Genomic DNA, 57,443 nt, shown 5'->3' with positions numbered 1-57,443 from the left:
GCTGGTGATGAATCCTTTGATCGTGTTCTGGCAGATTCGCCGCAATCCCTATCCGCTGGTGTTCACCTGCCTGCGCGAGAGCGGTATCACCGCGTTCTTCACCCGCAGTTCGGCCGCCAACATCCCGGTGAACATGCAGCTGTGCCAGCGACTTGGGCTGCACAAGGACACCTATTCGGTATCCATCCCGCTCGGCGCAACCATCAACATGGGCGGTGCGGCGATCACCATCACCGTGTTGACCCTGGCTGCGGTCAACACCCTCGGTATTCAGGTCGATATCGCCACCGCGGTGTTGCTGAGTCTGTTGGCCGCCGTGTGTGCCTGTGGCGCATCGGGCGTGGCCGGCGGGTCGTTGTTGCTTATTCCGCTGGCCAGCAGCCTGTTCGGCATCTCCAACGACCTGGCGATGCAGGTGGTGGCGGTGGGCTTCATCATCGGCGTGGTGCAGGATTCGGCCGAAACAGCGCTCAACTCTTCGACCGATGTGCTCTTCACCGCTGCTTCCTGCATCGCTCACGGCGATATTGCCGAAGCTGCGTAGATCCTCCCCTGCGGGCGGGTTCTGACCGCGTGACTCGAGGCCAGCGTCATCCTTATCTGGCGCTGGCCTCGCTCTGCTGAAGGTTGTCGCTGGCTTCGCCCAGGCTGCTGCGCGCTGGCGCACCGAACTGCATGCGCAGTACCCGCTTCAACAGCTTGCCTGATGAATTCTTCGGCAGTTGCTCCACGAAATGCACATGCTTCGGGACCTTGAAGGGCGCAAGGTGGGCGCGGGCATGGTGCAGCAGTGCCTGCGCATCCAGCGTGGCGTTCTGCTTCAGGACCACCACGGCGGCGATCGCTTCGATCCATTTCTGGTCGGGTACGCCAATGACCGCTACTTCAGCGACATGTGGGTGGCGATAGAGTGCCTCTTCCACATCGCGACTGGCCACCAGCACGCCGCCGGTATTCACGATGTCCTTGATGCGATCGACGATCCAGATGTAGCCCTGCTCATCGCGGTAGCCCAGGTCCCCGGAGTGGAACCAGCCGCCGGCGAACGCCTCGGCGGTTTCGGCCGGCTTCTGCCAGTAACCGACCATCAGCTGCGGCGAGCGGTGGACCAGCTCGCCTGCAACGCCGGGGGCACATTCTTCGCCGGTGGAGGGGTCGATTATCCGCGTCAGCACGTTGCTTACCGGCCGGCCACAGGATGTCGGCCGCTCGCTGTGCTCTTCGGGCGTCAGGACCGTCGCCAGCGGGGCGATCTCGCTCTGACCGTAGCAGTTGTAGAGGCCCGATTGCGGCAATCGCGCGCCCAGCTCCTGGGCGATTGGCTCCGGCATGATCGAGGCGCCGTAGTAGAGCTTCTGTACGTGCCGTAGTTGCGCCTCAACGAATTGCTCATGGCGTAGCAGGGCTATCCAGACGGTTGGTGGCGCGAAGAAGCTGTTCAGCTGTTCGGTCTTGAGCAGTCGCAGAATTTCTTCAGGCGTCGGCGTATCCGTCAGGCAGCTGAAGGCGCCGGCCAGCAGCGCCGGCATGGTGAACACATGCATCTGTGCCGAGTGGTAGAGCGGCAGGGCTGCCAGGCAGCGGTCGCTGGCTTTTATATCGAGGTGCAGCAGGCAGCTGGAATACTCGGTCATCAGCGAGCGGTGCGTGTGCATCGCGCCCTTGGGATCGGAGGTGGTGCCTGAGGTGTAGAGAATCTGCACGACATCGGTTTCGGCTATGTCGACCTCAGGTGGCTGATCGCAGGCGGAACCGGTGGCGATTCTGAGGATATCGCTGCGATCCGATGTCGTTTCATTGCTGTGCAGACTGCCGCGGATCGCCAGTTGGCGCTGGCCCGGAATGCAGTCGACCAGGCCTTTCAGGCTGTCGTCGACGAAAAGGGCGCGGGCGCCCGACTGGTCGAGTACGTAGGCCAGTTCGTGTTCGGTCAGCGAGTAGTTGACCGGAACGTGAATCAGACCGGCACGGGTACAGGCAAGCCAGAGAATCAGGTAGGCATCGGAGTTCTTGCCGTATGCCGCGACCCGGTCCGCTTTGCTCAGGCCAAGGGCCAGCAGATGATTGGCTACACGGTTCGCCGCACGATCCAGCGCCTGGAAGCTCCAGCGGCGCTCCCTGTACTGCAAGGCGATCTGTTCGGGGCTCCGCATGGCTATGCGTTGCAGGGCGTCACCAATGGTGTTGCGGTGGATAGAAGGGTGGACTTCAACCGTCGGACGCATGGGCATACCTCGAATAATTATTTTTGTTGCGGCATGAGGGTCATGGGCGACCAACGACTCGCCGCTGGTCGCCGCCTTATTCGGTGCAACTTATTCCTGCATTCAGAGGCGCTCGAGAATCAGCGCAATGCCCTGTCCGCCGCCGATGCACATGGTGATAAGCGCGTGACGCTTGCCGAGGCGTTCAAGCTCATACAACGCTTTCAGGGTGAGAATCGACCCGGTGGAACCGACCGGGTGACCATGGGCAATCGCTCCGCCGTTGACGTTCACCTTGTCTGGATCGAACTCCAGGCTCTGCGCCACTGCTAGCGCCTGGGCGGCGAAGGCTTCGTTGGACTCGATGATGTCGATGTCGGCCAGACGTAGGTTTGCTGCCGTCAGCGCCCGCTGCACCGCAGGAATCGGCCCCAAGCCCATCAGTTGCGGCTCGACACCGGCGAACGCGTAGCTGAGGAAGCGGGCGCGGGGGCGCAACCCGAGCCTGGCGGCTTCCTGCGCTGAGCCAAGCACGAGTGCCGCAGCGCCGTCGTTGAGCGGCGAGGCGTTGCCGGCTGTCACCATTCCGTCCTTCTTGAATGCTGCGCGCAGCTTCTGCAGGCCCTCCAGCGTGGTGTCAGGCCGCACGTGCTCGTCCTGAGAGAACTCCCCGGCAGCACGGCCCTTGTTGATCGGGACGCTGACGATCTGCGTCGTCAGGTGCCCCGCAGCCATTGCATTGGCAGCCTTGCGGTGGCTGTCGCAGGCATACTGGTCGAGTTGCTCGCGGGTGAAACCATAGCGGGCGGCGACATTCTCGGCGGTGATGCCCATGTGCCCGCTGCCGAACGGGTCGCTGAGTATGCCGATGGTCAGATCCACGGCGGCTGCATCGCCCATGCGCTGACCGAAACGCAGCTTGGGCAGCAGATACGCGCCCTGGCTCATGCTTTCGGCGCCACCGGCAAGGGCGAGACGGCTGGCACCCGCCTGGATCATCTGCGCGGCGGATATCAGCGACTGCACCGATGATCCGCACAGGCGGTTCACGTTCATTGCCGCCGAGTGCTCGGCGAGGCCGCAGTTCAGGGCAATATGTCGCGCTAGGTAGGCATCCTGCGGGCTGGTCGTGATGATGTGGCCGAAGATGCAGTGGTCGATTTCCTCCGCCGCCACGCCGGCGCGTTCGATGGCGGCGCGGCCGGCAAAAGTCCCCAGCTCGGCAGGGCTATAGCCCGACAGGCTGGCGCCGAAGTCGCCGATGGCGGTTCGGGCGCCGGATAGGATCACCACGTCCTGCAGCGCAACTGTGTCGTTCATCTGGAATTCCTTCTTGTCGGTCGGTCAGGCCACAGGCCCAAGCATGTCGCGGGCGATCACTTCTTTCATGATTTCGGAAGTGCCCGCATAGATGGTCTGGATGCGCGCATCCACATAAAAGCGCGAGATTGGATATTCGAGGGTGTAGCCGTAGCCTCCGAACAGCTGCAGGCATTGGTCGACGCAGCGGCACTGCGTCTCGCTGAGCATCAACTTGAGGGCTGCTGCGTCGGTGCTGCTCATTTCTCCACGGGCGTAGCGCTGCAGGCACTTCTCGAAATAGGCGCGTCCCATCTCCAGGTGTGCACGCACTTCGGCCAGCGTGAAGCGGGTGTTCTGGAAGTCGGCTATGCGCTGACCGAATGCACGCCGTTGCTGGACGTAGTCCAGGGTCAGCTGCAGGGCGCCGTCGATGGCTCCGATGGCTTGCGCTGCCACACCCAGACGCTCCCGAGGCAGTTCTTGCATCAGATAGGCGAAGCCCTTGCCCGCGTCGCCAAGCAGCGCATCCTCCGGCACGATCAGATCGTCGAAGAACAGCTCGGCGGTGTCGCTGGCGTGCTGGCCGATCTTGCGGATCGCTTTGCCGCGAGAAAAGCCTGGCAAAGTGGTATCCACCAGAAACAGCGAGACGCCGCGGGCCCGGGCGTTCGGGTCTGTCTTGGCGCAGACGATCACCATGTCCGCCAGCAGGCCGTTGGTGATGAATACCTTGCTGCCGTTGAGCTTCCAGCCGCCAGGAACCTTCTGCGCACTGGCGCGCATGGCGGCCAGATCGCTTCCGGCGCCAGGCTCGGTCATGGCAATGGCGCCCAGCACTTCGCCAGCGGCCATGCGCGGTAGCCAGCAAGCCTGCTGCGCAGGGTTGCCCAGGTGGTGGATATAGGGCATCACGATGTTGGCGTGGATGTTGTAGCCGCTGGCTAGCCCGCCGAAGCCCTGGCGGGATATTTCCTCGCAGATCATCAGGCAGGTCTCGACTCCTGCTGCGCAGCCACCCAGCTGCTCCGGCAGGTCTACGCCGAGCAGGCCCGCTTCGCCGAGGCGATGCCAGAGCGCGCGTGGCAGCTGGTGGTCGGCTTCCCATTGCTCGTAGTGGGGCGCCACTTCCTGTTGAAGAAAGCGTCGCACCGAATCCTGAAACAGTGTCTGGTCATCTTCGCTGGTTGCGCAATCCGCGCCCCGCAGGGTCTGTTCGTTCATGCTGAGCCCTTTGATTGTTCTTGTTCTGGTCGGTCACCGAGCAGGTGCATGGCTATTAATAAGAGCTTGCTCGCGTGCTTTGAATGACCGTTGCGGTCGTTTTGATTGATCGGATAGGCCATCACGGATTGGAAACGCGCCATACTGCCGAGCGGAAAGCCAAGGAGCAGCCGAATGACTGCGACGGAGTTGCCCAGGTCGTTGGCCAGGGCGCATATCGCCAATCACTACCTGCGAGCCGGCATCGGCGGCGCCGTGCGACAGGGGGCGGATCCGCTGCAGTTGCTGGCCGCTGCCGGCATCCCAGCGCACTGGCTCGATCAGCCCGAAAGGTTGATCACCGAACATCAGCTCAGCGAATTGATCAAGGCGGTCTGGCGCGCTACCGCGGACGAATTCATGGGGATGGCGCCAAGAGCCTGCAAGCGGGGCGTGTTCTCGCTCATGGCGGAGTTCGCCTTGGGCGCAAAGACCCTTGGCGGCATGTTGGAGCGCAGCGCGCGTTTCTATACCGCTGTCAGGGACGACCTGGATATCGGCCTGGATCTTGCGCCCGCGCAGTCACCACTGGTGTTCTACCGCTTGCATCTGCATCAGCAATTCGATCCTGATCATTTCCTGCAGGAGTTCATTCTGTTGATGTGGCAGCGCTTCGCCGGCTGGCTGATCGGGCAGCAGATTCCTGTCGTCGCCACCTGTTTCGGCTACCCGGCCCCCAGTCACGCGGCTGAGTATCGGGTGATGTTCATTGGCGAGCTGCACCACGACCAGCCCCGTTGTGGCTTCTATCTGCATCCACGCGTCCTGCAGCTGCCAATCCTGCGCAGCGACACCGAGCTACAGGCGTTTCTGCGCGACTGTCCGGGGGTGATCCTGCACCGGCCCGTGCAGGACAACAGCTTGCAGACTCGCGTCAGGCTGTTGCTGCAGCATTACGATCTCCGGCACATGCCAGAGCTAGGGGAGATCAGCCAGCAACTGCTGATGACGCCACGCACCTTGCGGCGTCGGCTGCAGGATGAAGGCACCTCGGTGCGGCAGATCAAGGAGTCGTTACGTCGGGAATTCGCTCTGCGGCTGCTCAGCAACGAGCACCTCAGCGTGCAGGAGGTGGCCGAGCAGAGCGGCTTCGCCGAGGTTGCGGCGTTCTGTCGGGCCTTCAAGCGCTGGACAGGGCGACCACCAGCGCAATGGCGAAACGGTCGTCGATTGGTCTGATGCCAGACGCTGTGGCGACAGCCACCGCATCGTTCGGCTTCTGGGCGCACAAACGAAAACGCCCCGACTAGTCGGGGCGTTCTGCCGGCGCTAGGGCTCAGCCCTTGAAGCGGCGCAGCACCAGAGTCGCGTTGGTGCCACCGAAGCCGAAGCTGTTGCTCATCACGGTGTCGAGCTGAGCGTTCTCGCGGGTTTCGCGCAGGATCGGCATGTCGGCAACTTCCGGGTCCAGCTCGTCGATGTTGGCCGAGCCGGCGATGAAGTTACCTTCCATCATCAGCATCGAGTAGATCGCTTCGTGGACGCCTGCGGCACCCAGCGAGTGACCGGACAAGCTCTTGGTCGAGCTGATGGTCGGGATCTTGTCGCCAAACATGTTGCGCACGGCCTTGATCTCGGCCACATCGCCCACTGGCGTCGAGGTGCCGTGAGTGTTGAGGTAGTCGATGGTGGTGTCCACGGTAGACATCGCCTGCTGCATACAGCGCAGCGCGCCTTCACCGCTCGGCGCGACCATGTCGTAGCCGTCGGAAGTAGCCCCGTAGCCGACGATTTCCGCGTAGATCTTGGCGCCGCGCTTGAGCGCATGCTCCAGTTCTTCGACCACGACCATGCCGCCACCGCCGGCAATGACGAAACCATCACGCTTGGCGTCATAGGCGCGGGAGGCCTTTTCCGGGGTCTCGTTGTACTGGCTGGACAACGCGCCCATGGCGTCGAACAGGCAGCTCTGGCTCCAGTGCTCTTCTTCACCGCCACCAGCGAACACCACGTCCTGCTTGCCCATCTGGATCTGCTCCATGGCATGGCCGATGCAATGCGCGCTGGTGGCGCAGGCCGAAGCGATGGAGTAGTTGATGCCCTTGATGCGGAACGGCGTCGCCAGGCAGGCAGAAACGGTGCTGCTCATGGTGCGCGGTACGCGATATGGGCCGATGCGCTTGACGCCCTTGTCGCGCAGGATGTCGATGGCTTCCATCTGGTTGATGGTGGAAGCACCACCGGAACCGGCCACCAGGCCGATGCGCGGGTTGGAGATGTCATCGAGGCTGAAACCGGCGTCCTTGACCGCCTGCTCCATTGCCAGATAGGCATAGGCGGCAGCGTCGCCCATGAAGCGCAGAACCTTGCGGTCGATCAGCTCTTCGAGGTTCAGGTTGACGGAACCGGAAACCTGGCTGCGCAGCCCCATGTCCGCGTAGGACTGGTTGAAGCGAATGCCGGGGCGGCCGGCGCGCAGGTTGCCGGAGACGGTCTCTTTGTCATTGCCCAGGCAGGAAACGATACCCAGGCCAGTGATCACGACGCGACGCATGCGGATGTCCTTCAAAAGCTGTCGGTAGAGGTGAACAGGCCGACGCGCAAACCTTCGGCACTGTAGATCTCGCGGCCATCAACGCTGACGGTGCCATCGGCGATGCCGAGGATCAGCGAGCGATTGATGGTGCGCTTGATGTGGATGTTGTAGGTGACTTTCTTGGCGGTCGGCAGTACCTGACCGAAGAACTTCACTTCGCCGGAACCCAGCGCGCGGCCGCGCCCAGGGTTGCCCTGCCAGCCGAGGTAGAAGCCGACCAGCTGCCACATGGCATCCAGGCCCAGGCAGCCGGGCATGACCGGATCGCCTTCGAAATGGCAAGCGAAGAACCAGAGATCAGGGTTGATATCCAGTTCGGCAACCAGTTCGCCCTTGCCATACTTGCCGCCCACTTCGCTGATGTGAACGATACGATCGACCATCAGCATGTTCGGCGCGGGCAGTTGCGCATTACCGGGACCGAAGAGTTCGCCGCGGCTGCAACGAAGCAGGTCTTCCCGAGTAAAGGCGTGTTGTTTGGTCATGCGTATTCCTCAATGGGCCCCTTGCGAAGGGCTTTGCTGCTTACATACCGGGCCAGAATTCGAGGCCTGATCATCAAGACTAGTCATAGACTGCCGCGTTGTGGCTAAAGTCACAGCCTGCCAACAGCGACGCCATTCAACCCGTACCTGCGGCTGAAGGACGCAAAGACAGAATCGGGCGGCTACTTTAACACTCCTGAAAGGCTAACGAGGACCTTGCGACAGCTTGTCCTCTATAGACAATCGTTGCAGTGACGGTTGCATGGATCGATTGAAGCCTTGTTCCAACGGGTCGGGCGGGCTTCGACTGCCTTTCGATCCAACTGTAACCGAATGATTTCACGGGCTGTGGTGGTTGCGCTGGCCGCTGTGAACGCGAAACGTATAATGCCCGGCACTGCCATTTCGAATGGCTCATAACGGAACCCACATGACACGACAGCAACCCATCGCCGTACTCGGCGGCGGCAGTTTCGGTACCGCAATCGCCAATCTGCTGGCCGAGAACGGTCACCACGTTCTGCTCTGGATGCGTGATCCCGAGCAGGCTGAGAGCATCCGGACGCTGCGGCAGAACCCTCGCTATCTAAAAGGTGTGGAGATTCTCAAGCAGGTGGAGCCGACCACCGACCTGCCGTCGACCCTGGATGCCTGCGAGCTGATCTTTGTCGCGCTGCCATCCAGCGCATTGCGCCAGGCGCTGCAGCCGTTCGCGAAGCAGCTTGGCGGCAAGATGCTGGTCAGCACCACCAAGGGTATCGAGGCCGATGGTTTCATGCTGATGAGCCAGATTCTCGAACAGATTGCGCCAGATGCCCGCATCGGCGTGTTGTCTGGCCCGAACCTGGCACGTGAGGTGGCCGAGCACGCGCTGACCGCAACGGTCGTGGCAAGTCAGGACGAAGCGCTCTGCCGCAGCGTCCAGCAGGTGCTGCACGGCCGCACCTTCCGCGTCTACGCAAGCTCGGATCGCTTCGGCGTCGAGTTGGGTGGGGCGCTGAAGAATGTTTACGCGATCATGGCGGGTATGGCTGCCGCACTGGGCATGGGCGAGAACACGCGCAGCATGCTGATTACCCGGGCGCTGGCGGAGATGACGCGATTCGCCGTGAAGCTCGGGGCCAATCCCATGACTTTTCTCGGCCTGGCCGGCGTCGGCGACCTGATCGTCACCTGCACATCGCAGAAAAGCCGCAATTTCCAGGTGGGCTATGCGCTCGGTGAAGGCCTCAGCCTCGATGAGGCGGTTTCCCGGCTGGGAGAGGTCGCCGAGGGCGTGAATACCATCAAGGTGCTCAAGTGCAAGGCCGAGGAGCTGCAGGTCTATATGCCGCTGGTCGCGGGCCTCCATGCCATCCTGTTCGAGGGGCGTACGCTGGATCAGATCATCGGTGTACTGATGCGCGGCGAGCCAAAGACCGATGTGGATTTTATTTCAACCGACGGATTCTGAGCCGAGCGTAGGGGAAACCTCCATGAACCAATCTAACCAGGCCACGGACCGGGAATCACTGATCCTGCGAGCCGTCTGGATGCTAATTTTCTTTTTCGTCTGGCAACTGGCCGAGCTGGCGCTGCTGGTAGTCGTGGTGCTGCAGCTGGTGATGCGCCTGGTCAAGGGGCTCCCGGATTCCGGTCTGCAGGCGTTTGGCGACAGCCTCAGCCAGTACATCGCGCAAATCGGCCGCTTCGCCACTTTCAATACCGAGCGCAAGCCCTGGCCACTGTCCGACTGGCCGACGCCTAGACCGGCCGATGTGGAACTGAGCAATCCCGTTCCGCCTGTGCCACCAGTCGAGCCGAAGGACACACAGCAGGGGCCGACTCCATGAGGCTATGGTTGCTGCGACATGGTGAAGCCGAGCCGCAGGCCCGTACCGATGCCGAGCGCAATCTGACCGAGGGGGGGCGACGTGACGTGCGCCGCAGCGCCACGTTTCTGCGGGGCAGGCCGCTACAAACGATGCTGGTGAGCCCGTTCCAGCGTGCTCAACAGACCGCGGATGAGGTACGCAAGGCGCTCGGCTTTGCCGGGCAGTGCGAGACAGTTGACTGGGCGACACCGGAGTCCGATCTTGCCGAGGCATTGCGCGAGCTGGACCTGCGTGGCGAAAGCGACCTGCTGCTGGTCACGCATCAGCCGTTTGTTGGCAACCTGGCGGGCTGGTTGATCAACGGTCATTACGCCAATCCGCTGCCCATGGCGACGGCTTCACTGGTTGAGCTGGAAGGCGAAGCGATTGCCGGAGGGCTGATGCGACTGGTTTCTGTGCATCACGTTGGTTAGGGTTGGGCGGTTCGCCTCGCGCTTCGGGGCGAACCTAACCGCAGAACAATAACCATCAGGAGTACCTGCCTTGAGCATCTGGCACCGTCAGCCCGACCTGGAAGAACTTCACAGCACCCGCAAGAACACCATCAGTGATCTGCTGGATATACGCTTCGAATCCTTCGATGACGTTTCGATCACCGCGAGCATGCCGGTCGATGCCCGTACCCATCAGCCCTATGGTCTGCTGCATGGCGGCGCTTCCGTGGTGCTGGCCGAGACCCTCGGCTCGATGGCCAGCTATCACTGCATCGACACCAGCAAGTTCTACTGCGTCGGGCTGGAGGTGAACGCCAACCATCTGCGTGGCTTGCGCAGTGGCCGCGTGACCGGTGTTTGCCGAGCGGTGCATCTGGGGCGCTCGACGCATGTCTGGGATATTCGCCTGAGCGGGGAGGACGGCAAGCCCAGCTGCATCTCCCGGCTGACCGTGGCTATCGTGCCACTGGACAAGGGCAACGGCGCTGGCTGATTCGGGGCAGGCCGCCATAGTGGCCTGCTGATTGGCCTGAATGCCCTTCATTCGGCAGGCCTATGGCGATTGCCGCATGCCAGGGCCTGCCAGACAATGAGCGTTCAGTCTGTCCGGCAATGCCTTCATGTCCCAGCGCATCTTCTTCGCCCACGCCAATGGCTTCCCTTCGGCGACCTATCGCAAGCTGTTCGATGCCCTCGCACCCGAGTACGAGGTCACGCACATGGATCGTCATGGCCACGACCCACGCTTTCCCGTTGACGATAACTGGAACAACCTGCTCGATGAGCTGTTCGAGCAGCTCGAACGCTTGCACGAACCCGCCTGGGGGATAGGGCATTCGTTCGGCGGCATGCTGCATTATCGCGCCGCGCTGCTGCGACCCGAGTTGTATCACGGTGTCGTCATGCTGGATTCGCCGCTTCCGACCTGGTTCGATCAGACCGTCATATGGGCCGCCAAACGCCTGGGCTTCATCGATCGGCTGACCCCGGCGGGGCGGACGCTCGGGCGCCGCGAGCAGTTCTCCAGCGTCGAGGAAGCGCGTGCCTACTTCGCCGGCAAAGCGCTGTTCAGCAACTTCGACCCGGAGTGCCTGGAAGCCTATATCGAACATGGCCTGGAACCCGCAGGGCAGGGGATGCGCCTGCGTTTCGATCCGCAGACCGAAATCAGCATCTACCGCAGCGTGCCGCATCTGACACCGGGTTGGCCGCCGGCATTGAAGATTCCTCTGGCCATGGTGCGTGGGCGCGACAGCCGTGTCGTGCTGCCGCATCACGCCTATCTGCTGCGGCTTATGGCGCACGGCGAGGCGCATACGCTGCCGGGTGGTCACATGTTTCCTTTCGAGCGGCCGCAGCAGACAGCGGACAAGCTTCGAGAACTGCTGGCCCGCTGGGGCACGCACGGCGAACTTACCGAGGGGGTGGCATGAGCCTGGTATTCGAAGAGGTCCGGCTGAGCCTGCCCCATCTGGAAGTCGCAGCGCACCTGTACGGTCCGGAAGATGGCAAGCCGGTTATCGCCCTGCACGGCTGGCTCGACAATGCCGCGACGTTCAGCCGTCTCGCGCCGCGCCTCGAGGGTTTGCGGATTGTCGCTCTGGACCTGCCCGGGCATGGTCATTCCGAACATCGTCCCGCGGGTGCTGCCTACAACATCTGGGATTATGCCCATGACGTGCTACAGGTTGCCGAACAGTTCGGCTGGCAACGCTTTTCCTTGCTGGGGCATTCCATGGGCGCCATCGTTTCTGTGCTGCTGGCCGGCGCTCTGCCCCAGCGCATTGAACGGCTGGCACTGATCGACGGCGTCATCCCTTATACCGGTGAGGCGGACAGCGCACCGAAGAAGCTTGGCGCGGCGCTCGAGGCGCTGCTTGCGGTCGACGACAAACGCAAGCCGGTTTACGCGAACTTCGTTCAGGCGGTGGAAGCGCGCATGAAGGGCGTCGGCGCGGTCAGCCGTGAGGCAGCCGAACTACTGGCCCAACGCGGGTTGATGCCGGTGCCCGGCGGCTATACCTGGCGCACCGATGCCCGGCTGATGCTGCCTTCGGCGATGCGGCTGACCCGTGCCCATGCGCTGGCGTTTGTCGCGCAGGTTGCCTGCCCGACTACTCTGGTGCTGGCGGAGCAGGGCCTGATGAACGAGCCGGAGCTGGTGAAGTTGATCGATGGCTTCCCCTTCGATGTGCAGCGGCTGCCCGGTGGACATCATCTGCATCTGGACGATGAGGCGGGCGCGGAAGCGGTGGCTGCGGTGTTCAATGCCTTCTTCCACAGCTGAGTGATGCCGGGCGTTTGCAATACTCTCTCGCAAAGCCTCGCTTGACTTGCTTTTGCCAACTGGCGAGGCTGGGAGGCAACGTTTCCAGCAGAGCCAGCGCAATGATCGATTGCTTCAGAGTCGCGACGGCCCCCGGCTGCGCCCTTGCGTTTGTCCCGACGGACCTCGGCTTGCCGCATTCGCTGAGTTTCGGCAAACAGCCACGGGTGACCCGTTGAGGAGTGTTATGCGAAGTGCATGGATCGCGGCATCGGTCTTGATATCCACTGTTGCCGTGGCGGCGGACGTTACCGGCAGTGCCGATCTCGAGCGGCTGCCACGTTTTGCCCAGGCGCAGATCGTCGATTATCGGCAGTCGCAGGTGCAGGAGCGCATCTATCCCCAGGACTCCATCCGTCGCATCAGTGGCAACTTGCGCATGGCAGCGCAGGTGGTCGTTTCGGGTGAGCTGACGGCGGTGACCTACCAGTTGCCAAGTACGCATACCGGTATCGAAGCCTTCACCCAGGCCCGCAGCGAGCTGCTGCGCCAGGGCGCCGAACTGCTGTTCTGGTGCGAGGGCCGCGAGTGTGGTTCGAGCAGCCTCTGGGCCAACGCGATATTTGGTAAATCCATGCTTTACGGTCCGGAGGCGCAGCAGGCGTATCTGCTGGCCCGTCTACCCGATGCCGAAAACGATCTGGTTGCCTTGTACGGGATAACCCGCGGCAATGGCAGACCTTATCTGCACGTCGAACAACTGCAAAGCAATGAACCCCTGGCTGCGGTACTGCCCACGGCAGCGACGCTGTTGCGGCAGTTGCGCAGCACTGGCGAGCTGCGTTTGCCACGCCTGGCAGACGAACCGACCGCCGAGTGGGGAGCTCTGCTCGCCAATGTGCTGAGCCTGGACAGCACCACGCGTGTCAGTCTGGCCGGACAAGGTGCGGCAGCCTGGCGCGAAGCGCTGATCGTCGAGCGCATCCGTGGCGGGCGGCTGGAAGTCGACGAGTCCCAGGAACCGGGCCTGGTCATTCGGCTATTGCGCTGATCCTGCGTAACAGCTGCAATAGCGGTTCTTGTTTCGCGCCCTGATCGTGGGCGCGGCTCTAATTCCCAGGGTACGTTCACATGCTCAACAATGACCGCCTGTTGGCGCAGATTCTGCTGCTCGGGCTGCTGGCTGCGTGCCTTTGGGTGCTGGCACCGTTCGCCTCCGCATTGTTCTGGGCCGCCGTCCTGGCATTCGCCAGCTGGCCGGTCATGCGTCTGCTGACCCGCTGGCTGCACGGCAATGCCACATTGGCTGCCGGGCTACTTACCTTCAGCTGGATGGTACTGGTGGCGGTACCGCTGGTTTGGCTCGGCTTCAACATCGCCGACCAGATTCGTGAGGCCAATGCCTTGCTGCACGACCTTCAGGTCGAAGGATTGCCGCCTGCCCCGACCTGGCTGGGCGAGCTGCCGCTGATTGGCGATACCCTGGTGGGCTTCTGGGATACCGTCGACGAGCAGGGTACGGCGCTGATCGCCAGCATCCGTCCGTACATCGGCCAGGTCGCGAACTGGCTGCTGGTGCGCAGCGCACGGATCGGTGGCGGCATGCTCGAGCTGGCCTTGAGCCTGGTGCTGGTGTTTTTCTTCTACCGTGACGGGCCCCGTTTGTCCGCATTCGTCCATAGCCTGCTGCACCGGCTGATTGGTGAACGCGCCGATCATTACCTGGAGCTCGTGGCCGGTACGGTGCAGCGCGTGGTCAACGGCGTGATCGGTACGGCTGCGGCCCAGGCGATCCTGGCCTACATCGGGTTTCTCATTGCCGGGATCCCGGGTGCGCTGGTGCTCGGCCTGCTGACGTTCGCCTGCAGCTTCATCATGGTGCCGCCACTGATCTGGGGCCCTGCCGTCGCCTGGCTGGCCTGGCAGGGCGACTACGGCATGGCGGTCTTCCTTGGAATCTGGGGCATGTTCGTCATCAGTGGCGTGGACAACGTGCTCAAGCCCTACCTGATCAGCCGCGGCGGCAACCTGCCGCTGGTTGTGGTGCTGCTTGGCGTGTTCGGCGGCATCCTTGCTTTCGGTTTCATGGGGCTATTCCTCGGCCCGACCCTGCTTGCGGTTGCCTACAGCCTGCTGGGCGACTGGTTGATCAAGGAGGTGCCGACGATGCCCTCGCACGAGTCGCCGCTACTCCCGGGCGAACCGCGCGACCCACTTGGACAGTAAGCGAAGGCTCGCTCACTGTTCCTCTTCGTAGCGGATCAACGCGTCGTGGGCGACGATGCGGCCCAGTTCGATCAGCTCGGGGGCCTTGTAGAACTCGTAGAAGCGGCAGGCCCGCTTGGGAATGTTGACCAGCACGTTTGGCGGGTAGCCGGCGATCTTGTATTGCGCCAGTGACGACTGCATGACGTCGAAGCTCTGGTTGATCAGCTCCAGCAGTGATGCCGGACCGGTGACGTCGATCACCGTCGCGCCTTCGGCAGACTTCGGTGCGCTGTGACTGGTCGGCGCTGCAGGCGGTTGATCGCCGCGCAGCAGTTCGCCAGCACGAAGGTCGTCGAGCTCACCGGCCAGTTCAGCTTCGTCCTTGCGCCAGAACGGGATGTGCGAACTGATCGAGTTGACCAGTGAATCGAAGCGCCCTGGGCGCACCACCTCAGGCAGTGGGTACTGCTTATGGTTGTTGGCGTTGAGGTTGACCGCGATGATCATGTCGCAGTGTGCCGACACCACCGGAACGATTGGCAGGGGGTTGAGCAGACCGCCGTCGACCAGCATGCGATTGCCTTGCATCACGGGCGTGAACAGGCTGGGAATGGCCGCGGAAGCGCGCATGGCCAGTTCCAGGCTGCCTTCCTGAAACCAGATTTCCTGCTGGTTGGTCAGGTCCGTGGCAACTGCAGTGAACGGAATCGGCAGATCCTCGATACGGATCTTGCCGACCATGTCGCGGATACGACCGAAAACCTTTTCCCCGCGTATCGCACCGAGGCTGAAGCTCGGGTCAACCAGCCGCAGCAGGTCCAGGTAATCCAGGCTCTCGATCCAGTTGCGATACTCGTCGAGTTTGCCCGCCGCGTAGATGCCGCCGACCACGGCGCCCATGGAGCAGCCGGCGATGCAGGCAATTTCATAGCCGCGCGCCTCCAGCTCTTCGATCACGCCGATGTGCGCATAGCCCCGCGCGCCGCCCGATCCCAGTACCAGTGCAACTTTCTTACTCATGCGGTTCTCCCTGTGGCACTTGCGATAGCTTCATGCCTGGCCGGCGAGCCTGCAAGGGCTGATCCGTCCCGGTACCGTTAAGACTGGTGGGAGTCTGCGTCAATCGGCGAATGACGGGCGGCCTTTGCTACAATCGCCGCCCGTTTGTGCTTGTGCCACGAGAGAGCCCGATGAGCGAACCGATCCGCCTCACCCAGTACAGTCACGGCGCCGGCTGCGGCTGCAAGATATCGCCCAAGGTGCTGGACGTGATTCTTGCCGGCAGCGGAGCGCAGAATCTCGACCCGCGCCTGTGGGTCGGCAATGCCTCGCGCGATGACGCAGCGGTATATGGCATCGACGAGGAGCGCGGTGTGGTCTCGACCACCGACTTCTTCATGCCCATCGTCGACGACCCCTTCGATTTCGGCCGGATCGCGGCGACCAACGCGATCAGCGACATCTACGCCATGGGCGGTGATCCGCTGATGGCCATCGCGATCCTCGGCTGGCCGGTCAACGTGCTGCCGCCGGAAGTCGCCCGTGAGGTCATCGCCGGTGGCCGTGTCGTCTGCGACGCGGCGGGTATTCCGCTGGCTGGCGGGCATTCGATCGATGCGCCCGAACCGATCTTCGGCCTGGCGGTCACCGGTCTGGTGAACAAGCAGCAGATGAAGCGCAACGACACCGCCACCCCCGGCTGCAGGCTGTACCTGACCAAGCCATTGGGCATCGGCATCCTCACCACCGCCGAGAAGAAGGCCAAGCTGCGCGCCGAAGATGTCGGGCTGGCGCGGGACTGGATGTGCACGCTGAACACGCCGGGCAGCCGCTTCGGCAAGCTCGAGGGTGTTCGCGCCATGACCGATGTCACGGGCTTCGGTCTGCTCGGTCACCTGGTGGAAATGGCCGATGGCAGCGGGCTGACTGCTGAGATCGACTATGCGCGCGTACCGCGCTTGCCGGGCATCGAGTACTACCTGGAGCAGGGCTGCGTGCCTGGCGGTACCCAGCGCAATTTCGACAGCTACGGCGAGCGCATCGCCGCGCTCGACGAGCGTCACAAGCAGTTGCTCTGCGATCCGCAAACCAGTGGTGGATTGCTGGTGGCCGTGGCACCGGAAGGCGAGGCGGAGTTCCTCGCAGTCTGTGCCGAACTCGGCCTGAACCTGCAGCCCATCGGCCAGCTCGTCGAAGCGCGCGGCCATGCGGTCGAGGTCCATTGATGCGCAGCGATACCGAAGATTTCCGCCAGCTGTTCCTCAATGACGTCCCGATGATGGATGCCCGCGCCCCGGTGGAATTCGCCAAGGGCGCCTTTCCCGGTGTGGTCAACCTGCCGCTGATGAACGACATCGAGCGACAGAAGGTCGGCACCTGCTACAAGCAGCACGGCCAGAAGGCGGCCATCGAACTCGGCCAGCAACTGGTTTCCGGCAAGGTCAAGGCCGAGCGCCTGCAGGCCTGGGCCGACTTCGCTCGCGCCCATCCGAATGGCTACCTGTATTGCTTCCGCGGTGGGCTGCGTTCGCAGATCGTCCAGCAGTGGCTGAAGGACGAAATGGGTGTCGAATACCCGCGTGTCGTCGGCGGCTACAAGGCGATGCGCCATTTCCTGCTCGACACCATCGACCAGACTGTAGAACAGTGCGACTTCGTGCTGGTGGGCGGCATGACCGGTACCGGCAAGACCGAGGTCCTGGCGCAGCTGGACAACAGCCTGGACCTGGAAGGCTTGGCCAATCATCGCGGTTCCAGTTTCGGCAAGCGCGCCACGCCGCAGCCGGCGCAGATCGACTTCGAGAATGCTCTGGCGATCCGCCTGCTGAAGTTGCGCGCCGCCGGCATCGAGACGTTCGTGGTCGAAGACGAGGCGCGTCTGGTTGGCCGTTGTTCGATTCCGCTACCACTGTTCAATGGCATGCAGGAGTTTTCCCTGATCTGGCTCGAAGACAGCCTCGAAGGGCGCGTCGAGCGGATCCTCAAGGATTACGTGATCGACCTGTGCGCGGAGTTCATTGCCGAGCAGGGTGAGAACGGTTTCGCTGCTTTCGCCGAGCGTCTGCAGCAAAGTCTGGTCAATATCAACAAGCGACTCGGCGGCGAGCGTTATCAGCGCCTGGCATTGCTAATGGATCAGGCACTTGCGGAGCAGACACGCAGCGGCTCGGTCGATCTGCACCGGGCGTGGATCGAGGCATTGCTCGGCGAGTACTACGATCCGATGTATGCCTACCAGCGCGAAAGCAAGGCCGGGCGGATCGAGTTCGCTGGCGACCAGCGATCGGTGGTCGAGTATTTGCGTAACCGGAAGGCGCAAGAGCGCCTTTAATTCCTGAATGGCACACGAGGGATGATGCGATGAAAACCTGGCTGAGTTTACCTTTGCTGGTTGTGCTGTTGGCCGGCTGTGCCGGCAAGACCGCATACCGTGACAGTTGCGCGGCGGAACTGGATGCGGCGTGGAAGGAGCAAAGCCTGGCGGAAGCCGAAGGCTTTGCAGGAACCGTGAGCTATTCCAAGGCGCTGGCCTTGCTGACCGGGGCCAAGACCCAGCAGCAGTTCGAGGCGTTTCGTGGCTGTGCCCAGAAAGCGCAGAAGGCCCGCTTCTATCTGCGCGAGTCACGGGCCGGGCGTTAAAAGCGGTACTCCAACAACCAGCCTGCCGTTCGGGCGGGCTGGTCCCTTCGCTGCGTTTGGATCAGAGTGGCCAGCCGGCGCGTCGCCGCAACCACTTCTCCATCTCGACCACCACCAGTAACACGGCTCCGGCGAGCAGGCAGATCCCCCAGCCAACCACGTCCAGCGATTGGGTAGCAAACAGGCGCTGCAACGGCGCCCAGTGGGTAAAGGCGAGTTGCAGCACGCTCAGCAGGACGATCATCCCCCAGACCATTGGGTTATCACGCAGGCCGAAGCGGGCCGGAGCATTGATCTGCCGACTGCTGAACAGATAGGCGATCTCACAGGCGACCAGTGTGTTCACCGCCAGGGTGCGGCTGAGTTCCATGCTCCAGCCCAGCTGTTGTGCATAGACGAAGACACCGATACAGGCCGCGGTCATCAGCGCCGCCACCAGCAGCACTCGCCACATCAGTTGCGTGCTCAACAGCGCCGCGTTCGGGTTCCTCGGCGGCCGCCGCATGATGTCGGCCTCGCCGGGCTCGAAGGCCAGCGCCAGGGCAAGGGTTACGGCGGTGATCATGTTGACCCAGAGAATCTGTAGCGGGGTGATCGGCAGCGTCAGCCCCAGAGCAATGGCAACCAGCAGCACCAACGCCTCGCCACCGTTGGTGGGCAGGATGAACAGGATCGATTTCTTCAGGTTGTCATAGACCGTGCGGCCCTCTTCGACGGCATTGGCGATGGTGGCGAAATTGTCATCGGCGAGGACCATCTGCGCGGCTTCCTTGGCCACCTCGGTGCCCTTGATACCCATGGCCACGCCGATGTCGGCACGCTTGAGCGCCGGCGCATCATTGACGCCATCGCCGGTCATCGCGACGCGAGCGCCACCGGCCTGCAGGCGTTGCACCAGGCGCAGCTTGTGCGCCGGGCTGGTGCGAGCGAAGACCGTCGTATCGCCCAGGCGCGCGTCGAGTTCGGCGTCGCTGAGCCTGTCGAGTTCGGCTCCGGTGATCGGCGCGCTGCTGCCCAGACCGAGACGCCGCGCGATTGCCGCAGCGGTTTCAGCGTGGTCGCCGGTGATCATCTTCACCGCAATACCTGCCTGACGGCATTCGGCGATGGCGTCGATGGCTTCCTCACGCGGCGGATCGAGCATGCCGACCAGGCCAAGCAGGACGAAATCACCCTCCAGGTCCGCATAGTTCAGTTCATGGTGCGGCGCGCCGAGCGCGCGCACTGCCAGGCCGAGCATGCGCAGGCCCTGAGCGGCGCCCTCGGAAAGCACGGTATGCCAGTAGGACGGGTTCAGAGGTTCGGCGCTGCCATCGACCAATTGCTGGTTGCACACCTCCAGCAGCCGTTCCGGAGCGCCGATCATGTAGATCAGACCGTGGCCGGAATGGTCGTGGTGCAGGCTGGACATGCTGCGCCGTTCCGAGCTGAACGGGATGCTGTCGACACGTGGGGTGTGGGCCAGCTCGTGGGTCGCAGTCATCCCCAGCTTGCCTGCGAGGGTCAGCAGGGCGGCTTCGGTGGGGTCGCCGGTGATGCTCCATTGCGAGCCGTCATGCAGCAGGCTGGCGCTGTTGCACAGCAGGCCGGCGCGACCCAGCGCGTGCAGATCACTGGCCTGGTCGATTGCGCAGGGCTGACCGTCCTCGCCGCGAACCTCGCCGGTCGGTGCGTAGCCGACGCCTTCGATCTGATAACGGTTTGCCGCGGTGACCACCAGCTGCACGGTCATTTCGTTGCGCGTCAGGGTGCCGGTCTTGTCGGAGCAGATCACCGTCACCGCGCCCAGGCTCTCCACGGCGGGCAGGCGGCGGATGATGGCGCGCCGCCGGGCCATGCGCTGCACACCAAGCGCAAGGGTGATGGTGAGGACCGCCGGTAGCCCTTCGGGTATGGCTGCAACCGCCAGACCGACCGCCGCCAGCAGCATCTCGTCGGATGAATAGCCGCGCAAACCGACGCCAAACAGGTAGGTGCCCAGCGCCAGCGCCAGAATGATGAAGGTGAGCACCCGGGCGAAGCGCGCCATATCGCCGAGCAGCGGTGTCTGCAGGCTGACGACCTCGCCGAGCATATGACTGATCTGCCCCAGCTCGGTTTTGCCCGCAGTCGCCACCACCACCCCGGTGCCGCTACCGGCACTGACCAGGGTGCCTGAGTACGCCATGCTGTAACGATCACCGATGCCGGCATCGCGAGCCACGGGCTCCACCTGCTTGCCGGTGGGCAGCGACTCACCGGTAAGGGCCGCTTCCTCGATGCGCAGATCGCGGCATTCGAGCAGGCGCATGTCCGCCGGTACCCGGTCGCCGGCTTCCAGCAGCACCATATCGCCAGGCACCAGTTGTTCGGCCGGAACGTTGAGCGTCCGCCCGCCGCGGCGCACCTTGCTGTCGAGTGTGAGCATGCGCTGGATGGCACGCATCGCCTGTTCCGCCTTGCCCTCCTGGATGAAACCGACGATAGCGTTGATAACCACCACCCCGAAGATCACCGCACTATCCAGCCATTCACCCAGGGCAACGGTGACCAGCGCCGATAGCAGCAGAACGTAGATCAGCAGGTTGTGAAATTGCAGCAGGAACCGCATAAGCGGCCCGTTGCGGCGCCGCCGTGGCAAACGGTTGGGGCCGAAGGTCTCGAGACGCTGCTGCACTTGCTCGGTGGTCAGCCCGGCGGGCGAGGTGTCCAGCTGTTGGAGCGTCTGCTCGGCGTGTTGCGCATGCCAGCAACGTGAAGCGGGTGTGGACATCGGGTCCTCCTGTTGACCTTTGATCTGCTCAGCCTAAGCCGGGCTGCCATGCTGCGCATGGTGCTGGATCAAGGCCCGGGTCACAAACTCGTCACCGGGCGTTTCCTGTGCTTTGCCTGGCTGCGGCTGACCAGTAGCATCGGGACGACGAACAGAGGAGGTTTTGATGCGCACCCGATTGGACGCCTGCCTGCGAGCAGTCAATGAAGTTTTGCTCGGCAAGGAAGCGCAGGTCCGGCTGGCCCTGACCTGCCTGCTGGCCCGTGGTCACCTGCTGGTCGAGGACATGCCCGGTATGGGCAAGACCACCTTGAGTCATACGCTGGCGAAGGTGCTAGGGCTGGAATTTCAGCGCATTCAGTTCACTTCCGATCTGCTGCCCGGTGACATTCTGGGTACCTCCGTGTTCGACAAGGACAGCGGGCAGTTCGTCTTTCATCCCGGACCGATCTTCGCCGAGTTGGTGCTGGCCGATGAGATCAACCGTGCCACGCCGAAGAGCCAGAGCGCACTACTCGAGGCGATGGAGGAGGGCCAGGTCACCATCGAAGGGGCAACGCGCCCGCTACCCGAGCCGTTTTTCGTCATCGCCACGCAGAATCCTGTGAGTTCGGGCGGCACGTTCGCGCTGCCAGAATCGCAGCTGGACCGCTTTCTCATGCGCGTTTCGCTGGGTTATCCGGCCAAGGCTGCGGAAAAGGCGCTGCTGCTCGGCGAATCCCGGCGGGATCTGCTGCTGCGCCTGGATCCGCTACTTGAGCATGACGAGCTGCGCGCCATCCAGGACGCGGTTAGCCAGGTGCGTGCCAGCGACGCCCTGGTGGACTACGTGCTGCGCCTGGTGGAAGCCACGCGTACCCAACCGCAGTTCGCCTGGGGATTGTCACCACGCGGCAGTCTGGCGCTGCTCGCTGCGGCGCGGGCCTGGGCGTTTCTCGATGGCCGCGATTATGTGATTCCGGAAGATGTGCAGGCGGTGCTGCCGACCGTGGTCGGGCATCGCCTGCGTGAACGCGCCGATGCCACCGGTCATGGTGGCGGTACGCTGGTGCAGTGGTTGCTGCGCGAGGTGCCAGCGCTGTGAGACCTGCGCCTGCTCGTTTCGGCGAGCCTTCACTATGAGGATACTGCCGCGTTTCCGTGACCGCTGGCTGCTGCGCCGGATACCGCCAGCACCCAGCGTGCGGTTGGATCAGCGGCGCATCTTCATCATGCCGACGGCGGTCGGGCTGGCATTCATCGTCGCCCTGCTACTGATGCTGCTCACCGCCATCAACTACCAGAACAGCCTGGCCTATGGGCTGACCTTTCTGCTTGGTTCGCTCTATCTGGTCACCATCCTGCACACCTGGCGCAATCTGGCGGGGCTGCTGCTGCAGGCGGGTGGCACAACGGCGGCGTTCGTTGGCGAACAGGCGCTGCTGCGTGTCCGCCTGGAAAGCGCAGGGCGTGCCTATCAGGCGGTGGCACTCGGCTGGCCGGCCAGTGGGTTGCGGTTGGTCGATGTTCCGGCGGGCGGTACCGTCGAAGTCGAGCTGAGCCTGCCGACCGAACGTCGCGGCTGGTTGCGGCCCGGTCGGGTGCGGGTGGAGAGCCGATTCCCGCTCGGCTTGCTGGTGGCCTGGAGCTGGATCGATCTGGAGCTGGCGGCGCTGGTCTATCCACAGCCGTCGGTGGCCGAACGCCCTCCGGGTCAGGGCGCGCCCGAAACCGAAGATGAAGGCGTGCTGGCGCGGGGTGCCGGCGTCGATGACTATCAGGGGCTGCGTATCTGGCAGCCGGGCGATTCGCGCCGTCGCTTGCACTGGAAGGCGTATTCCCGTGGCCAGGGCCTGCTGGTGAAGGATTTCGCCAGCCTGCTCGGCAACGATCCGCTGCTCGACTTCGATACGCTTGAAGGCGATCCCGAGCGGCGCCTGTCGATGCTCTGCCACTGGGTTGTCGAGCTGAGTGAACAGCAGCAGCCGTTCGCGCTGCGGCTACCGGCCGGAATGATCGGACCCGACGGTGGACAGGCGCATCGGGATGCCTGTCTGCGTGCCCTGGCACTGCACGGGCTTGGCGAGGAGGGCAGCGCATGAGCGTCAAGCCCGGAATTCCCCGCAACAGCCTGATCTGGCTGCTGGTCGCGCAGGTGCTGGTGATCCTGCCGCATCTCACTCATCTGCCGTTGTGGATCATCGGCCTGTGGCTTGGCTGCGCGGCCTGGCGGATCCAGATCTTCCGCATGCGTGCACGCTATCCGCGCAGCTGGCTCAAGGCGCTGCTGATGATAGGCGCTGGCTTCGGCGTTTATTTCTCCCGCGGCAGCCTGGTCGGACTGGAAGCCGGGGTGGTGCTGCTGATCGCCGCGTTCATCCTGAAACTGGTGGAGATGAGTTCCCGCCGCGATGCGCTGGTGCTGATCTTCCTGGGCTTCTTCGCGGTGGTAACCAGCTACCTGTTCGAGGACAGCCTGCTTGCCGGGCTGTACAGCCTGTTGCCGGTCACCGCACTGCTGGCGGCAATGATCGGCTTGCAGCAGAGCAGTTTGGTGACACGGCCATGGCCAACGGTGCGGCTGGCCGGTTCCCTATTGCTGCAGGCCGTTCCGCTGATGCTGGTGTTGTTCTTCTTCTTTCCCCGTCTGCCGCCGCTGTGGTCGTTGCCGCAGGCTGGTGATCGTGGCACCACGGGCTTGGCCGATCACATGGCGCCCGGTGATATCGCTCGGCTGGGACGCTCCCCGGAGCTGGCTTTTCGTGTCAGCTTCGACGGCGACATTCCTCCTCGCGATCAACTCTATTGGCGCGCGGTGACCTTCGAGCGCTTCGATGGCCGGCGCTGGTCGCAGTCCTATGCCTCTCATCTGCCGCAGGAGCCGGAATGGCAGGCAGTCGGCGAGCCGCTTCGCTACAACGTCGTCATGCAGCCGAGCGGGCAGCCCTGGCTGTTTGCTCTGGATGTCGCTCAGGTAGCGCCAGGCCAGGCACAGCTGATGACCGATTTCCATCTGCAGCGCCGGCAGCCGGTCAACCAGCCGCTGATGTACCAGGTCACCTCCTGGCTGGATGCGCGCCGCGAAGCGGTCCGTGCGCCGGAGAGCCTTGGCCGGTCGCTGCAACTGCCGGAACGGGGCAACCCACGCGCGCGTGCCTGGGCCATGGAGCTACGGCGCACCGCACAAGAGCCGCAGGCGATGGTCGATGCGCTGCTCAAGCACTTCAACCGTCAGCCCTACCACTACACGTTGGAGCCGCCGCCGGTGGGTGATGACATCGTCGACGATTTCCTGTTCGAGACGCGCAGCGGTTTCTGTGCGCACTACGCGGGGGCGATGACATTCGTGCTACGCGCGGCGGGTATTCCGGCACGAGTGGTCGCGGGTTATCAGGGCGGTGAGGTCAATCCGGCTGGCAACTATCTTTCGGTGCATCAGTTCGACGCCCATGCCTGGGTCGAGTACTGGGTGGCCGAGCGCGGCTGGGTCAGCGTCGATCCGACCTTTCAGGTCGCGCCTGAACGGGTGGAGCAGGGTCTGGAACAGGCGCTGGCGCGTGAGCGAAGCTTTCTTGCCGACCAGCCGATGTCGCTGCTGCGCTATCGGGATATCGGCTGGGTGAATGCCCTGCGGTTGCGCTGGGACAGCCTCAACTATGGCTGGCAACGCTGGGTACTCAATTACCAGGGCGAGCAACAAACGCAGGTGTTGCAGCGTTGGTTAGGCAAACTCGATGCTCAGGCGCTCGGTCTTGGCCTTGTTGCGGTTCTGGCGCTGCTCATTGCTGTGCTGGCACTGTTCCTCTTCAAGCCCTGGCGGCGTGAAACGGACCTTCAGCAGCGCCTGTTCGGACGCTTCGAGCGGCTGTTGGCGCGCCACGGCGTCCATCGTCACAAAGGTGAGGGTGCACGCAGCTTCGCCGAGCGTGCCGCGACCATGCTGCCCGGACAGGCGCCGGCCATCCGCGCGTTCGTCAGGCTTTATGAGGCGCAGCGCTACGCCCAGCAGCCCGGGGCCACGGATGAGCTGGCGCATAGCTTGCGTCAGCTTCGCCGAGCACTGCCGTGGCGTCTTCCGAAGCGGGCTGGGCGGTCCTGATTAGCCATTACCGACATGGATGATTCGGCATTTCATCCGGCTGCTTCTGCCAGAGTGGTTCGCGTCGCCAAGGGCGGGCCTTTAACATCGCTCGCATAACGAACGATAACGAGGTGGGTATGGAGCTTTGCGAGCTGCTGCAGGCGGTACGTGACAACCCCGGCAGCGTGGTGGTGCCGGCCAGCTGGGGACAGGGGCGTGCAGGTTTCGGTGGGCTGGTTGCCGCGCTTGTGTTCGAAAGCATGCGGGCCAAGGTGCCGGAGGGTCGCCCGCTGCGCTCGCTGGCCATTACCTTCGTCGGCCCGTTGGCGCTGGATGCGCCGGCGAGTTTCCAGGCCGAGGTGCTGCGCGAAGGCAAGGCCGTCAGCCAGATGCTCGGCCGGGTGATGCAGGACGGACAGGTGGTCACCATCGTTCAGGGCAGCTTCGGCGCGCCACGCAGTTCGGTGGTGGATGTTGCGGCAGAGCCGGCGCCGGCCATGCCTCCCGTCGAGGCCTGCCAGGAGCTGCCCTATGTAGCCGGCGTAACGCCGGAATTTACCCGCTACGTGTCGATGCGCTGGGGTATTGGCGGGTTGCCGTTCACCGGTAATACCTCTCGCGAAATGGGCGGCTGGGTGCGCCAGCGGGGCGAGCTGCCGCGTGAACCGATTACCGAGGCGCATCTGCTGGCGCTGGTCGACGCCTGGCCGCCCGCCGTGCTGCCGCATCTGAAAAGCTTCGCCCCTGGCAGCTCGCTGACCTGGACCATCGAGTTCATTCAGCCGATGCCCGATCTCGACAGCCACGACTGGTGCATGTATCGCGCCGTGATCGAGCACGCACGCGACGGTTATGGGCACTGTGCGGCTGCGCTATGGACGCCATCTGGCGAACTGATCGCCCTGAGCCGGCAAACGGTGACGGTATTCGGCTGACGGCGCGGCGCTGACGTGCAGCGCCGCGTGTTCCGTCGATGTCACTTGCGATCGGTGCGATAGATCTTTTCCGGGTTCATCTTCGGGCTCCAGGGCAGCCCGGCATTCTGCCAGCCGTTCTGCAGGCGAAAGCCTGCTTGCGGTCCTTCCTTGATGGCTGCGCCCTGGAAGCCATCGACGACATACCGCGCGTTGGGAAAGCCATTTTCGCGCAGGAAATCCGCACTGGGCTTGCCACGCTCGCTGCCCGAGCGGCACATGGTGATGATCTCTGTGTCGGTGCTCAGGCCACGCTTGTCGAGTTCGGCACGGACCTGGTCGAGGAACTGCGGATTGCGGTTGGTCTGGAAGGCACCGCGCTCATCGTTCCAGGCGTCACGATCGACGAGCAGATACGGGACATTGACATCCACGGCGTCGGTAAAACCCACGAACATGATTTCCACCGGGTCGCGCACGTCGACGAAGAGCACATCAGCACCCTCCTGCTGGGCGCGAGCGTAGGCATCCTGTGGGGTCACCTCGAGTTCGACTGCATGCGCTGCGATAGCCATCAGGCTGAGGGACAGGGCGATCAATGATGATTTCATCTGAAGCTCCGGCAAGGGTGAATGTAGAAAACCCGCTCATCATATACCTATGGGGGTATATGAGCCTGTGCGGCCGTTTCAGTGCTTTTCTTCCCAGCCAGTGAGCATTGCCCTGATGTGCTCGAGCGGTGTCCGCCCGGTTGTCGCCAGGTATACGTGCACGATGAGGAAGATCAGCATCATGAACGCGCCTGCCGTATGCAGCAGCGCGACCTGTTGCAGATCAATCCAGGGCGAGAGCAGACCCTGTGCCCGCTCCCAGAAGAGATAGAGCAGCCCTGTCAGCCATAGCAACGGGCCGATCATCACCTTGACGAACAGATACGACAGGCGCTGCAGGGGGTTATGCTTGCGCTCCACGGTGATTTTGTAAGGGTGTGGCGCGCCGATGAATATTCCGTGGACGTAGTAGCGCAACATGCGGTCGATGTTGCTCAGGGTGGGCGTGTATTGGCGCCACTGACCGGTGGTGAAATGCCAGAAGATGCCGAATACCCACAACAGCATCAGCAGCCAGGCGGATACCTCGTGGATTTCGACCGCGCTGCGGAAATCCAGTAGTGCGTGGCTGCCATGGGCGGCGAACCCGCTGAGCAACAGGGTGATGATCAGCGCGGCCTGCGACCAATGCCAGAAGCGTTCGAAACGGGTGAACAGGTATAGGCGCTCGCGCATGTCATTGACTCCTTCTGCGGCGCGAGAAAACGCGCAAGGCGGCATGCACGAAGACCCCTAGCAAGGCCACTCCAGCCAGGCCAAAGCCGATGCGGTCGAGCAGGGGGCTGTGATGGTTGCCGGTCAACCAGATACCGGCCACGCCGGCGAGTCGACTTTGCCTGGCATGACACTGCGCGCAATCGACTGCCTGATCTTTCGGCGCAACCATGTGGGTGATGGGCCACAGCATCGAGGTGTCAACGAAGTCGAACTTGCCGCTATAGGGCGCGCCGGAGGCGTCGGCACCCGCCTGCAGCGCCTTGGCCCAATCGAAGTTGTACCAGAACGCCGTATCGTTCGGCAGCGCGGTATGCGGCACTAGCAATGTCAGGTGCTCGGTATCGTATGGCTGGCGGCCATGGAAGGTTTTTACCGGCCAGATTCGCGCATCGGCTGCTCCCGGCACACCATGAAAGCGGTTGATCGGAACGCGACTGGTCGGGTCGATGACCGTGTCGGGTTGCACGTAGGTAACCCGGCCGTCAAACCAGACATAGTCCGGCACTACGTGCTCGCCGAGGATGAAGCTGCCCTTGCGGCTGTCGTACAGGATCTGACCACGTTCGTTGCGTGTCTGGTATGGCTTGCCGTCGGCACCCATCTTCCCCGCGGTGGACCAGTCCCAGGCCATCTTGGTAGGCACACCACCACGGGCGAAGGTCGGAATATGGCAACTCTGGCAAGCCAGCACGCTGGTGTGATCATTCAGGCGTCCGGCGTGCAGCAGATTCCCCTGGTGCGGTTTGGCGCCATGGCAGGACTGGCACGTCGAGCGGTTGCGCTCGCTACGCTGACCTCGGATGGCTGCGCTGTGCGGGTCGCTGGCAGTCACGTTGATGCGACTGCCGGCAATCCGGTGCTCTTCGGCGACATGGCAGGTCGAGCAGGCGAAGTCGAGTCCATCGACGGCCATGTGTATGTCCAGCTCAGGTGACGGCGAATTGAGTGACGAATCGAGATCGCCGTGCTTAACGCCGTCGCCACCGCCGCCGTAGTAATGGCAAGTGCCACAGGTGCGCCGGCTGGTGGCGCCGACCTGACGCGCCACCGCGGCCAGGTCCACGGGCTCGACGAACTTGCCTGAGCCGGGTGCGGTTTCGCTACGCACCAGCGGTGGATGGCCGGCGAGGCCTGCAAGCTTCAGGTAGTTGCCGGTGTTGTGACAGGCGAGGCAGTCAACCTTGCTCTCGTCGGTGAAGTCGAAACTGGCGTCTTTCCAGCCGTAACCAATGTGGCAGGACTGGCAGAACGCCTCGTTTGAGCGGTCGCCGATGCAGAAGCCATTGAGCATGGTCTTCTTGCCCAGGCGCTGGCCGGTATCCGGGTTGAGGTAATCCCACGTCCAATGCCGTGTCGCCATGATCTGGCTGGCGGCCTTGCTATGACAACTCAGGCAGGCCCGTGTGACCTCTTCGCCGCTGGCGAACGGACCCTGCAATGCCTCGAAGAGGGTGTGATCGGCGGTGGATGCTTGTGCGAAGCCGGCTAAAAGCAGAAGTGGCGCTAACAGCAGGGCGATGATGCACTGGCGGAATGCTCTCATTTGCCTCTCCCTTGCTGCATGGCAGCGGCCCTCGGTTCCAGCATAGGTCACCCCTGGCAATCTGCTATTGCAGCCATTGCGGCTTTAGCAGCATGACGATGCCCAAGGCGAGCATCACCGCGCCGCTGATGAGCTTCAGCGTGGCGCCAGAACCTTGCGTAAGCTTGCGGCTGCTCAGCGCGAGTACGGCGATGGCGACCATCAGTGCGTCGTCGGCGATGTAGCCAATGATGTAGAGACCCAGATAGGCGTGGTGGGCCAGTGCGCTCAACTGCTGCTGGGCCAGGACTGCGGTATAGATCGCCGGCAGGCCGGCGGTACACAGCAGCTCGACGAAATTGACCACGACGGCCAGCAGCGCAACGCCGCCGAGAGCGGGCAACAGGCTTCGGGTTTGCAGAATGCGGCGTACGCGCGCATACAGGCCCGGCTTGGCGCTGTCGGGTATCGAGAGGGCAAAACCGTTTTCCGGGCGCAGCCCGTCGCGCAGGTTGATGAAGCCGATCAGCATCGCCAACAGCGCCAGTCCGGTGACGACTAGCGGCGATACGCCAACGAACAGAAACAGGTTCAGCCAGGCCGCCATGAACAGGTAGTACACCGCGCCGCTGATCAGCACGAAGGTTCCCGCGATTGCAGCCATACGCCTTCGATCCTGCAGACGAACCAGTAGCGACAGCAGAAACAGCAGTACCCACATCGCGCAGGGGTTGAAACCATCCAGCAGACCGAGGGCAAGGGTGAATGCAGGCAACCCAAGACGCTCAAGGCTGAGCGTGCCGAATAGCGTGGATTCAACCGTGCCCGGGCGCTGGACGCGTTGCTCGATCAAGGCGAGCAGCCTGGCGCCGCTGTGCGTGGCGTCGTCAAAGCCCACCAGCAGCTGATCGCCGATGACGAATGTCGGCACCGCTGGGGGCCAGGCGCCGGCTTCACGGGACAGGCGCAGCAGATCGGCGCGCGCGGCAGGATCGCGATCGACTTCCCGCAGGCGAATCTCCAGCTCCGGATGCTGCGTGGACAGCTCAGCGAGATAGACCTTGGCTGCGCTGCAGTGCGGGCAGCCGTCGCGGACGAACACTTCAAGCACCGTTGCGCTGGCAAAGGCATGAGCGCTGGCCAGTAGCCCCAGAAGCATCAACAGAGCGCCGCGCAACACGACGTGGTACATGAGCGTGCTTCCCTGGTGCGGGCCAAGCCGCCGGCGGGGCGATGGCACATGGTTTGCGAATCCACGTCCATCCTCGACCGTCTTTTTCCGGTCAGCAATGATCTGTAGCAAGGTTGCGCGGTGTGAACGGCCGTGGCGCAGCAGGGTGGACTAATCTCTTAATCAGCGTCATGGAACCGGACCTGACAAGCGGACAGAATCAGGCACCGGTGAGACAGGCCTGTGCCGTGCTGTTTGCCGTCCTACCAGCGGAGATTTTGGCGATGAAGATCGAGCGATTCGAAGACCTGATCGACTGGACACGCGACACCCATGCCATGCTGGCGCGTTGCATGGCGCGCTGTTCCGACAAGCACGAGGAGACCCGAGCCAAATGGCTGCTGGTCTATATTGCCGACCACGAGCGAGCCCTGGCAGAAACGGTCGACAAGATCGAGAAACATGCCGACCCGAAGGCATTGCACACCTGGATCTACGACTACCTGACACGCAATCCGGTGTTGCGCAATCAGGCCTGCAAGGCTTACGACACCATGACGGTGGAGGAGATCTCGCTGGATATCTTCACCATTCACAACCAGGTGATCGATCTCTACCGCTCCCTGGCCCGCCGCGCCGAGATCGATGGTGCCCGCAACCTGGCCGAGGACTTGCTGCAGCTTGAGGAGCACGAAACCATGCGACTGGCCCGCCAGGTGAGCCGTATTCACGAAATGTAGTGGCCATACGGCGTAGCGGTTGAGTTTGGCTGCGATGCTCACTCGCGCGGAGGTTGCGGGCAGCGTGTGCGGAGACTGCTCATCCAACCGCCACCTAATCGATTCGTTACAGTTGAACGATGTGCCTGGAAATCCCCGATGCTTGTCCAGGCATGATCCCGTCGACAATGCCCCTCGGAGCGGCGCCTTTTCCCGCATACTGCGTGCCGTCAGTCAGCACGGGTTACGGTTGCATATCGATGGTGTCGTTTTCCGGCTATCTCGGCCTTTTTCTTGCGGCGTTCGGTGCTGCCACGCTACTACCCATGCAGTCCGAGGCGGTACTCGCCGGTCTTCTCCTTTCGGAGCGGTATACGGTCTGGGCGTTGGTTGCCGTGGCCAGCCTGGGCAATGTGCTGGGCTCGCTGGTGAACTGGTTGCTCGGTCGTTACGTCGAGCACTTTCGCCACAAGCGCTGGTTTCCGGTCAACGAGCGTCAGCTGGCCAAGGCACAGCACAGCTACCACCGCTACGGTCGCTGGACCTTGCTGCTCAGCTGGGTGCCGATCATCGGTGATCCGCTTACGCTGGTCGCGGGTGTCATGCGCGAGCCGTTATGGAGCTTTCTGCTGATCGTCACCTTGGCCAAGACCGCACGCTATCTGATCGTGATGGGACTGACGCTCGGCTGGATGTGACGCAAGGGCTGACAGCACGACCGTGCCTGGTCGATCATGCAGCATCGACAACCGGCAGGAATCCGAGCGGCATGATCATCGAGGCGCAAACGACAGCAGACGCAGCGGTCGGCACGGCCAGTGCCAGCCGGGACAGCATCAGCGTCCGTTTGGTGGCCGAGGCACTGCTCGGTTTCGTCGGGCCGCGGCTGAGCGGCGAGCATCTGCTGGAGAAAATTGGCCTCGACCCCGCTTGCCTGCAAGATCCCGACGGTCGCATGGACGTGCGCGACTACTCGCAACTCTGGCTGCGCCTGGCGCGGCATTTCGATGATGAATTCTTCGGCATGGATCCGCGCCGGCTGCGCTCGGGCAGCTTCGTCTTTCTCAGTCGCAGCTGCCTGCAGCAGCCCACTCTGGAGAAAGCGCTTGTTCATGCGTTGGAGTTTCTCGGCCTGGGGCTGGAGAACCTGCGTGGCAAGCTGATCCGCAGCCAGAGCCTGGCCGAAGTGGTGCTGCGCGAGCGTAACGCCGAGCCGGCTCGCGCCTTCTGCTATTTCACCTTCTGGATGCTGCTGCATGGGCTGGCCTGCTGGCTGGTAGGGCGGCGCATCCCGCTGCTGGCGGTCGAGCTGCGCTGCGCCGAGCCGGACTACACCGACGATTACCGGGTGATGTTTTCCGACAACCTGCGTTTCGGCCGACCCTCGACGCGGATCATCTTCGCCGCCGAAGTGCTCGACCTGCCGATCCGTCGCAGCGAAGCGGAGTTGCGTGCCTTTCTCGCCGAGGCCCCGGCGAACATCCTGGTGCGCTACCGCGACCATTCCAGCCTGGCCAGCCGCATCAAGCAGCACCTGCGCAGCCTGCCTGCCGAACGCTGGCCAGACAGCGAGACGCTGGCACAGACCCTGTGCATCTCGGCCTCGACCCTGCGTCGCCGGCTGGCGGAGGCGGGGCAGCCTTATCAGGCCATCAAGGATGGCTTGCGCCAGGAAATGGCCACCGAATGGCTGGCCGATGCCGCCATCAGCTATGGCGAAATCGCCGAGCGGCTGGGGTTTGCCGATGTCAGTTCGTTCTACAAGGCTTTCCGCAAGTGGACAGGTATCAATCCCGGGCACTACCGCAACCTGATTCTGGCGCCGGCGCGCGCCTGATAGCGCGTTGTTGGGCCTGAAGGCCTCCACCTGTCCTCACGCCTTTAACGATAGCGGCATGATCGCCTTTTGCCATTGGCCAAAACGGTCAGGCAGGTTGAGAACATCGACCATTGCCGCACCCGTGTCGCTGTCCAAAGATAACCCCGGCTTCGCACCGAATAACAACAAGCACGGGAGACAGCCATGCAGATTCGCGACAAGGTATTCCTCATTACTGGCGGCGCCTCCGGCCTTGGCGCTGCGGCGGCCCAGGCGCTGGTCGAGGCGGGCGGCAAGGTCGTGCTCGCCGATCTGGACGAAGCCGCAGCCAACGCCACGGCACAGGCGCTCGGGCCTAGCGCCCTCGGCGTCGCCGCCGACATTCGTGATGAACAGGCCGCGCGCCATGCCGTCGCCACCGCGCGCGAACATTTCGGCGGGCTGCACGGGCTGGTTAATTGCGCTGGCGTCGCCGGTGGCGAAAAGGTGCTCGGGCGCAATGGTCCGCACAGCCTCGACGCTTTCAGCCGCATCGTCGGCATCAATCTGATCGGTAGCTTCAACATGCTGCGGCTGGCCGCCGAGGCGATGGCCGAGAACGCGCCAGACGCCGATGGCGAGCGCGGCGCGATCATCAATACCGCATCGATTGCCGCCTTCGACGGGCAGATCGGCCAGGCTGCCTATGCCGCGTCCAAGGGCGGTGTGGTCAGCATGACCCTGCCGGCCGCGCGCGAGCTGGCGCGCTTCGGCATCCGCGTGATGACCATTGCACCCGGCGTGTTCGAGACGCCGATGATGGCCGGCATGACCCAGGAGATCCGTGACTCGCTGGCCACCGGCGTGCCGTTCCCGCCACGCCTGGGTCATCCGGCCGAATACGCCGCGCTGGTGCGGCACATCTTCGAAAACAGCATGCTCAACGGTGAGGTGATCCGCCTCGACGGCGCCTTGCGCATGGCTGCCAAGTAAAGGAAGCAGAGATGAAAGATGATCCGATCGTAATCGTCAGCAGCGCGCGTACGCCCATGGGTGGTTTCCAGGGTGATCTGCTGGGCATGACGGCACCGCAGCTCGGCGCTGCCGCCATCCGCGCGGCGGTGGAGCGCAGCGGCCTGCCGGCGGAGAACGTGCAGGACGTGCTGATGGGCTGTGTGCTGCCCGCCGGCCAGGGCCAGGCCCCAGCGCGCCAGGCGGCTCTGGGCGCCGGGCTGACCCGCGCCACCACCTGCACCACAGTGAACAAGATGTGCGGCTCGGGCATGCAGACGGTGATCATGGCTCACGACCAGTTGCTCGCCGGCAGCGCGGAAATCGTCGTCGCTGGCGGCATGGAAAGCATGAGCAACGCGCCTTATCTGCTCGATCGTGCCCGTGGCGGCTATCGCATGGGGCACGGCCGGGTGCTCGACCACATGTTTCTCGATGGTCTGGAAGACGCCTACGACAAGGGCCGCCTGATGGGCACCTTTGCCGAGGAGTGCGCCGACGCCTTCGGCTTCACCCGTGAGGAGCAGGATGCGTTCGCGCTGGAATCGCTGCGACGGGCCCAGGCGGCAATCGCCGAAGGGCACTTTGCCGATGAGATCGTCGCGCTGGACGTCACTCAGGGCAAACAGCAGCGGCAGATCCGCGATGACGAGCAGCCGCCCAAGGCGATGCCGGAAAAGATTCCCAGCCTGAGACCAGCGTTCCGCGAGGGCGGCACGGTGACTGCGGCCAACTCCAGCTCGATTTCCGATGGCGCCGCCGCGCTGCTGTTGATGCGCCGTTCCGAAGCCGAGCGCTGGGGCCTGCAGCCACAGGCGGTGATCCACGGCCACGCGGCCTACGCCGATGCGCCGAATCTGTTCACCACCGCGCCGATCGGGGCGATCCGCAAGCTGATGGAGCGCACCGGCTGGTCCACCGGAGACGTGGATCTGTTCGAGATCAACGAAGCCTTCGCCGTGGTCGCCATGGCCAGCATGCGCGAGTTGGGCTTGGACCACGCCAAGGTCAACGTCAACGGCGGTGCCTGCGCGCTTGGCCATCCCATCGGTGCCTCGGGCGCGCGGATCCTGGTGACGCTGCTCGCCGCATTGCGCAAGCGCGGTCTGCGCCGTGGCGTAGCGGCGATCTGCATCGGCGGCGGCGAAGCCACGGCCATGGCCGTCGAACTGATCTGAGGAGGCATCCATGCTGCCCAATGAAGATCAAAACGCGATCGCCGAGATGGCTCGCCAGTTCGCTAAGGAACGGCTGAAGCCTTTCGCCGAACAGTGGAGTCGCGAGCATCGCTATCCCGCCGAGGCGATTGGCGAAATGGCCACTCTCGGCTTCTTCGGCATGCTGGTGCCGGAGCAGTGGGGCGGCAGCGATACCGGCTACCTGGCCTACGCCATGGCGCTGGAAGAAATCGCCGCCGGCGACGGCGCCTGCTCGACCATCATGAGCGTGCACAACTCGGTCGGCTGCGTACCGATCCTGCGTTTCGGCAACGACCAGCAGAAGAGTGACTTCCTCACGCCGTTGGCCCGTGGTGAGCAGATCGGCGCCTTTGCGCTGACCGAGCCGCAAGCGGGCTCCGACGCCAGCAGCCTGCGCACCCGCGCCCGTCGCGACGGCGATCATTACGTGCTCAACGGCGCCAAACAGTTCATCACCTCCGGCAAGCATGCCGGCACGGTGATCGTCTTCGCGGTGACCGATCCGGACGCCGGCAAGCACGGTATCAGTGCCTTTATCGTGCCGACCGACAGCCCGGGTTATCAGGTGGTGCGGGTGGAGGACAAGCTCGGCCAGCACGCGTCGGATACTTGCCAGATCGCCTTCGAGGACCTGCGCGTGCCGGTGGCCAACCGGTTGGGCGAGGAGGGCGAGGGTTATCGCATTGCCCTGGCCAATCTCGAAGGCGGACGCATCGGCATCGCCGCCCAGGCGGTCGGCATGGCGCGCGCGGCGTTCGAGGCGGCGCGTGATTACGCCCGGGACCGCGAAACCTTCGGCAAGCCGATCATCGAGCACCAGGCGGTGGCTTTCCGCCTGGCCGACATGGCGACCCAGATCGCCGTGGCGCGGCAGATGGTGCATCACGCCGCGGTGCTGCGCGAGGCCGGGCGGCCGGCACTGGTGGAGGCTTCGATGGCCAAGCTGTTCGCCTCGGAGATGGCGGAGAAGGTCTGCTCGGCAGCAATCCAGACCCTTGGTGGCTACGGCTATCTGGCCGACTTTCCGGTGGAGCGCATTTACCGCGATGTGCGGGTCTGCCAGATCTACGAAGGCACCAGCGACATCCAGCGCCTGGTCATCGCGCGCAACCTCGGAGGACCGGTCTGACCTGAACCAGCTGCGCCTGCGTGCCTTACGGCGCATCGATACATGATTTCAGTGGTGCCGGTAGAACGCCGTTTCCTCGACCGGCACTTGCACAATAAAAACAAGATAGAGGTAGGAAACATGCAACCAGGATTGATGCAGAACGCCCCGCTGCTGATCAGCAGCATCGTCACCCACGCCGCGCGTGCGCATGGTGATCGCGAGATCGTCTCGCGGCTGGTCGATGAACCCCTCTGGCGTTATGACTATGCCGGGCTCGCCGCCCGGTCGGCGCAGGCCGCCAGGATGCTGGGCAAGCTCGGCATCGGCCCCGGCGACTGCGTGTCGTCGCTGGCCTGGAACACCCATCGCCATTACGAGCTGTTCTTCGCCGTGCCCGGCATCGGTGCGGTGCTGCATACCGCCAACCCGCGGCTGTCGGACGAACAGATCGTCTACACCATCAACCATGCCGGCAGCCAGGTGCTGCTGTTCGACAGCAGCTTCGCTGCCTGCGTCGCCCGGCTGCGGCCGCGGTTGGGCAATATCCGCCATTTCATCGAGCTGGCCGCGCAGCCGAGTTCCGGCCTGCAGGATGTGCTGGGTTACGAGCAGCTGATCGCCGATGAGCAGCCGCTGGACTGGCCGCAGTTCGACGAGAATGCCGGCGCGGTGCTCTGTTACACCTCCGGCACCACAGGCGACCCCAAGGGCGTGCTCTACAGCCACCGTTCGGTGGTGCTGCATGCGATGGCCGCCGGGCTGTCCGGTGCGTTCGGCCTGTCCGCCTTCGATTGCATCATGCCGTGCTCATCGCTCTATCACGGCACCGCCTGGGGCATTCCGTTCGCCGCGGCGATCAATGGCTGCAAGTTCGTGCTGCCATGCGACAAGATGGACGGCGCGAGCCTGCAGGAACTGATCAAGACCGAGGGCGTGACCCTGTCCGGCGGGGTGCCGACCATCTGGACCATGTACCTCGCCCATCTGGAACGTAGCGGTGAGGATTCCGGCAGTCTGGCGCGGCTGGTGATCGGCGGTTCCGCCGTGCCGCGGGCGATGGCCGAAACCTTCCAGACCAAGTACGGCGTCGCGGTCTGCCAGCTCTGGGGGATGACCGAGACCAGCCCGCTGGGTGTGGTGGCCACGCCGACGCCGAAACTGGCCGAACGTGGTCAGCAAGCGACCAACGACACCATCTGGACCCGTCAGGGCCGCCTGCAATTCGGTATCGAACTCAAGATCGTCGATGAAGAAGGGCGTGAGCTGCCGTGCGATGGCGTCAGTTCCGGCAGCCTCAAGGTGCGCGGCCCCTGGACGGTCGAGCGCTACTACCGCAGCGAAAAAAGCGCGCTGGATGAGGATGGCTGGTTCGACACCGGTGATATCGCCACGCTGGATGCCGATGGCTTCATGCGCATCACCGACCGCAGCAAGGACGTGATCAAGTCCGGCGGCGAGTGGGTCAGCTCCATCGATATCGAGAACGTCGCGGCGGCCTGTCCCGGTGTGAAGGTGGCGGCGGTGGTCGGCGTGTTCCACCCCAAATGGGAAGAGCGCCCGGTACTGGTGATCGAGCCGCACGCCGACGCTGAGGTTACGGTCGAGACGATCCTCGCCCATCTGGAGCCGAACATCGTCAAGTGGTGGATGCCGGATGCGGTGATCTTCGACGCGGTGCCGCTGACCGCTACCGGCAAGATCGACAAGAAGGTGCTGCGCGAGCGCTATCGTAACCATCTGGTCGAGAACCAGCCCAGCGCCGTGAACCAGTAACGCCTGTTACCCATACGCGCTCCGTGCTTCGGTGCGGGGCGCGTCTGCGTGCGTGTGAATCTAGGAGATTTGCCATGAACGAACACGACGATGCCCGTAGCGGACCGCTGTGCGGCCTGCGCGTGCTGGAGTTTGCCGGGATAGGCCCAGGGCCGCACTGCGCGATGCTGTTGGCAGATATGGGCGCCGAAGTGCTGCGCATCGAACGCGAGGGTGGTAACGGCTGGCCGAACCCTGTGGTCGACCGTGGGCGCAAGACGCTGACGCTGGATATCCGCAGCGAAGCAGGGCGTGCGCGCTGCCTTGAGCTGGCGCAGACCGCCGACGTGCTGATCGAAGGCTTCCGCCCCGGCGTGATGGAAAGGCTCGGGCTCGGGCCGGAGGAACTGCTGCAGCGTAATCCGAAACTGATCTACGGACGCATGACCGGTTGGGGCCAGACCGGCCCGCTGGCCAAGGCAGCTGGTCACGATATCAACTACATCGCACTGACCGGTGCGCTGGCGGCAATCCGTGGCGAGAGTGGAACCGCGATACCGCCGTTGAACCTGGTTGGCGATTTCGGCGGCGGCTCGTTGTATCTCGCGGTCGGCATTCTCGCCGCGTTATGGGAGCGCGAGCGCTCCGGCCAGGGGCAGGTGATTGATGCGGCGATCGTCGATGGCGTTTCGTCGCTGATGACCTTCTTTGCCGGTCTGCTACCGAGCGGACGGATCGACATGCAGCGTGACCGTAATCCGCTGGCTGGTGCAGCACCTAACTATCGATGCTATCGCTGCGCGGATGGCCGCGAGATCGCCATCGGCCCGCTGGAACCGCAGTTCTGGCGAGAATTGCTCGAGCGCATCGATGCGCCGGAAGCCCTGTGGGCGGGTTGCGAGGATCCTGCTGGATGGCCAGCGCAGGCCGAACTGCTGGAGCGCCTGTTCATTACCCGTACCCAGGCTGAATGGTGCGCCTTGCTGGAGGGCAGCGACGCATGCTTCGCACCGGTGCTGGAGCTGGGCGAAGCGCCTCAGCATCCACACCTGCGTCAACGAAGCGTTTATCAGGAACTCGATGGCATTGCCCAAGCAGCACCGGCCCCACGTTTTTCACGTACCCCGAGCAAGGCCAGGCAAACCTCGCGCTGCCTTTCGGACGAAGGCTGGGAGTAAAAGGGCAGGTGATCAAGCGTGCTTCGACAGGCCAAGAGAGATATTCAATAGTACTTGAAAGGCATGGCATTTCAGCCGGTTTAACTTATAGCAGCTGGGCGCGTGTTTTATTGGACGCGCAGTCAGGAAATCGATTCCACGATATACAACGCTTATGTTGCTACTCGGCCGAAAGTTATGGCTGTACCCGACCAAAGTCGGGTGCACGCCCTGTAATCCGCGGGCTAGACGTGCCGCACGTCGGTTTGGGTTGCTACTTGGCGTCAGCTGACTACTATGAAAACGAGGCTGCTTATTACAACAAAAACGGGGAGTCAGACGTCATGAATAATAATGCCGAGCAACAAGTAGTTGCACTTGAATTGTGCCGGTTCCTGGCCCACTGCATTGCCGCGATCGTTGTCGTGGGGATGCTCTTCGTGGCCCTCGTCGGATCCTGGCATGCTGCCCTCAGTGTTGGGGTTGTTCCACTGCTGGCCATCATGGCCTGCGATTATCTAGCCAGACGCAAGGAAACTGCTGTGCTTACAGCAGACGCCTGATACGACTCAGGCGCTAACCAGCCGAAGAACCTTCCTATGCCTATCGAGCGATCGACACCCTGACAGTGAATCACTGCCGGGGTGTCTTGCGTTGGGGCTCCGCCAGCCAGTCAATTGCCGGTTTGCCTTCATCATCGCGCTTTCGCCGAATCAGACGCACAGGCGGTTACCCAAAGGTGTTACTCCTTTCGTACAGCGTAACGGCCGCTGAGGTGCGCGGTAACGAATCAGGCGCTGATTCTGTGCGGCGCCTGTGTCACGAAAACGCAACCTATTGAAAAATAACGTTTTATAAAAACTGGCACGGCGAATGCTTTCTAATCGGCACAACAAGAACAAGAAAGCACACCCAATAACAAGAACAACACGTAGCGACTCCGACACAATAAAAACAAGCAGGTGGGAGACGTAGCAAACTGATTCTTTTGGAGAGGAATTGCCCGGCAGGTTTCCTGTCGACCGGACCGAGAAAAATAAAACTGCCTTGAGGCAGCTCCAGAACCGGTTGAGCCCGTGAGGGCAGTGGCAACATCAGCGACCAAAATAATCCGTTTGTTCTTTATGTCCCTTATGGGACTGCTATTCGGACGATGTCCGACCGGGCTACCAACAAAAACAACAAGCCCGTAAGCAGAAGAAGAACAAAGCAACACGCCCTGAAGGGGAGCCTTATGGCTCCCCTTTTTATTTGCGGCGTACTGGTTCCGGCCATTGCCGGAAACCATTGGTGGCGAACAGAGAGCTGACTGGTAGTCGCGGCAGTTGCTTGGGCTGTGGAGTACCCGCCTGGCGGCGAGCGCATGGCGCTAGCAGGCGATCTGGGGTAAAGCCGGGCTACCAATAAAGCCAGGCAGCCGGCGACCAATCTTGTCATGGTCGCACTGACTGCAGGCTTGTCCTGATTTCAAGGGGGCCTTGCTCGGCAGGACGGGAAAACGCCTTACAGCGCGTAGTTCGCCAGCTCCCGCGCGATCAGCAGGCGCTGGATTTCGCTGGAGCCCTCGTAGATCTGCGTGATGCGGGCGTCGCGGTAGTAGCGCTCCACGGGGTAGTCCTCCAGATAGCCGTAGCCGCCATGAATCTGTACCGCCTGCGAACAGACCTTCTCCGCCATTTCCGAGGCGAACAGCTTGGCCTGGGAGGCCTCTGACAGGCACGGCAGGCCGGCGCTCTTCAGCCTTGCGGCATGCAGGATCAGCAGGCGCGCGGCGTTCAGCTGGGTCTGCATGTCGGCGAGCATGTTGGCGATGCTCTGGTGCTCGGCAATCGGCTTGCCGAACTGCACCCGCTCGCGGGCGTAGAGCAGGGCGGCTTCGAAGGCTGCACGGGCGATGCCGAGAGCCTGCGCGCCGATGCCGATACGCCCGCCTTCGAGGTTCGACAGCGCAATCGCCAGGCCCTTGCCGCGCTCGCCAAGCAAGTTGGCCTCCGGGATTCGGCAGTCGCTGAGCGAGACCGCGCAGGTGTCCGAGGCGCGGATACCCATCTTGTGTTCGCTGCGCTCCACCGCGAAGCCGGGGGTGTCGGTAGGCACCAGAAAGGCGGAAAGACCTTTCTTGCCGAGTTCCGGATCGGTCACCGCAAACACGATGGCCAACTTCGCCCGCTTGGCATTGCTGCAGAACTGCTTGCTGCCGTTGAGCACCCACTGACCGTCCACCAGCTCCGCGCGGGTGCGCAGGTTGTGCGCTTCGGAGCCGGCTTGCGGTTCGGTGAGGGCGAAGCAGCCGATGGCGCGACCGCTGGCCAGTTCGGCCAGCCACTCGTCCTTCTGCGCCTGCGAGCCGTAGTTCAGCACCGGGCCGCAGCCCACCGAGTTGTGGATGCTCATCAGCGCGCCGGTGGCGCCATCGCCGGCGGAGATTTCCTCCACGGCGAGCGCGTAGGCGACGTAGTCGATATAGCTGCCGCCCCATTCTTCCGGGACGACCATGCCGAGCAGGCCAAGCTCGCCCATCTGGGCTACCAGGGCGTCATCGATCCAGCCGGCCTTTTCCCAGGCCTGTGCATGCGGAGCGATCTCGCGGCGGGCGAAGTCGCGCGCCATGTCGCGGATCATGCGTTGGTCTTCGCTGAGTTCGAGGTCATGCATTGCGCGTTCTCTTCTTGTTGTTGTGCTGCAAAAGAGGTTCAGGCCGTGGCGCTGCGACGTGCCTTGCCGGTTGTAGCCTTGAAGCCGTCGAAGAACGCCTGCACGCGTTCCGGCGTGACCTCTGCCAGCGTCGGCGGATTCCAGCGCGGCGATTTGTCCTTGTCGATGATCAGCGCGCGCACGCCTTCCATGATGTCGCCCTTGGCGAACCATTGACGATCCAGGTGCAGCTCCAGGGCGAAACAGTCGGCGATCGGCAGCTCGCGGCCGCGCCGCAGCATCTCCAGGGTCACGCACATGGCCAGTGGTGAGCGACTGTCGAGCACCTTGACGGTTTCCTCGGCCCAGTCGGCAAATTCCGGGCGCGTTTCGGCGGCCAACGAGGCGCGAATCGCAACCACATCGCTCTTACCGAAATGCTCGTCGATGGCCTGATGCAGTGCCTTCAGCTCAGAGCCAGGGAGCTTGTTGCTGCCCAGGGTCGCAACCAGCGTGCGCAGCGCTTCCTGCGGATGGACCGACCAGCTCATGCGGTCGAGGCAACGATCCAGTTCGGCGATCTGGTCGTGGCTGACACACCAGTCGGCCAGGCCGACGTGCAGCGCATCGGCGGCGCGGATCTGCAGGCCGGTGACGCCCATGTAGGTGCCAAGCTCGCCCGGCAGGCGTGAGAGGAAATAGCTGCCGCCGACATCCGGGAAATAGCCGATGCCGACTTCCGGCATACCCATGCGCACACGCTCGGTGACCACGCGCAGCGACGCACCCTGGACCAGGCCCATGCCGCCGCCGAGGACGAAGCCGTCCATCAGCGCCAGCAGCGGCTTCGGGTAGGCGTGAATGCATTGGTCGAGGGCATATTCCTCCTCGAAGAAGGTCTCATGCTCGGTATCGCCGCGCTGAAAGCTGTCGTACAGCGAACGGATGTCGCCGCCGGCACAGAAGGCTTTCTCGCCATTGGCGCGCAGCACCACGGCATGAATCTGCGGATCGGCCGCCCAGGCGCTGAGCTGCTGTTGCAGCAGACGGACCATTTCCAGGGTCACCGCATTCAGCCCGGCCGGGCGGTTGAGGGTGAGGTGACCGACGTGGTTGCGTACGGCGGCCAGCACGGGGCGTTCGGTTGCACTCATGGTCAGGTGTCCTTGCGGTACTGGTTGATGATCGCCGAGAAATCCAGGCCGCCGTGGCCCTGGGCGCTGAAGCTCTGATAGAGCTGCTGGGCGAGGGCGCCGAGGATCACCGGCTGGCGCACTTGCTTGGCGGCCTCGGTAGCCAGGCCGAGGTCCTTGAGCATCAGATCGCTGCCGAAGCCGCCGCTGTAGCCGCGTGAGGACGGAACGTTGTCCAGCACGCCGGGGAAGGGGTTGTAGGTATCCGAGCTCCAGCAACGACCGCTGGAGGTGTTGATCACGCCGGCCAGGGTCTTGGCATCCATGCCCAGCGCGACGCCCAGCGCCATGGCTTCGGCGACGCCGATCATGGAAATGCCCAAGAGCATGTTGTTGGCGACCTTGGCCACCTGGCCGTTACCGGCCGCACCGCAGTGCACGATGTTCTTGCCCATCGCCGCGAGGATTGGCTGCGCATGGTCGAAGTCCGCATCGCTGCCACCGACCATGAAGGTCAGGGTGCCGGCCGCGGCGCCGCCGGTGCCACCGGAGACCGGCGCGTCGAGCATCGGGTTGCCATGCTCGGCAGCGGCCTTGGCCACTTCGCGCGCGCTGTGCGGGTCGATGGTGGAACAGTCGATGAGCATCACACCCGCGCGGCTGTGGGCGATCAGGCCGTTCACCCCCAGGTACACGCCCTTAACATGGGCGGCGGCCGGCAGCATGGTGATGATCAGCTCGGCGTTGCCCTGGGCGATGGCGGTCGGGGAATCGACCGGCAGCGCGCCGGCGCCGACCAGATTCTCCACGGCCGCGGCGTTGAGGTCGAAGACGCTGAGCTGATGGCCTGCCTTGAGCAGGTTGTGGGCCATGGGCGCGCCCATGTTGCCCAGACCGATAAATCCGATATGCATGGCGTGTTTCCTCTTGTTGTTATGGCCAGATGCGGCTTAGCGATTGGTGAACTCAGGCTTGCGCTTCTCGCTGAACGCCGCCATGCCTTCTTTCTGATCGGCAGTGGCGAACACCGCATGGAACACGCGACGCTCGAAGCGGATGCCTTCGGCCAGCGTGGTTTCGAAGGCGCGGTTGACGCTTTCCTTGATCATCATGGTGGCCGGCAGGGATTTCTCGGCGATCACCCGGGCGGCCTTGAGGGTTTCCTCCAGCAGGCTTTCAGCCGGGAACACACGGGCGACGAGACCGGCACGCTCGGCTTCGGCGGCGTCCATCTGGCGACCGGTCAGGCACATGTCCATGGCCTTGGCCTTGCCCACGGCGCGGGTCAGGCGCTGGGTGCCGCCGATGCCCGGCAGTACGCCGAGGTTGACTTCCGGCTGGCCGAAACGGGCATTGTCAGCGGCGAAGATCATGTCGCAGAGCAGCGCCAGTTCGCAGCCGCCGCCCAGGGCATAACCGGCGACGGCGGCAATCAGCGGCTTGCGGCGGGTGGCGATGCGGTCGGCGTCGGCGAAGAAGTCATCCAGATAGATCTGCGGATAGGTCAGCTCGGCCATTTCCTTGATGTCGGCGCCAGCGGCGAAGGCCTTGGCCGAGCCGGTGAGCACGATGCAGCCGATCTGCGGATCAGCCTCGAGCTGGCCCAGCGCCTGGTTCAGCTCGCTGATCAGCTGGCCGTTGAGCGCGTTGAGCGCCTGCGGCCGGTTGAGGGTAATCAGCGCGACGCGCTCCTGGATGTCGACGAGCAGGGTTTCGAATGTCATTTCAGCGTCCTTGAGGGCCGGCGCGTCCGCCGGCCCGATGGGTGATGTCACTTCAGGTTGATGGTGGTGTTGACCGGGCCGCCGACCTCGTTCTCATCGAACCAGCGTTCGGTGATGGTCTTGGTCTGGGTATAGAACTGCACCACCTGCTTGCCGTACGGGCCGAGGTCGCCGAGCTTGGAGGCGCGCGAGCCGGTGAAGGAGAACATCGGCACCGGCACCGGGATCGGTACGTTGATGCCCACCTGACCCACGTCGATCTCTTCCTGGAAGTGCCGCGCCGCGGCACCGGAACGGGTGAAGATAGCGGTGCCGTTGCCGTTCGGGTTGGCGTTGATCAGCTCGATGGCTTCGTCCATGGTCGCTGCCGCCATGACGCAGAGGACCGGGCCGAAGATTTCTTCCTGATAGACGCTCATCTCGCGGGTGACGCCGGAGAAGATGGTCGGGCCAACGAAGTTGCCGTTCTCGTAGCCGCTGACGCTCGGGTTGCGACCGTCCAGTTCCAGCTTGGCGCCTTCGCGCACGCCGCGTTCGATCAACCCGCTGACGCGATCCAGCGCTGCGCAGGAAACCAGCGGACCGACATCGGTGCCGGCCTCGACACCGGCGTTGACCTTGAGCGTCTGCGCCTTGGCCACCAGATCGGGAATCCAGGCCTGCGCCTCACCCACCAGCACCACCACCGAGAGCGCCATGCAGCGCTGGCCGGCCGCACCGAAGGCGGCACCGGCGAGGTTGTTGAGGGTCTGCTCCTTGTGCGCATCGGGCAGCACGATGGCGTGGTTCTTCGCGCCCATCATGCACTGCACGCGCTTGCCGGCCTGACTGGCGCGGTTGTAGACGTGGGTGCCGACCTTGGTCGAGCCAACGAAGGACACCGCCTTGATATCCGGGTGGTCGCAGATCGCATTCACCACGTCTGGCCCGCCGTGCACCACGTTGAGCACGCCCGGCGGCACGCCGGCTTCCAGCGCCAGTTCGCACAGGCGCATGGTGACCATCGGGTCCTGCTCGGAGGGCTTGAGAACGAAGGTGTTACCGGTGGCGATGGCCATCGGGAACATCCACAGCGGGATCATCGCCGGGAAGTTGAACGGGGTGATGCCGGCGCAGACGCCCAGCGGCTGCAGCAGGGTATAGGTATCGACACCGGCGGCGACGTTGTTGGCCAGCTCGCCGAGCTGCAGGTTGCCGATGCCAGCGGCGTGCTCGACCACTTCCAGGCCGCGGAACACGTCGCCCTCGGCATCGGCCAGGGTCTTGCCCTGTTCGGCGGTGAGGATCGCCGCCAACTCCTTCATGTTCTCGCGGATCAGCTGCTGGTACTTGAGGAAGATGCGTGCGCGCGCGCCGATCGGTGTCTTGCGCCAGGTCTTGAAGGCTTTCTGGCCGCTGGCGACGGCGCGGTCGATTTCCTCAGCGGTCGCGAACGGCACGCGGGCCAGGACTTCCTGGGTCGCCGGGTTGACGACATCGCGCCAGTCCTGGGTGGTCGATTCGATAAATTCACCGTCGATCAGCAATTTGACGGTAGGAATGGAGCTGGACGTTGTCATAAGGCTCTCCGCCTGAGAAGGCACTGTTGTTGTTATGGCTCGCGGACGGCTGCGACCAGTTGCAATGAATGTAGCAATGCAAAAAACCACATTACAATGCGATCGACTGCAGAGTCGCTCTGCATAAATGCACAGGAGCTGATGGAGGCTTCAACCATGGACTGGGACAATCTGCGTTATTTCCTTGAGGTCGCTAGGGCAGGGCGGCTGACGACCGCGGCGCGCCGGCTCGCTGTCGACCACACCACCGTGTCCCGTCGTTTGCAGGCGCTGGAAAAAAGCATGGGCCTGCAGCTGTTCCTGCGTGAGCCGGGCGGTTACAAGCTCACCGAAGCCGGGCGCAACCTGCTGCCGAGAGTGGAAGCGATGGAAAGCGCCAGTGTGGCCATCGAGCACTCGTTGCCGAGCATGGGTGATGGCCTTTCCGGGCAGGTGCGCATCGGCGCGACGGAGGGTTACGGCACGGTGATGCTTGCCGGTCAGCTCACCGGGCTCAGCCGCCGCTATCCGCACCTGAACATCGACCTGCTGGCGCTGCCGCGGGCGGTGCGCCTGTCGCGCCACGAGGCGGATATCGTCATCACCCTGGAACGCCCGGAGCGCGGGCCGTTCATCATCACCCGGCTGACCGACTACGTGCTGCGGCTGTATGCCTCGCCAGCCTATCTCGACGAACACCCGCCGATCCGCAGCCGCGAGGATCTGGCCGAACATCGCTTCGTCAGCTACGTGGATGATCTGCTGTTCAGCAAGGAGTTGCTGTTTCTCGATGGCATCGCTGACGCCCGCTCCATCGGCCTGCGCAGCACCAGCCTGCTGGCACAGCAGGAGGCGGTGGCGATGGGTGCAGGGATCGCGATTCTGCCGGCGTTTTCCGCCGACGCCGATCCACGGCTGCGACTGCTGCTGCCCGAGGAGGTCAGCTTCACCCGCACCTTCTGGATGTTGATGCCGATCGAGTTCAAGGACCTGGCGCGCATGCGCACGACCTGGGATTACCTCAAGGAGATGGCGCAGCAGAACCAGGATCGTTTGCTGGGCCAGTAGTTATCGCTGGCCGAGCTGTCCAGAGAAGCAAGACGGCGCTGCGAGAGCGCCGGGAGATTTGCGCGTCAGCCATGTAGCGGCTGTGCGCAGGCGGCACATCATTGCGGCGCCGCCCGGTCGATCAGACGCGGGGCGTGGTACGGCTTTCGTTGCCCATGGGGGTGGAGTCCGGCATCGGCACGCTGGTATCGGTGAAGTCCGAACTGTGCACTTCGGAATCCATCGGCATATGGCTGTAGCGCTGGCTCGGCAATGCCGGTTTGCTTTCCATCTCCGCGAGCATGCGCTTGGCCTCGCAACGACCGCTGATGCCGCGGACCAGGGCCATGCCGCCCATCGCCAGCTCGGCCAGACCGAAAATCCCGCCACGGCGCAGACCCTTGCCCATCAACACCAGGCCGCCGGCCAGCGACGCGGCGCGTTCCCAGCCGTGGACGTTCTGTGGGGCGGTTTTGTCGTACATTTGCTTGATCATGACGCGGCATCCTCTATGCGGGTGGTTTATAGATGACTGCGGTGTGCGGGTAGCGTTCCGGCTGTTCATCGCTGCCAGAGAATGAGCGACAGCTCCAGCGGCACGGCGAGGCCCAGCTCGGAGCTGGGTATCACCCGCGCTGTGTAGTCGGCCGGCGGGCGTTGAGTAATCGCGTCACCTTGGAAGGTGGCGTATGCGCCGTCGTGGTGCTGGAGCGTCAATGCGTGGACGGCAGCTGGCTCGCCCCCCTGCGGTTCGGCGAACAGCTGCACGGTAATCTGCTGCGGCTCGATGCGTCCAAGATGCAGGCGAACCTCGACATGATGGATGTCGCTCTCGCTCCGCCATTCAATCTGCTCGAAGGCCAGTTCGTGCCAGTAGCTGCGCAGACAGGTGATCTGGCGTGACAGCGCCGATGCCGAGGCCGAACCATCCGCGCAGCGTTGCCGGTAGGCAGTGGCCAGCGGCAGGTAATAGCGCTCGGTGTATTCGCGCACCGTGCGATCGGCGGAAAAACGCTCCACCAGTTCGCTCATGCTGCGGCGCATGCGTTTTACCCAGGCGGCCGGGATCTGTTGCTCATCACGTCTGTAGAAGCACGGCACCACCTGCTCTTCGAGCAGCCGATAAAGCTGTTCGGCGTCAGCCGCATCATGTTCGGGTTCATGCTCCAGGCCATCGCCGACGGCCCAGCCGAGATCGGCGGCATAGGCCTCGGCCCACCAGCCGTCGAGCTGTGAAAGGTTCAACCCGCCGTTGGCCAGAACCTTCATGCCGCTGGTGCCGCTGGCTTCCCATGGGCGCCGTGGTGTGTTCAGCCAGACATCCACGCCTTGCACCATGTGCCGGGCGATGCGCATATCGTAGTCCTCGAGAAAGATCACGCGTCCGGCGATGTCGGCTCTGGCGGCGAACCGTTGCCATTCGCTGAGCAGCGCTTGCCCGGTGCGGTCGGCAGGGTGTGCCTTGCCAGCCACCAGCAGCTGCACCGGATAAGCGGGATGGGTGAGGATGGCTGCCAGTCGCTCCGGATCCTGCAACAGCAGATTGGGGCGCTTGTAGCTGGCGAAGCGCCGGGCGAAACCCAACGTCAAATGTTCGGGATGCAGGCGCGAGCCGGCAACTTCAATTTCCGCTGGCGACGCGCCATGCACCGCGAGGCTGCGGGCCAGATGGCTGCGTACGAAGGCAAGCAATTCGCCACGCGCGTACTGGCGAATCTGCCATAGCCAGCGGTCGTCGACTCGCGCCAGTAGCTCGTCCACCGAACCCTGGTCGGTTCCGCGCCAGGGGATATCGTCGCCATGCAATTCATACCAGTGCGCTTCGGCGTCCGGTGAAACCCAGGTCGGCAGGTGGATGCCGTTGGTGACATGGCCGACAGGTACGGATTCGATTGGCCAGCGTGGGTACAGCTCGCGAAAGATGTAGCGGCTGGTGCGGCCGTGCAGCTGACTGACGGCGTTGACCGCGCCGGCACCGCGCGTCGCCAGGTAGGCCATGTTGAATGGCTCGCGTGGGTCCTGCGGTTGTTTGCGTCCCATTGCCAGCAATGCCTGCAGTGAAATGCCCAGTTCGTACTCGGCATAGCGCTCCAGATAATTGCTTACCAGCTCCGGCGGAAAACGATCGAAACCGGCCTCGACAGGTGTGTGGGTGGTAAACAGATTGCCTGCACGCGTTGCGTTGAGTGCGACGGAGAACGAGACACGCTCTCGGGCCATATGGCTGCGCGCGCGCTCCAGCACCGCGAATGCAGCGTGACCGTCGTTCAGGTGAAGCACATCAGGACGCAGCCCGGCGGCTTCGAGCAAACGCCAGCCGCCGATGCTCAGAACCAGCTCCTGGCGCAGGCGCATTTCATTGTCACCGCCGTAGAGTTCGCTGGCGATCAGCCGTGCTATGGGCGGGTTTGCCGGATCGTTGGTGTCCAGTAACAGCAGGCGGTTGAGGCCGACCGTTGCCTGCCAGCCGCGCAGCCAGATCTGCAGCCCGGGGAGCTGAATGGCCAACCGCAACGGGGCGCCGTCTGCATCGAGCAGCGGTTCGATAGGCATCTGCCGGGTGTCGTTGACCGGATACAGCGCCTGCTGGTGAGTATCGGGGCCGATGCTCTGGCGGAAGTAACCGTGCTGCCAGAGCATGCCCACCGCGGTGACCGGAACGCCGAGATCGCTGGCAGCCTTGAGCTGATCGCCGGCGACATTGCCGAGCCCGCCGGAATAGATCGGCAACGCCTCGCTGAGCATGTACTCCATGGAGAAATAGGCGACCCGCGTGAGCGTTTCGCCGCAATTCTGGCTGGCGAACCACGTTGGCCGTTCCAGGCGTGCCTGCTGAGCCTCAACGATGCCTTCCACCAAACGATGGCATTCGGCGCGTTGCAGAATGGCTTCCAGTCTCTGCTCCGGCACCGTGCTGAGAATCAGGCTGGGGTTGCGTGTGAGCTGCCACAGGTCATTGTCGATCAGCTGCCAGAGGTCATCGTTCTGGCTGGTCCAGCGGATGGACTGGTCGAAGGCAAGCCGACGCAGGGTTTCCGGTGTGATGGCGGGGCGTTCGGGTGCGGGAGTCAATGCAGCCTCTCTCTTTGGGACGGGGAAAGCTATGCCGTCCAGCATAGCTTTCCCTGTTGCGGCTAGCCGGGCTGCGCTCAGCGTTGCGGCTTGGCATCCGGTTGCGGTACATCGCTCGGGGTGACGGGTTCCTCGTCGATGGTTTGCTCGGCCTGCTGTTCGTCCTCGCGATCGGCTTCGAGGCCATGTTGCTGCTCAGTGTGCTTGGGGTCGTACTGCAGTTCGATGAATACCGGGAAGTGGTCGGAGCCAATATCCGGCAGGCGGAGCAGGCGGATGAAGCGGAAATGCGCGCTGTGGAAGAAGTGGTCCAGCGGCCAACGCAGGAACCAGTGATGGGCGTGGAAGGTGTTGTACATACCACGGCCAACGCGCGGGTCGAGCAGCCCGCTGATCTTGCGGAACAGGCGCGTCGTGGGCGACCAGGCGACATCGTTGAGATCACCACTGACGATGATCGGGTCATCGCTGCGTTGGATGCTCTTGGCGACCACCAGTAGCTCCGCGTCGCGCTCGGTGGATTCTTCGTTCTCCGTCGGGCTGGGTGGTGCAGGGTGCAGAAAGTGCATGCGCACCGCGAGTTCGTCGCTGACGCGCACTCGAGCATGCATGGATGGCACGTCGTCTTCCACCAGAAAGCACAGCTCCGGCTCTTCCAGCGGCAGACGTGAAAAGACATGCATGCCGTAAAGGTTGTCCAGCGGGCAGCGGATGCTATGCGGGTACTCCTCGGCGAGTTGCTCGAGCTGCGCTTCCCACCACTGGTCTGATTCGAGGGTCACCAGAACGTCGGGGCGATACTCGCGGACCAGCGCCAGCAGCCGGTCGGACTGCCGATTCGGGCCCAGCACATTGGATGACATCACTCGGATGCGCGGCCCTGTGGCATCTGGCTCCGCCCGGCGCACCTCGTTGCTCCAGGGGCGGGTGTAGGGCACGACCCACGCGAGCTGATAGACCAGACACGCGCCGGCCAGGGCGGAGATCAGGTAATGCCAGGGCTGGCTGTAGTCCAGCAGCATGCCCTGAGCGACGAGCAGGGCGGCCAGCAGCGCGCCGAGCTGCAGGCGTGGAAACTCCCATACGCGCACCCACCAGGCGCGATGCCGCCACAGCGGCAGGAGCGTGACGAGCACAAAGAATCCTGTGGTGACCAGCAATATCCCTTCGAGCATGACGTTTCCCATAGCGGCCGATCGATTCGGCAGATGCCCTTGCGCTGCGGATGGTGCAAGGACCGAGGCATTCGACAGGCAAACAGGCAAAGCAGCTCAAAGGAAAGCGGATGATCACGTTCAGATCAGGCGGGGCGCGGTGAGCGACTGGCCATGTAGCCAGCCGCATCGCCGCTGCGGCATCACTTGTCGGCCGACAGCATGCCGCTGGTCAGTGCCGGCAGGTGCTCCGGCTGACAGAGCGTGCTCTGGCCCTGCAGATAGGGCAGCAGGATCGGCGCCATGCCCTTGAGCGTCTGTACCGGCAACGCCGAGGTGAAGCGGAAGTTCTCCGCGCCGCGCCCCGGAACATAGGCCGTCAGCGTGCCGAAGTGACGGGGTCCGAGATAGAAGACGAACGTGGCCGTGCGGTTCAGCGCCAGCGAGCTGATTAACCGCCCGCCTGCGCCAACGCTCTGGATACGGTTGTCGCCGGTGCCGGTCTTGCCACCCACGCGCAACGCGCTGCCGTCCTCCTGCACGAAGCTGCCCTGCAGGCGCCGCGCCGTGCCGCCTTCGACCACATTGGCCAACGCATCCTGCAACGCGCGGGCGACCTCAACCGGCATCACCCGCTTGCCATCGCCGGCGACGAAGCCCATACGCGTCTCGTAGGGAGTGCCTTCGGCGAACTGCAGGTTATCGATGCGTACGCTGGGCAGGCGGATGCCGTCGTTGAGGATGATGCCCATCAGCTCGGCCAGCGCGGCCGGTCGGTCACCTGAGCTGCCCAGCGCGGTAGCCAGCGAAGGCACCAGGTTGTCGAACGGATAGCCCAGCCGCTGCCAGCGTCGATGGATGTCGGTAAAGGCCTCGACCTCCAGCATGATGCGAATCCGGCTGTCGCGTGCGCTCTTGTGCCGACTGCGGAACAGCCAGCCATAGACCTCCTGGCGTTCGGCGCGGCTATCGGCAACCACTTCGGAAAGCGTCGCCTGCGGGTTGGCGATCAGGTAGCCCAGCAGCCACAGGTCGAGCGGGTGCGTGCGGGCGATGTAGGCCTGATCAGGCAGGCTGTAGGCGCCAGGGCCGTAGCGCGTGTAAAGCGCATCCAGCTGCTTGTCGTTGAGGTCGGCGTCTGGCAGATGCTGCTTGAGAAAGCGATCGAAGACCGGCCGCTCGGCATCGGGCATCAGATAACGATGCACCGCGGCCAGGCGTACCGGCGTCGGCCGCATGCCCTGCAGGAAGGTTTCGATGCGCTGCTCGGCCGTCTTGTTGCGGTACTTTTTCCAGAAACGCTGCAGAAATACCGAGCCCTCACGATCGGCGAAGCGGGTCAGGTACTCCTGGCGACGCGGGTCCTTGTCGTCGTTCAGCAACTCGGCGCTGTTGATGGTTTCGTGGGTGCTGTAGCTGACCAAGTCACGCATCAGACGCACGAACGGCAGGTTGATCGATTCGCGCAGGGATTCGCGCACCGTGGGAATGCGCCCATCGTCCTCGCGGCGGAAGTTGCCGAAACGGTGCATGCCGGCGCCGGTGAAGAAGCGTTCGGCAGGGCTGGCCGAATAGCGCCGCTCCAGCGCTGCGTCGAGCATGCGATCGAGGCTGCGGTCGCTGTGCGTGGCCAGGTAATCGATGGCCCAGCGGCTGAGATTGGCCTTGGCGCCGATCTTGCGCAGCTCGGCCGGGGTGAGGTCCGAGTAACGCTGATGCAGCTCGGCGATGACTTCGAGATAGGTCGTCAGCACGCGCAGTTTGGCGGTCGAGCCCAGCTCCAGCTTGCTGCCTTCGTTGATGTCGAATGGCTGGTTGGTGTTGTCGGTCTGCACCCGTACGCGGAAGCCTTCCTCGCCACGCTCGAACAGGGTGAAGCTGTAGCGCACATCGGCGGTTTTCTCCGGCGACAGCATGCGGTCGCCGAACAGCCCAACCGTTTCGGCAAATGCCGGATCGGCCAGACGCACCAGATACTCGCTGACCTGCGCCTGCAGATCGCCCTGCAATGGGGTGCTGGCGGTCAGGTCCAGCCGGTCCAGGTCGTAGAGCGGCAAGCCGAGCAGGCCGGCAAGGCGCATTCGCGCCACAGTGATGCCTTTGGTGGCGTCCACGGTCTGAATCGCCGAGTCACGGCTCGGACTACGCGCGACGATACGTTGATTCAGAGCTGCGTCGCGCAGGTTCGCATCGATGATGCCGCCGTTGGCCAAAAGGCGGATGTGGCTATCGGTCAGCGCTGCCATTTCCTCGCGGCCGGCACCCAGGTAGTAGGACGGTCGCCGTTGGGCGATCAGCAGCGACAGCACCTGACGCAGCGCCAGCCCGCGGGCCAGCGGGTCGACAGCGTCGCCGCTGCGCGGATCGAGCAGGCGATTGAATTCGCGGAAATCGGCACCGAACCAGAGTCGCAGGCCGTCGGCAATGCCATGCACTTCGCCATGCCCCGGCGCGGCCGAGAGCGGCACGCTGTTGAGATAGTCGCGCACGATGCGCTGGCGCGCGGCAAGCGTCTGCGGGCCCTCACGGTAGGTACGCACACTGGCGGAAACCATCTGCCGGATCTTCTCCTGCGGGTCGCCGGTGCGACCTTCCGGGGAGTGCCGGTATTTTTCCACCTGCGTCGCCAGGGTGCTGCCGCCCGCCGCCTGGCCGCCCAGGCCGAGACGCTTTTCCAGCTGGCTGATCGCCGCCTTGGTAAAACGCGGCCAGTCCACCGCCGGGTTGGCGTTGGGGCGGTTGGTATCCAGCAGCCCGCGGTCCTCGATGAACAACAGACTCATCACCACCAGCGGCGGAATGTCCTCGAAGCGCTCGTAGTACTGCCGCGGGTAGCTGTTGGTGTACAGCGGTGCGCCGCGGCAATCATTGATCGTCAGCCCGGCCTTGGACTCTTCCGGGTAAGGCGGGAAAAATCCACGGCTGGTGTAATCCAGCAAGGCTCGCGAAAAGCGCGCCTGTTCCTCGACCCGGAAGTTGCGCTGCGACAGCTGCTCGATGAAGCGCGGCAGGTCCACATAACCCAGCCGGCGATCGAACGGGCCATCTTCGGGAAACTGGATGCGCGGGCTCGGCCCCGGCATGACGGTGTAATCCAGGTCAGCCGCATAGCGGCTTAACCAATGGGCCTGCCACCGCGAGCTTTCCAGCTCCTGCCAGCCAAGGTAACCGCCACCAGCCAGCAGTGAAATGCCGACGAGCAACGCCAACCGGCGCGCCACCTTGCGGCGACCTTTAGCAGTTTTACGGGATGGTTTAGGGGTGGGGGCGCGCTTGTTACGCCCATCCTGGGATTTCTTGTCGGACCGCCATACTGCGCCCATGTGTGCCTGGCTTCCTAGCAGTTCTCTGCGACAAGCATAGTCGGCGCACAGGGCTTAAGCGATGCCCGTTTGACGAACGGAGCGGCTCAAGAATGCCGCGCAGCGAAGCCAGGAGTACGACCGGCAAGACAAGTCATTGCCATTAGCTAGCCGTACTAACCGTCTGGCAGCAATTGGCTGCGTACCTGTTCATCGCTTACCTGATTGGTCGTGTCAGAACCAGCGATCGTTACGTTTGCGGCCGCGGGTCAGCGTCGGCAGGATCAGGCCGACCAGCAGCCCGGCGCCGGCGATGCTGCCGCCGTAGACCATGTACTGCATCAGCACCTGTTTGTTCTCGTCGCCCAGGCGCGCCTGGGTGGAGCGCAGCTCCGAGCGGGTTTCGGTCAGTTCGGTTTCGAGGGCGACGCGGCGGGCGTCCAGTTCGTCGATCAGGGCTTTGCGCGAATCCAGGGTTTCCTGCATCCCTTGCACGCGTACCTTCCAGCTGTCGTCGATAGTCTTGAGTTCTTCACTCAGTTCGGCGACCTGCTGTTCGAGCTGCGGCAGGCGTTCGGCCTGGCCGGGTACTTCCTGCAGTTCCTTGCTGGGAATCCAGACGTTGCTGCCGGATTCCGAGCGTACCTGGCTGTAATCGCCCTGGGTGCTGATCAACTCGACCTTCTGTCCCGAGGTCAAGGTGCCGACGATGCGGTAGCCATCGGTAGGACCGCTGCGCACGAAGGTATTCAGGCTGTCGCTGACCCAGCGGGTGTTGCTGGAGGGTTCCTGAGCATTTACCGGGCCCGCCATGAGCAAGGCGCCAAACACGCCGGCGCCGATGAGTTGGCGCGACCTGAAACGAGCGAGACGGGAGAGCAAGGCAGAAAGATGAAGAGATATGGACATGAAAAGTTCGCGTTATTGGAAGAACGATAAGCCCATGGGTGAGGGCGGTGGGTCGGCCGTATCCGCTAGATGATTTGGCGGATACCCGACGGCGGGTACGGGAATGCAACGGGCGAACCCGCTAGCCGCCACTATGGGCCCAGCGTGCAAACGGCACGAAAAGCATGGCGCTCCATGGCGGGCATCAGCTGACTGACAGTCCTGTCGGGGGAAAGTTCAGGGCGGGTTGCACGGGACGTCAGGTGATCATTGCTGGCTCGTGCCGCCGATCGTGGCGCGGCAAAAGCTGGGGCGTGCCAGTCGTCGTCCCGAGGGCGGGGCCGCATGCGGTAGGGTCCGGTGTGCGGGTTGCAAGGCCGAAGCAAACCGCCGTTCCTCGGCTTTGCGCGGCTGGCGCGAGTGCAAAATCCCGACAATTCTGCTCTGATTACCGGCACCTTACGTCAAGGGGATTGGTCCACCCCTGATCGAAACGTTGGAAGAGGAAGCGGCCCTGGAAAATCTTACTCGAGAGGAGCTGATGGCGGAGGTGGTGCGCCTGCGTGCCGCGTTGGTCGACCGCTCCACGGAGGACACCCAGGTCCGTTATCGACTGGCCTCCAACGTTACCAGCGATGCGGTCTGGGATTGGGATCTCGATGCCGATCAGGTGCTATGGAACGATGCGCTGGAACTGGCCTACGGCCATTCGCTGGCAAATGTCGACAGCTCGGGGCAGTGGTGGCTGGACCATATTCACCCGGCAGATCGCGAGCGTATCCACCAGTCAATTCATGCCGTCATCGACAGCGGCGGTACGACCTGGACCGACGAGTACCGTTTTCAGCGCGTGGATGGCTCCTACGCGGACATCCTCGATCGCGGGCATGTGATCCGCACCGTGCAGGGACGGGCGGTGCGGATGATCGGCGCGATGCTCGATCTGACGCGCGTGCGGGCCGCCGAGGCTGCGCTGCGTCAGAGCGAGGAGCGCTTCAGCGCCATTCTGGAAACCATCGAAGCAGCCTTCGCGATCGTGCAGGTCAAGTTCGATGCCGATGATCGTCCCGTCGATTATCAGTTCGTCGAGGTCAATCCTGCGTTCGAGCGGCAGGCCGGCGTGGACCTGCGGGGCAAGTGGGTAACCGAGTACGCGCCGGAGCTGGAACAGTTCTGGTTCGACACTTACGGCCACGTTGCCAAGACCGGCGAGCCGGCGAATTTCGAGAGTTTCGCGCTGGCCTTCGAGCGCTGGTTCGATGTGCGGGCAGTGCGTGTCGGAGACCCTGCCGACCGAAGAATCGCCATTCTGTTCAACGACGTCACCCAGCGCCGCGACGCGGAAAATCGCCTGCGCATCAGCGAAGCGCTGGCGCGCGAAAACATCCAGCGCGTTCAGCTGGCGCTGGCGGCTGGCGCGATCATCGGCACCTGGAACTGGGACCTGCCGTCCAACCAGTTCACCGTGGATGACGGCTTCGCTCGCGCCTTTGGCCTCGATCCGGCGCTTGGGCGTGAGGGGCTGAAGCTCGAGCAGATCATCGCAACGGTGCACCCTGAGGACAGGGAAGGTCTGATCGCGGCCATCGACGACGTCATCGCTCGGGGCGGTGCCTACGCCCATCAATACAGGGTTCGCCGCGCCGATGGCCGGTATTACTGGATCGAGGCGAACGGTCGCGTTGATCACGCGCCGGCCGGCACTGCGCTGAGCTTTCCCGGCGTCTTGATCGACGTGGAGGACCGTCGCTCCATCGAGGCCGAGCGAGACCGCGCGACTGCGGCATTGCGTGCGCTCAATGAGACGCTGGAGCAACGTGTCGCCGAGCGCACCGCAGAGCTGATCCAGGCCGAGGAGAAGCTGCGCCAGTCACAGAAAATGGAAGCGGTCGGCCAGCTGACGGGCGGCCTGGCGCACGACTTCAACAACCTGCTGGCCGGCATCAGCGGCGCGCTTGAACTGATGAGCATGCGGATTGCCCAGGGCCGGCTCAACGACATCGACAAGTACATGCTGTCGGCTCAGAGCGCGGCAAAACGGGCTGCCGCGCTGACCCACCGACTGCTGGCGTTCTCTCGTCGCCAGACGCTCGACCCGCGGCCGGTCGACGTTAACCTGCTGGTGGAAGGCATGACCGAGCTGATTCAACGTACGGTCGGGCCCAGCATTCGGCTGGAAACCATCAGTGCGCCGGATCTGTGGCCTGCATCGGTGGATACCAGCCAGCTGGAAAATGCCATTCTCAATC

At 63.5% G+C, this 57,443-nt stretch carries 49 protein-coding genes (2 of these 49 cut by a window edge); 28 read left to right on the top strand and 21 right to left on the bottom strand.

The annotated features are described in order from the left end of the window. Positions 1-544, top strand: the end of a protein-coding gene (gene sstT / locus BHD08_RS10065) for a serine/threonine transporter SstT (RefSeq protein ID WP_125021970.1). It extends 683 nt beyond the left edge of the window; only the last 544 of its 1,227 coding nucleotides appear in the window; the start codon falls outside the window, past its left edge; its stop codon occupies positions 542-544. Between the two features lie 52 nt (positions 545-596). On the opposite strand, the gene BHD08_RS10060 is transcribed toward sstT, so the two are convergent. The 3 genes from BHD08_RS10060 to BHD08_RS10050 all read right to left on the bottom strand — a co-directional run bounded on the left by BHD08_RS10060 (position 597) and on the right by BHD08_RS10050 (position 4,727). Then, positions 597-2,225, bottom strand: coding sequence for a fatty acyl-CoA synthetase (locus BHD08_RS10060; protein WP_125021968.1), 1,629 nt, complete (start codon positions 2,223-2,225; stop codon positions 597-599). A gap of 102 nt (positions 2,226-2,327) precedes the next feature. Beyond that, a complete protein-coding gene (gene bktB, locus BHD08_RS10055; RefSeq protein WP_125021967.1) occupies positions 2,328-3,524 on the bottom strand; it encodes a beta-ketothiolase BktB in 1,197 nt (398 codons plus the stop codon). Positions 3,525-3,548: 24 nt separating this feature from the next. Continuing rightward, positions 3,549-4,727 carry an acyl-CoA dehydrogenase family protein gene (locus BHD08_RS10050; RefSeq protein ID WP_125021965.1) on the bottom strand — a complete coding sequence of 393 codons (1,179 nt, stop codon included), beginning with the start codon at positions 4,725-4,727 and terminating at the stop codon, positions 3,549-3,551. Positions 4,728-4,901: 174 nt separating this feature from the next. Here BHD08_RS10050 and BHD08_RS10045 point away from each other — a divergent pair, with 174 nt between their 5' ends. Continuing rightward, positions 4,902-5,945, top strand: a complete 1,044-nt coding sequence (locus BHD08_RS10045; protein ID WP_015277257.1) for an AraC family transcriptional regulator — start codon at positions 4,902-4,904, stop codon at positions 5,943-5,945. A gap of 97 nt (positions 5,946-6,042) precedes the next feature. On the opposite strand, the gene fabB is transcribed toward BHD08_RS10045, so the two are convergent. Then, positions 6,043-7,260, bottom strand: a complete 1,218-nt coding sequence (gene fabB, locus BHD08_RS10040) for a beta-ketoacyl-ACP synthase I (RefSeq protein ID WP_015277256.1) — start codon at positions 7,258-7,260, stop codon at positions 6,043-6,045. A gap of 11 nt (positions 7,261-7,271) precedes the next feature. Beyond that, entirely contained in the window at positions 7,272-7,787 is a 516-nt protein-coding gene (gene fabA / locus BHD08_RS10035) for a 3-hydroxyacyl-[acyl-carrier-protein] dehydratase FabA (RefSeq protein WP_003285418.1), read from the bottom strand. A gap of 430 nt (positions 7,788-8,217) precedes the next feature. Between fabA and BHD08_RS10030 the strand changes: the two genes are divergently transcribed. From BHD08_RS10030 to BHD08_RS09995, 8 genes are all read left to right on the top strand, one after another. Then, positions 8,218-9,240 (top strand): NAD(P)H-dependent glycerol-3-phosphate dehydrogenase, encoded by a 1,023-nt coding sequence (locus BHD08_RS10030; RefSeq protein WP_125021963.1) that lies wholly within the window; start codon positions 8,218-8,220, stop codon positions 9,238-9,240. A gap of 22 nt (positions 9,241-9,262) precedes the next feature. Continuing rightward, positions 9,263-9,619, top strand: coding sequence for a DUF4389 domain-containing protein (locus BHD08_RS10025; protein WP_125021961.1), 357 nt, complete (start codon positions 9,263-9,265; stop codon positions 9,617-9,619). Next, the gene (gene sixA / locus BHD08_RS10020) at positions 9,616-10,074 is read left to right on the top strand and encodes a phosphohistidine phosphatase SixA (RefSeq protein WP_125021959.1); all 459 of its coding nucleotides are present in this window, start codon (positions 9,616-9,618) and stop codon (positions 10,072-10,074) included. Before BHD08_RS10025 ends, sixA begins: the two co-directional genes overlap by 4 nt. Positions 10,075-10,144: 70 nt before the next feature. After that, positions 10,145-10,588 carry a hotdog fold thioesterase gene (locus BHD08_RS10015; RefSeq protein WP_125021957.1) on the top strand — a complete coding sequence of 148 codons (444 nt, stop codon included), beginning with the start codon at positions 10,145-10,147 and terminating at the stop codon, positions 10,586-10,588. Positions 10,589-10,715: 127 nt separating this feature from the next. After that, positions 10,716-11,528 carry an alpha/beta fold hydrolase gene (locus BHD08_RS10010; protein WP_125021955.1) on the top strand — a complete coding sequence of 271 codons (813 nt, stop codon included), beginning with the start codon at positions 10,716-10,718 and terminating at the stop codon, positions 11,526-11,528. Next, positions 11,525-12,382, top strand: a complete 858-nt coding sequence (locus BHD08_RS10005; protein WP_125021953.1) for an alpha/beta hydrolase — start codon at positions 11,525-11,527, stop codon at positions 12,380-12,382. The genes BHD08_RS10010 and BHD08_RS10005 overlap by 4 nt, the downstream gene beginning before the upstream one ends. 226 nt (positions 12,383-12,608) lie before the next feature. Then, positions 12,609-13,412, top strand: coding sequence for a DUF4892 domain-containing protein (locus tag BHD08_RS10000; protein ID WP_125021951.1), 804 nt, complete (start codon positions 12,609-12,611; stop codon positions 13,410-13,412). Between the two features lie 80 nt (positions 13,413-13,492). Then, a complete protein-coding gene (locus BHD08_RS09995) occupies positions 13,493-14,587 on the top strand; it encodes an AI-2E family transporter (protein WP_125021949.1) in 1,095 nt (364 codons plus the stop codon). A gap of 12 nt (positions 14,588-14,599) precedes the next feature. Here the strand turns inward: BHD08_RS09995 and BHD08_RS09990 are convergent, their stop codons facing one another. Then, the gene (locus tag BHD08_RS09990; RefSeq protein WP_125021947.1) at positions 14,600-15,589 is read right to left on the bottom strand and encodes a patatin-like phospholipase family protein; all 990 of its coding nucleotides are present in this window, start codon (positions 15,587-15,589) and stop codon (positions 14,600-14,602) included. A gap of 170 nt (positions 15,590-15,759) precedes the next feature. On the opposite strand from BHD08_RS09990, the gene selD reads away from it, so the two are divergent. Genes selD through BHD08_RS09975 form a run of 3 tightly spaced genes read left to right on the top strand, consistent with a single transcriptional unit; the run spans position 15,760 to position 18,208 of the window. Beyond that, on the top strand, positions 15,760-16,794 hold the full coding sequence (selD, locus tag BHD08_RS09985; RefSeq protein ID WP_125021945.1) for a selenide, water dikinase SelD: 1,035 nt from the start codon (positions 15,760-15,762) through the stop codon (positions 16,792-16,794). After that, a complete protein-coding gene (gene mnmH / locus BHD08_RS09980) occupies positions 16,794-17,900 on the top strand; it encodes a tRNA 2-selenouridine(34) synthase MnmH (protein WP_125021943.1) in 1,107 nt (368 codons plus the stop codon). Before selD ends, mnmH begins: the two co-directional genes overlap by 1 nt. A gap of 29 nt (positions 17,901-17,929) precedes the next feature. Beyond that, a complete protein-coding gene (locus BHD08_RS09975) occupies positions 17,930-18,208 on the top strand; it encodes a hypothetical protein (protein WP_015277244.1) in 279 nt (92 codons plus the stop codon). A gap of 61 nt (positions 18,209-18,269) precedes the next feature. Here BHD08_RS09975 and BHD08_RS09970 read toward each other — a convergent pair whose 3' ends face one another. Beyond that, complete coding sequence (locus tag BHD08_RS09970; protein WP_125021941.1) at positions 18,270-20,960, bottom strand: HAD-IC family P-type ATPase; 2,691 nt, start codon at positions 20,958-20,960, stop codon at positions 18,270-18,272. Positions 20,961-21,126: 166 nt separating this feature from the next. Between BHD08_RS09970 and BHD08_RS09965 the strand changes: the two genes are divergently transcribed. The 4 genes from BHD08_RS09965 (at position 21,127) to BHD08_RS09950 (ending at position 25,955) form a co-directional block, all read left to right on the top strand. After that, positions 21,127-22,044 (top strand): MoxR family ATPase, encoded by a 918-nt coding sequence (locus tag BHD08_RS09965; RefSeq protein ID WP_125021939.1) that lies wholly within the window; start codon positions 21,127-21,129, stop codon positions 22,042-22,044. 34 nt (positions 22,045-22,078) lie between these two features. After that, positions 22,079-23,041: a DUF58 domain-containing protein gene (locus BHD08_RS09960; RefSeq protein WP_125021938.1), complete on the top strand. Its 963-nt coding sequence runs from the start codon at positions 22,079-22,081 to the stop codon at positions 23,039-23,041. Next, entirely contained in the window at positions 23,038-25,038 is a 2,001-nt protein-coding gene (locus tag BHD08_RS09955) for a DUF3488 and transglutaminase-like domain-containing protein (protein ID WP_125021936.1), read from the top strand. The genes BHD08_RS09960 and BHD08_RS09955 overlap by 4 nt, the downstream gene beginning before the upstream one ends. A gap of 119 nt (positions 25,039-25,157) precedes the next feature. Further along, positions 25,158-25,955: an acyl-CoA thioesterase II gene (locus tag BHD08_RS09950; protein WP_125021934.1), complete on the top strand. Its 798-nt coding sequence runs from the start codon at positions 25,158-25,160 to the stop codon at positions 25,953-25,955. 41 nt (positions 25,956-25,996) lie between these two features. Here BHD08_RS09950 and BHD08_RS09945 read toward each other — a convergent pair whose 3' ends face one another. The 4 genes from BHD08_RS09945 to BHD08_RS09930 all read right to left on the bottom strand — a co-directional run bounded on the left by BHD08_RS09945 (position 25,997) and on the right by BHD08_RS09930 (position 29,976). Further along, positions 25,997-26,545 (bottom strand): rhodanese-like domain-containing protein, encoded by a 549-nt coding sequence (locus tag BHD08_RS09945; protein ID WP_015277238.1) that lies wholly within the window; start codon positions 26,543-26,545, stop codon positions 25,997-25,999. A gap of 78 nt (positions 26,546-26,623) precedes the next feature. After that, positions 26,624-27,220, bottom strand: a complete 597-nt coding sequence (locus BHD08_RS09940; RefSeq protein ID WP_125021932.1) for a cytochrome b/b6 domain-containing protein — start codon at positions 27,218-27,220, stop codon at positions 26,624-26,626. Position 27,221: 1 nt separating this feature from the next. Then, a complete protein-coding gene (locus BHD08_RS09935; protein ID WP_125021930.1) occupies positions 27,222-28,805 on the bottom strand; it encodes a tetrathionate reductase family octaheme c-type cytochrome in 1,584 nt (527 codons plus the stop codon). Positions 28,806-28,869: 64 nt separating this feature from the next. Next, complete coding sequence (locus BHD08_RS09930; protein ID WP_125021928.1) at positions 28,870-29,976, bottom strand: glutaredoxin family protein; 1,107 nt, start codon at positions 29,974-29,976, stop codon at positions 28,870-28,872. 263 nt (positions 29,977-30,239) lie between these two features. On the opposite strand from BHD08_RS09930, the gene BHD08_RS09925 reads away from it, so the two are divergent. The 9 genes from BHD08_RS09925 to BHD08_RS09885 all read left to right on the top strand — a co-directional run bounded on the left by BHD08_RS09925 (position 30,240) and on the right by BHD08_RS09885 (position 39,265). Then, positions 30,240-30,695: a hypothetical protein gene (locus tag BHD08_RS09925; RefSeq protein ID WP_015277234.1), complete on the top strand. Its 456-nt coding sequence runs from the start codon at positions 30,240-30,242 to the stop codon at positions 30,693-30,695. Positions 30,696-30,934: 239 nt separating this feature from the next. Further along, complete coding sequence (locus BHD08_RS09920) at positions 30,935-31,372, top strand: YqaA family protein (RefSeq protein ID WP_015277233.1); 438 nt, start codon at positions 30,935-30,937, stop codon at positions 31,370-31,372. Between the two features lie 71 nt (positions 31,373-31,443). Then, a complete protein-coding gene (locus tag BHD08_RS09915; RefSeq protein ID WP_015277232.1) occupies positions 31,444-32,511 on the top strand; it encodes an AraC family transcriptional regulator in 1,068 nt (355 codons plus the stop codon). A 186-nt stretch (positions 32,512-32,697) separates the two neighbouring features. Next, positions 32,698-33,465: an SDR family NAD(P)-dependent oxidoreductase gene (locus BHD08_RS09910; protein ID WP_125021926.1), complete on the top strand. Its 768-nt coding sequence runs from the start codon at positions 32,698-32,700 to the stop codon at positions 33,463-33,465. Positions 33,466-33,476: 11 nt separating this feature from the next. Then, the gene (locus BHD08_RS09905) at positions 33,477-34,661 is read left to right on the top strand and encodes an acetyl-CoA C-acyltransferase (RefSeq protein WP_125021924.1); all 1,185 of its coding nucleotides are present in this window, start codon (positions 33,477-33,479) and stop codon (positions 34,659-34,661) included. A gap of 10 nt (positions 34,662-34,671) precedes the next feature. Then, the gene (locus tag BHD08_RS09900; RefSeq protein ID WP_125021922.1) at positions 34,672-35,811 is read left to right on the top strand and encodes an acyl-CoA dehydrogenase; all 1,140 of its coding nucleotides are present in this window, start codon (positions 34,672-34,674) and stop codon (positions 35,809-35,811) included. Between the two features lie 135 nt (positions 35,812-35,946). Then, positions 35,947-37,566: a long-chain fatty acid--CoA ligase gene (locus BHD08_RS09895; RefSeq protein WP_125022243.1), complete on the top strand. Its 1,620-nt coding sequence runs from the start codon at positions 35,947-35,949 to the stop codon at positions 37,564-37,566. 74 nt (positions 37,567-37,640) lie between these two features. Next, positions 37,641-38,723, top strand: a complete 1,083-nt coding sequence (locus BHD08_RS09890) for a CaiB/BaiF CoA-transferase family protein (protein ID WP_125021920.1) — start codon at positions 37,641-37,643, stop codon at positions 38,721-38,723. A 323-nt stretch (positions 38,724-39,046) separates the two neighbouring features. Then, complete coding sequence (locus tag BHD08_RS09885) at positions 39,047-39,265, top strand: hypothetical protein (protein WP_041756652.1); 219 nt, start codon at positions 39,047-39,049, stop codon at positions 39,263-39,265. A 940-nt stretch (positions 39,266-40,205) separates the two neighbouring features. Here the strand turns inward: BHD08_RS09885 and BHD08_RS09880 are convergent. The 5 genes from BHD08_RS09880 to BHD08_RS09860 are packed head-to-tail and all read right to left on the bottom strand — an operon-like array spanning position 40,206 to position 45,752. After that, the gene (locus BHD08_RS09880; RefSeq protein WP_125021918.1) at positions 40,206-41,357 is read right to left on the bottom strand and encodes an acyl-CoA dehydrogenase family protein; all 1,152 of its coding nucleotides are present in this window, start codon (positions 41,355-41,357) and stop codon (positions 40,206-40,208) included. A 38-nt stretch (positions 41,358-41,395) separates the two neighbouring features. Beyond that, complete coding sequence (locus BHD08_RS09875; RefSeq protein ID WP_125021916.1) at positions 41,396-42,490, bottom strand: enoyl-CoA hydratase/isomerase family protein; 1,095 nt, start codon at positions 42,488-42,490, stop codon at positions 41,396-41,398. Positions 42,491-42,492: 2 nt separating this feature from the next. Further along, positions 42,493-43,383 (bottom strand): 3-hydroxyisobutyrate dehydrogenase, encoded by an 891-nt coding sequence (gene mmsB, locus BHD08_RS09870; RefSeq protein WP_125021914.1) that lies wholly within the window; start codon positions 43,381-43,383, stop codon positions 42,493-42,495. 36 nt (positions 43,384-43,419) lie between these two features. After that, positions 43,420-44,193 (bottom strand): enoyl-CoA hydratase, encoded by a 774-nt coding sequence (locus BHD08_RS09865; protein WP_015277221.1) that lies wholly within the window; start codon positions 44,191-44,193, stop codon positions 43,420-43,422. Positions 44,194-44,240: 47 nt separating this feature from the next. After that, positions 44,241-45,752, bottom strand: coding sequence for a CoA-acylating methylmalonate-semialdehyde dehydrogenase (locus BHD08_RS09860; RefSeq protein ID WP_015277220.1), 1,512 nt, complete (start codon positions 45,750-45,752; stop codon positions 44,241-44,243). 156 nt (positions 45,753-45,908) lie between these two features. Between BHD08_RS09860 and BHD08_RS09855 the strand changes: the two genes are divergently transcribed. Continuing rightward, entirely contained in the window at positions 45,909-46,799 is an 891-nt protein-coding gene (locus BHD08_RS09855; protein WP_015277219.1) for a LysR family transcriptional regulator, read from the top strand. Positions 46,800-46,920: 121 nt separating this feature from the next. Here BHD08_RS09855 and BHD08_RS09850 read toward each other — a convergent pair whose 3' ends face one another. From BHD08_RS09850 to BHD08_RS09830, 5 genes are all read right to left on the bottom strand, one after another. Beyond that, a complete protein-coding gene (locus tag BHD08_RS09850; RefSeq protein WP_125021912.1) occupies positions 46,921-47,274 on the bottom strand; it encodes a DUF2892 domain-containing protein in 354 nt (117 codons plus the stop codon). 65 nt (positions 47,275-47,339) lie between these two features. After that, on the bottom strand, positions 47,340-49,850 hold the full coding sequence (glgP, locus tag BHD08_RS09845; protein WP_125021910.1) for an alpha-glucan family phosphorylase: 2,511 nt from the start codon (positions 49,848-49,850) through the stop codon (positions 47,340-47,342). Positions 49,851-49,927: 77 nt separating this feature from the next. Continuing rightward, positions 49,928-51,025, bottom strand: a complete 1,098-nt coding sequence (locus BHD08_RS09840; RefSeq protein ID WP_125021908.1) for an endonuclease/exonuclease/phosphatase family protein — start codon at positions 51,023-51,025, stop codon at positions 49,928-49,930. A gap of 182 nt (positions 51,026-51,207) precedes the next feature. Beyond that, positions 51,208-54,327, bottom strand: coding sequence for a transglycosylase domain-containing protein (locus BHD08_RS09835; RefSeq protein ID WP_256678646.1), 3,120 nt, complete (start codon positions 54,325-54,327; stop codon positions 51,208-51,210). Between the two features lie 213 nt (positions 54,328-54,540). After that, the gene (locus tag BHD08_RS09830) at positions 54,541-55,215 is read right to left on the bottom strand and encodes a TIGR04211 family SH3 domain-containing protein (RefSeq protein ID WP_125021906.1); all 675 of its coding nucleotides are present in this window, start codon (positions 55,213-55,215) and stop codon (positions 54,541-54,543) included. Between the two features lie 520 nt (positions 55,216-55,735). On the opposite strand from BHD08_RS09830, the gene BHD08_RS09825 reads away from it, so the two are divergent. Next, positions 55,736-57,443, top strand: partial view of a PAS domain-containing protein gene (locus tag BHD08_RS09825; RefSeq protein WP_125022239.1) — the 5' portion only. It continues 758 nt past the right edge of the window; only the first 1,708 of its 2,466 coding nucleotides appear in the window; it begins with the start codon at positions 55,736-55,738; the stop codon falls past the right edge of the window.

It is taken from the genome of Pseudomonas sp. SCT, from assembly GCF_003864275.1.
GTDB classification, from domain to species: domain Bacteria; phylum Pseudomonadota; class Gammaproteobacteria; order Pseudomonadales; family Pseudomonadaceae; genus Stutzerimonas; species Stutzerimonas stutzeri_AE.
The sequence above is the reverse complement of the archived record's forward strand: the minus strand, read 5'-3'. Positions and strand labels throughout refer to the sequence as shown.

Excerpts from the sequence above, each read along its gene's own strand:
- BHD08_RS10010 (WP_125021955.1), top strand. The coding sequence starts at position 10,716 with ATGTCCCAGCGCATCTTCTTCGCCCACGCCAATGGCTTCCCTTCGGCG.
- BHD08_RS09925 (WP_015277234.1), top strand. The coding sequence starts at position 30,240 with ATGAAGATCGAGCGATTCGAAGACCTGATCGACTGGACACGCGACACC.
- BHD08_RS09930 (WP_125021928.1), bottom strand. The coding sequence starts at position 29,976 with ATGTACCACGTCGTGTTGCGCGGCGCTCTGTTGATGCTTCTGGGGCTA.
- BHD08_RS09935 (WP_125021930.1), bottom strand. The coding sequence starts at position 28,805 with ATGAGAGCATTCCGCCAGTGCATCATCGCCCTGCTGTTAGCGCCACTT.
- BHD08_RS10045 (WP_015277257.1), top strand. The coding sequence starts at position 4,902 with ATGACTGCGACGGAGTTGCCCAGGTCGTTGGCCAGGGCGCATATCGCC.
- BHD08_RS09990 (WP_125021947.1), bottom strand. The coding sequence starts at position 15,589 with ATGAGTAAGAAAGTTGCACTGGTACTGGGATCGGGCGGCGCGCGGGGC.
- BHD08_RS09895 (WP_125022243.1), top strand. The coding sequence starts at position 35,947 with ATGCAGAACGCCCCGCTGCTGATCAGCAGCATCGTCACCCACGCCGCG.
- BHD08_RS09850 (WP_125021912.1), bottom strand. The coding sequence starts at position 47,274 with ATGATCAAGCAAATGTACGACAAAACCGCCCCACAGAACGTCCACGGC.
- BHD08_RS09975 (WP_015277244.1), top strand. The coding sequence starts at position 17,930 with ATGAAAACCTGGCTGAGTTTACCTTTGCTGGTTGTGCTGTTGGCCGGC.
- fabA (WP_003285418.1), bottom strand. The coding sequence starts at position 7,787 with ATGACCAAACAACACGCCTTTACTCGGGAAGACCTGCTTCGTTGCAGC.
- BHD08_RS09920 (WP_015277233.1), top strand. The coding sequence starts at position 30,935 with ATGGTGTCGTTTTCCGGCTATCTCGGCCTTTTTCTTGCGGCGTTCGGT.
- BHD08_RS10025 (WP_125021961.1), top strand. The coding sequence starts at position 9,263 with ATGAACCAATCTAACCAGGCCACGGACCGGGAATCACTGATCCTGCGA.
- mmsB (WP_125021914.1), bottom strand. The coding sequence starts at position 43,383 with ATGCATATCGGATTTATCGGTCTGGGCAACATGGGCGCGCCCATGGCC.
- selD (WP_125021945.1), top strand. The coding sequence starts at position 15,760 with ATGAGCGAACCGATCCGCCTCACCCAGTACAGTCACGGCGCCGGCTGC.
- BHD08_RS09885 (WP_041756652.1), top strand. The coding sequence starts at position 39,047 with ATGAATAATAATGCCGAGCAACAAGTAGTTGCACTTGAATTGTGCCGG.
- bktB (WP_125021967.1), bottom strand. The coding sequence starts at position 3,524 with ATGAACGACACAGTTGCGCTGCAGGACGTGGTGATCCTATCCGGCGCC.
- BHD08_RS09835 (WP_256678646.1), bottom strand. The coding sequence starts at position 54,327 with ATGGGCGCAGTATGGCGGTCCGACAAGAAATCCCAGGATGGGCGTAAC.
- BHD08_RS09960 (WP_125021938.1), top strand. The coding sequence starts at position 22,079 with ATGAGGATACTGCCGCGTTTCCGTGACCGCTGGCTGCTGCGCCGGATA.
- BHD08_RS09900 (WP_125021922.1), top strand. The coding sequence starts at position 34,672 with ATGCTGCCCAATGAAGATCAAAACGCGATCGCCGAGATGGCTCGCCAG.
- BHD08_RS10060 (WP_125021968.1), bottom strand. The coding sequence starts at position 2,225 with ATGCGTCCGACGGTTGAAGTCCACCCTTCTATCCACCGCAACACCATT.
- BHD08_RS09880 (WP_125021918.1), bottom strand. The coding sequence starts at position 41,357 with ATGCATGACCTCGAACTCAGCGAAGACCAACGCATGATCCGCGACATG.
- BHD08_RS09910 (WP_125021926.1), top strand. The coding sequence starts at position 32,698 with ATGCAGATTCGCGACAAGGTATTCCTCATTACTGGCGGCGCCTCCGGC.
- BHD08_RS09860 (WP_015277220.1), bottom strand. The coding sequence starts at position 45,752 with ATGACAACGTCCAGCTCCATTCCTACCGTCAAATTGCTGATCGACGGT.
- BHD08_RS10005 (WP_125021953.1), top strand. The coding sequence starts at position 11,525 with ATGAGCCTGGTATTCGAAGAGGTCCGGCTGAGCCTGCCCCATCTGGAA.
- BHD08_RS09875 (WP_125021916.1), bottom strand. The coding sequence starts at position 42,490 with ATGAGTGCAACCGAACGCCCCGTGCTGGCCGCCGTACGCAACCACGTC.
- BHD08_RS09890 (WP_125021920.1), top strand. The coding sequence starts at position 37,641 with ATGAACGAACACGACGATGCCCGTAGCGGACCGCTGTGCGGCCTGCGC.
- BHD08_RS09915 (WP_015277232.1), top strand. The coding sequence starts at position 31,444 with ATGATCATCGAGGCGCAAACGACAGCAGACGCAGCGGTCGGCACGGCC.
- BHD08_RS09995 (WP_125021949.1), top strand. The coding sequence starts at position 13,493 with ATGCTCAACAATGACCGCCTGTTGGCGCAGATTCTGCTGCTCGGGCTG.
- BHD08_RS09945 (WP_015277238.1), bottom strand. The coding sequence starts at position 26,545 with ATGAAATCATCATTGATCGCCCTGTCCCTCAGCCTGATGGCTATCGCA.
- BHD08_RS09905 (WP_125021924.1), top strand. The coding sequence starts at position 33,477 with ATGAAAGATGATCCGATCGTAATCGTCAGCAGCGCGCGTACGCCCATG.
- sixA (WP_125021959.1), top strand. The coding sequence starts at position 9,616 with ATGAGGCTATGGTTGCTGCGACATGGTGAAGCCGAGCCGCAGGCCCGT.
- BHD08_RS09955 (WP_125021936.1), top strand. The coding sequence starts at position 23,038 with ATGAGCGTCAAGCCCGGAATTCCCCGCAACAGCCTGATCTGGCTGCTG.
- fabB (WP_015277256.1), bottom strand. The coding sequence starts at position 7,260 with ATGCGTCGCGTCGTGATCACTGGCCTGGGTATCGTTTCCTGCCTGGGC.
- BHD08_RS09840 (WP_125021908.1), bottom strand. The coding sequence starts at position 51,025 with ATGCTCGAAGGGATATTGCTGGTCACCACAGGATTCTTTGTGCTCGTC.
- BHD08_RS09830 (WP_125021906.1), bottom strand. The coding sequence starts at position 55,215 with ATGTCCATATCTCTTCATCTTTCTGCCTTGCTCTCCCGTCTCGCTCGT.
- BHD08_RS09865 (WP_015277221.1), bottom strand. The coding sequence starts at position 44,193 with ATGACATTCGAAACCCTGCTCGTCGACATCCAGGAGCGCGTCGCGCTG.
- BHD08_RS09965 (WP_125021939.1), top strand. The coding sequence starts at position 21,127 with ATGCGCACCCGATTGGACGCCTGCCTGCGAGCAGTCAATGAAGTTTTG.
- BHD08_RS10030 (WP_125021963.1), top strand. The coding sequence starts at position 8,218 with ATGACACGACAGCAACCCATCGCCGTACTCGGCGGCGGCAGTTTCGGT.
- BHD08_RS09950 (WP_125021934.1), top strand. The coding sequence starts at position 25,158 with ATGGAGCTTTGCGAGCTGCTGCAGGCGGTACGTGACAACCCCGGCAGC.
- BHD08_RS09855 (WP_015277219.1), top strand. The coding sequence starts at position 45,909 with ATGGACTGGGACAATCTGCGTTATTTCCTTGAGGTCGCTAGGGCAGGG.
- mnmH (WP_125021943.1), top strand. The coding sequence starts at position 16,794 with ATGCGCAGCGATACCGAAGATTTCCGCCAGCTGTTCCTCAATGACGTC.
- BHD08_RS10050 (WP_125021965.1), bottom strand. The coding sequence starts at position 4,727 with ATGAACGAACAGACCCTGCGGGGCGCGGATTGCGCAACCAGCGAAGAT.
- BHD08_RS09940 (WP_125021932.1), bottom strand. The coding sequence starts at position 27,220 with ATGCGCGAGCGCCTATACCTGTTCACCCGTTTCGAACGCTTCTGGCAT.
- BHD08_RS10000 (WP_125021951.1), top strand. The coding sequence starts at position 12,609 with ATGCGAAGTGCATGGATCGCGGCATCGGTCTTGATATCCACTGTTGCC.
- BHD08_RS09970 (WP_125021941.1), bottom strand. The coding sequence starts at position 20,960 with ATGTCCACACCCGCTTCACGTTGCTGGCATGCGCAACACGCCGAGCAG.